This window comes from Nitrosomonas sp. Is24 (assembly GCF_033063335.1).
In the GTDB taxonomy this organism is placed as follows: Bacteria; Pseudomonadota; Gammaproteobacteria; order Burkholderiales; family Nitrosomonadaceae; genus Nitrosomonas.
On the sequence record NZ_JAWJZG010000001.1, the window covers coordinates 749,729 to 807,399 of the forward strand.

A 57,671-nucleotide genomic window follows, 5' to 3' on the forward strand; every position below is an offset into this window, starting at 1 on the left:
GCTGTAACGTATGTAAAGGCGTTGGTCGGGAGAGTTGCGGTACAGAGGTCTATCCATGAAGCTTTAATCATTTTTAATAGTCTTATAGTATTAATAAATAAAATCAATTAACTATAATGATTTTTTATATTCTGAAGGGAATCATGCCGAATGACTGGGACCGGTTCCTATATGCCAGCACACTCTTATTAGCGGTTGATGTAAGTAAAAATGAAGAAAAAAATAGTTTATATAGTAATTTTCCTACATGAAATAATGAACTCGGATTAAACATAGTCGGATCATCAAGTTAGTCGATCTTAAATGCCCTGACGGCAGGATATGTGTGGCAACTAGGTACTCAAGAGCAATTTCTGCAAGAAATTCATAATGCTTAATAGAACCAAGCGAACGGATTCAGAGTTTTCTTACTTTACGAGTGAAATTGTCACCACCGGTTAAATGGATGGCATTGTTGCCGGTTGAGTCGTGTTTGGAATGAATCGATAGAAATCATTGTTTAAGCGGTAGTGATAAAATGCTGGCATGATGAGACCGAACGGTTTGACAGACTGGCGCAATTACTGGGAGCAGCTTCGTACCGCGCTGCTGGAGCCCAGTGTCGACAAGTCCCTGCTGGAGGCATCGTTGCGCGAGGCGCGCGCGAAGATGCCGGTGCCGGTATTGTGGCTACTGGGTAAAACGCAATCCGGCAAGACATCGATTATCCGCGCACTGACGGGCAGTCCGGCGGCGGAAATCGGCAACGGTTTTCAACCGTGCACGCGTAGTGCGCAGTTTTACGATTTTCCGGCTGAAGCCTCGGTGGTGCGGTTTCTCGATACGCGTGGTCTGGGTGAAGTGGCGTACGATCCCGGCGACGATATGCATTACTGTGAAGCGCAGGCGCATTTGCTGGTGGCGGTGATGAAAGTGGCGGATGTGCATCAGGCTGCGGTGTTCGATGTATTGCAAGCGATCCGCCGGCGTCATCCGGAATGGCCGTTGCTGATCGTGCAGACCGGTTTGCATGAACTGTATCCCGGCCAATTTGCGCACATTCAGCCGTGGCCGTATGCCAACGATCCTTTGCCTGATTCCATTCCGCTCGATTTGCGCCGCGCTCTGCTGGCGCAGCGCGCTGCCTTGAAGCCACTGCCCGGTTTTGCCCCGGTGCGCTGGGTGGCGGTCGATTTGACATTGCCGGAAGATGGATTTGCGCCGCCGGATTATGGCTTGGAAGCGTTGTGGCAGGCAATCGAAGCGCTGACATCCTTGGGTTTGCAGCATCAGCTGAGCGGTGACCAGGAAGTGCAGGATCTCTACGCGCGCACCGCGCATCAGCATATCGCAGGTTATGCGCTGACCGCGGCGGGATTGGGTGCTTTGCCGGTGGTGGATTTGGTCGCGGTGTCGGCGGTGCAGGCAAAATTGTTGCATAGTCTGGCGTTGCTGTACGGGCAGCGCTGGGATAAAAGCACCGTCACGGAATTTATCGGTTTGGCGGGCGCGGGAATTGCCTCCGGTTACCTGGCACGGCTATTGACCCGTGCTGCGACCAAATTCATACCGGTGTGGGGACAGACCGTGGGGGCGTTATGGGGCGCCAGTTCCAGCGGTGCGACCACGTACGCGCTGGGCAAGGCGGCGATCTATTTCTTTACGCGGCGCAAGGACGGCCTGAACGTGGATGCGGATACCTTGCGGCAGATTTATGCGGAAGAATTGGAACGCAGCGCGTCGATACTCAAAGACCGTCTGCGGGGAAAATCCGGATGAAAGCACCACTGCCCGCTGTTAATCCGCTGCGGTTACTGGTTTTCATCCTGATGCTGTTGCCGCTGCTGGCGCTGTTGGGATTCGGCTTCTTCTGGCTGTGGCAGGGCGGTTATTTGCAGTATTGGCTGATTGCCATGGTGGTGTGCGGCGGCCTGGGGTACGGCTTGCAGTATTGGCTGGTGCGGCAGGAGCGGCAATTGTTAACGGATTCGGCCACCGAACCTAATCCGGATTGGCCGCCGAGCGCGGATGCGGTCTGGCAGCAAGTTGAAGCGTTGGCCGAGACCTGTAATCCGCAGGATTGGCCGATCGAGGAGGGTACCTGGGTGCTGGTGCTGGGGCAGAAAACGATGGAAACGGTCGCGCATTGTTATCACCCGGATGTCGAAAAACCGTTGCTGGAACTGACCATACCGCATACCTTGATGATTATCGAGCGGGCGAGCCGCGATCTGCGCCAGGATGTGGCGGAAAAAATACCGTTCAGCAATCGCCTGACCATTGGCGATTTGTTCCGGATACAGCGCTGGAAGGCTAAGGTGGAACGGCTGTTTAGTATCTATCGCGCCGGCAGCCTGCTCATCAATCCGGTCAATGCTTTGCTGAGCGAAGCGTGGCGGCATTTGCGCGAGCGCAGTTTCGATCAGGCCAAGGATGAATTGCACCGCTGGTTTTTGCGTACCTATGTGTGCAAAGTGGGGTACTACGCGATTGATCTGTATAGCGGCCGTTTGCCGTTAGGCGATGAAGAATTCATGACTGCGCCAACCCCGGAATCCAAAGCCGATCTGGGGCAGGTCGAAGAAACCGCAAAACCTGCTGTTGAGCCGTTGCGCATTCTCGTTTTGGGGCGGTCCAACTCGGGTAAATCGAGCCTGATCAATGCATTATTTGGCACATTGACGACAGCTGCCGATGTGCTGCCGGACACCACGCAAGCCCTTAAACCGTTTGCTTTATCGCGCGAAGGTTTGACGCAAGCGCTGATTTTCGATAGTCCGGGGTGTGACAGTGCATTGTTTGATCATCAGCGGATGCTGGTTGCGGCAGAAAATGCCGATCTGATTTTGTGGCTGAGTCCGGCCAACCGGCCCGACCGGCAGATTGAGCGCGATTGTTTGGACGTATTGCGCGCCACCCAAGCCGCGCGCACGGACCGCCGTGCGCCGCCGCTACTGGTGGTGGCGAGTTTTATCGATCGCCTGCGGCCGGTCAACGAATGGCAGCCGCCGTACGACCTGACGCATCCGGCGAGCAGCAAGGCAACCCATATCGCCGCAGCGGTGCGGGTTATCGCGGCTGATCTGGCGGTAGCGGTTGAGCAGGTGATTCCTGTCTGTTTGCTGACGGGTAAAGTTTATAATGTCGACGATACCCTTTGGGCCGCGATTCTGAATCATCAGGACGAAGCGTTGCGGGTGCGGCTAATGCGCTGCCTGGGTGCCAGAAAGCGCGCCGAAGACTGGGTCATGCTGCGGCGGCAGATGGCGGGTGCGGGCCGGTTTGTGCGGGATTTGCCGGACATATTGGGAAAACGCAGCGGGCGGTAATGAGTTGGCCATGGAAATACATCGGTAAAGCGGATTTCGCATATACTGCGATCCATCTCAATGCTCCAAGATTGCATCATTTTTAATCCCTAATCAGTTGAATCACTCAGTGAAGCGCACTTTAACCGTAGTTTTCCTCTTATTTGCTGTGGGTCTGATCGTGCTGACGGTTGTTCCGGATCGCGCACGGGCGCAATACTGGTGGAACGCGAGCCGTGAACCGGTGGGTTTGGCGCCCGATCCTACATCGACGCCGGAAGCGATTGTGCAGGTTTACGGCGCGCGCGCATTCAGCTGGCGCGGCTACTTCGGGATTCATACCTGGATTGCGGTGAAACCCTCGGCGGCACAGTCGTACACCATTTATGAAGTGATCGGCTGGTTGCAGCGCCGTAAGCTCCCGGTGGTAGTGATTCATGAGAATGTGCCGGACCGGCGCTGGTATGGCAATATGCCGGAGCTTCTGCTGGAAAAACGGGGTGACGGCGTGGACGCGCTGATCGGAAAAATTGACCAGGCGGCACGCAGTTACCCGTATGCAAAGGATTACACGATTTGGCCCGGCCCCAATTCCAATACCTTTACCGCCTGGATTTCCCGGGCTGTCCCGGAATTGCAATTGGATCTGCCGCCCACCGCGATCGGTAAGGATTACCTGGGGTACCGGCTGGTTTCGCAAGCACCGAGCGGCAGCGGCTTCCAGGTTTCCATCTTTGGCTTGCTGGGCGTACTGGTCAGCGCGGTGGAAGGTGTCGAGTTGAACCTGCTAGGATTGTCGTTCGGTGTCGATCTCGATCCACTCGCGCTCAAATTGCCACTGGTCGGGCGCAAAGAACTGAATTCATGGTTCGAGCCTGCGGTTGAAAATTAATTGCGTTCTTTAAACCTTGAGTTCATGGTATTTAATTGATAATTATTCTTATTCATACTATAGTAACCCTCAATAATTAATTCGTTTGATGAATCTTTTTGCCTGGAATTTTTTCATGTTGAAATCGAATGTAAGCCGTTTTTATTTTGCCGTTTTTTTTCTTTTCTCTTCTCTGATCGCACCGCTGGCGCATGCCGAGGAAGTGGTTGTGTATTCCGCGCGCATTGAGCAACTTATCAAACCGATGTTTGACGCGTTTACCAAGGAAACCGGGATCAAGGTCAAATACACCACGGATAATGAAGGCGCATTGCTTGCCCGGCTGGAAGCGGAGGGAAAAAACACGCCAGCGGATCTGCTGATTACTTCCGATGTGGGTAATCTTTGGGCGGCGGCACGGGCAGGCTTGCTGAAGCCGGTGCAATCGAACGTGCTGGAAGCCAATATCCCGGCGCATTTGCGTGACCCTCAAAAGGAATGGTTCGGTTTGTCGATCCGGGCACGTACACTGATTTATAACACTAAGAAAGTGAAGCCATCAGAGCTTTCAACTTATGAAGATCTGGCCGATCCGAAGTGGAACAAACGGCTGTGTTTGCGCACATCGAAGAAAGTGTATAACCAATCCCTGGTGGCGATGATGATTGCCGGACATGGCGAAGCCGAGACCGAAAAAATTGTCAAAGGCTGGGTGGCCAATCTGGCGACCGATCCGCTATCCGATGACACCCGAGCCTTGGAATTTGTCGCTGCCGGTAAATGCGATGTGACGGTGGTCAATACTTATTACTATGGCCGGTTGATGAAAAAAGACCCGAATTTGCCCTTGGCGATTTTCTGGCCGAACCAGAATGATGGTGGTGTGCATGTCAATATTTCCGGCGCCGGTGTCACGCGCCATGGCCGTAACGCACAAGCTGCGATTAAATTGCTGGAATTCCTGTCATCCGATAAAGCGCAAAATCTGTTTGCCGATGTGAATATGGAATATCCGGTTAATCCGAAGATTGCAGCGGATCCGTTTGTCGCGGCGTGGGGCAGTTTCAAGCAAAATCCGATGAACCTGGTTAAAGCCGGCGAATTGCAGACCACCGCCGTGAAACTGATGGACCGGGCGGGATATCAGTAAAAAGGTACGGCCTCTACAAAGATCAATGCGGCGTAGAAGCGCTAGGAAATAATAGCTTCTTACGCCAGTTTTTTCGTTCCGTTTCTTCACAAACATGTCATGGCCATTTGGCGCTCAGTTCCTTTCATAGCCGCTGCATTGGTACTGGCGCCCGTGGGCGTGATCGTGTCCGCTTTTTTTGCACCGGCCAGTGATGTTTGGCAGCATCTGCTTGAAACGACCCTTCCTCAACTGCTGATCAACACGTTCTGGCTTGCCTTGGGTGTCGTCAGTGGGACTGCGCTATTGGGCATCAGTCTGGCGTGGCTCACCGCGGTTTATGACTTCACCGGGCGGCGGTTCTTTTCCTGGGCGTTGCTGTTGCCGATGGCGATGCCTGCTTATGTCACGGCATTTGTTGCTTTGGGACTATTTGATTTTACCGGTCCGGTGCAAACTTTATTGCGCGCCTGGCTGGATTCGGATTTGTCCTGGTTTCCGGATATTCGCGGCAGGGCCGGTGTGATTGTGGTCATGACGCTGGCTTTTTATCCTTATGTTTATTTACTGGCGCGCAATGCTTTTCTGAGTCAAGGCAAACGCTCGCTGGAAGTAGCGCAATCGCTGGGCTTCAACCGTAAGCAAGGATTTTTCAAAGTGGTATTGCCGATGGCACGGCCCTGGATAGCCGGAGGCGTGATGCTAGTGCTTATGGAAACGTTGGCGGATTTCGGCACCGTGGCGGTGTTTAATTACAACACCTTCACGACCGCAATTTACAAAGCGTGGTTCAGCATGTTTTCACTGCCCGCGGCTTCGCAGCTCGCTTCTTTATTGATTCTAATCATTTTTGTTGTGATCGTGCTGGAACAGCAGTTCCGGTTGCGTATGCGCTATGCGGAAAGCAAAAGAACCGAACGTGCGCAGCGTATCCGGTTGATGGGATGGCATAACTGGCTGGTGACCGGTTTTGTCCTGAGTGTCTTGTTTCTGGCATTTCTGCTGCCGGTGTTGCAATTGTGCCAGTGGGCGATGCGATCGTTTACGCAAGATTATGACGTGGCCCGCTATCTGGAATTTCTCTGGCACTCGCTATCGTTGTCCGGTCTGGCGGCTTTATTGATCTGCTTGGTTGTCATCGCCATGGTTTATGCGGCACGGCGTTATCCCAGTCCAGCGACGCGCTATGCGATTCGCATTGCCACGATCGGCTATGCATTGCCCGGTACGGTGCTGGCGATTGGCGTGTATGTGCCGCTGGTTTGGCTCGATGGGCGGCTCAGCGAATGGATGATGAATTGGTTGCAAATCGAGACAGGGCAATTGATCCAGGGCACGCTGATGATTATGTTGATTGCCTATTTGATCCGCTTTATGGCGGTCAGCCATTACCCGATCGATGGCGCGATGCAACGGATTACGCCTAATATCGACGAGGCGGCGATGAGTTTCGGGTTGCACGGCTGGGCGATGATCCGGAAGGTGCACATTCCGATATTGAAACCGGGAATTTTCACGGCGGCGACTTTGGTGTTTGTCGATGTCATGAAAGAGATGCCGATTACGCTGATGACGAGGCCTTTTGGCTGGGATACACTGGCGGTGCGAATTTATGAAATGACTTCCGAAGGGCAATGGGAGCAGGCTGCGTTGCCCGCGGTTACGCTGGTGCTGGCCGGGCTGATTCCGATTTTCTTGTTTATGCGACAAACTGAGAAGTAAACCGATGAGTACAGGGTTGCTGCAACTGAATCACGTTGTGCAAGCGTATGGCGAGCAGGTCGTTATCCGTAACTTATCTTTGCAATTGCAAAAGGGGCAGATCGGTTGTTTACTCGGTCCGAGCGGCTGCGGCAAGACTACTGCCTTGCGTTGTATCGCCGGTTTTGAGCGGGTTGCGGGCGGAGAAATCGTGCTCAATGGTGCCTGTGTAAGCAGTGCGGACTCTTTCGTGCCGCCGGAACAGCGGCGGATCGGCATGGTGTTTCAGGATTATGCGTTGTTTCCGCACCTGAATGTGACTGCCAATATCGGTTTCGGTCTGCACCGGTTAACGCGAGTGGAACGTGAGCGGCGGGTTGAAGAATTGCTGCATGTCGTGCATCTGACCAGCGTTGCGAAGAAATATCCGCATGAATTATCGGGCGGGCAGCAGCAGCGCGTTGCGCTGGCGCGCGCACTGGCGCCGAGACCGGATCTGTTGTTGCTGGATGAGCCGTTTTCCAATCTGGATGTGAGTTTACGCGAACGGTTAAGCACGGAAGTCCGCGAGATCATCAAGCAGCAAGGAACCACTGCGATTCTGGTGACGCATGACCAGGCGGAGGCGTTTGCGATTGCCGATGAAATCGGCGTGATGAATCACGGCGAGATTCAACAGTGGGATACGGCATTCAATCTGTATCACCGTCCGGCTAATCGTTTTGTGGCTAACTTTATCGGTCAGGGAGTATTTCTTCCCGGCAAAGTGATCAATGCACAACAGGTTGAAATTGAATTGGGCGTATTAAACGGAGTAATTCCGCAGCACTGCGAGGCCGGGTGTAGCGTCGATGTATTGCTGCGTCCGGATGATATTGTGCATGACGATAGCAGCGCGATGCAGGCGACGGTGGTTCATAAGGCATTTCGCGGCGCAGAGATTTTGTATACGTTGCGTCTGGCGGGCGGAGCTAAAGTGCTTGCGCTCGTCCCCAGCCACCATGATCATGCGATCGGCGGGAAAATAGGGATCAGACTCGAAGCCGACCATATTGTGGCATTTCAACAAGCGACAGAATGATTGTCTGGTTCCGGTTCCTGCGAGTGTGAGACAATATCCCGGGTTTCTTCCGGGCGCTATTTTAAAAAGCTACTTCCCTTTTAACAGTTTTTTCTATAGCATAACAATTTAGTTTTATACCACTCTTTTACAGCGTTATTCCAATCAATCCCGTAAACCAATCTTTGAGATAATTAGGTTTACTCTTCTTAATACTGAATAATTGAATGAGGATCATATGAGTCAGCATATTCATTACGTTACTGATGCTAATTTTGATGCGGAAGTTTTGCAGTCGACAACTCCCGTGCTGGTGGATTACTGGGCGGAATGGTGCGGCCCTTGTAAAATGATAGCGCCGATACTCGACGAGATTGCGAGCGAATATGGTGAACGCCTTAAAGTAGCTAAATTGAATATCGACGAAAATCAGCTAACACCGCCGAAATACGGTATTCGCGGTATCCCGACTCTGATGCTGTTTAAAAACGGCAATATCGAGGCTACCAAAGTCGGAGCTTTATCAAAATCACAATTAACTGCCTTTATTGACAGCCATATTTAAACCCGCTAGTCTACTGAACATAATAGATTTGTGGACTAGGTGATTGGTAAAGCCCACACCACCTTATATTAAATAATCCCATCCGTAACAACTTTCCTTCCAGCATCATTATCTTTCACCTGAGTATTATTTTTTCACGAGCTTTTTCATGCGCTTATCCGATTTAAAGAACCTACACGTCACTGAACTAGTAAAAATGGCCGTCGAGAACGAAATTGATGGAGCCAACCGAATGCGGAAACAGGATCTGATTTTCGCATTGCTTAAAAATCAGGCGCGCAAGGGTGAAAATATCTACGGTCATGGGACGCTGGAAGTATTGCAGGATGGTTTTGGATTTTTACGTTCTCCGGATACATCCTATCTGGCGGGGCCCGATGATATTTATATTTCACCCAGTCAGATCCGGCGCTTTAATCTGCATACCGGAGATTCGATTGATGGCGAGATTCGCCCGCCAAAGGAAGGAGAGCGTTATTTTGCGCTGGTGAAAGTTGATAAGGTCAATAACGAACCGCCGGAAAATTCCAAACAGAAAATCCTGTTTGAAAATTTGACACCATTATTTCCGGATGAGCGGCTCGTGCTCGAACGCGATATCAAAGCCGAAGAAAATATCACCAGCCGTATCATTGACTTGATTGCTCCGATTGGAAAGGGACAGCGCGGTTTGTTAGTGGCTAGCCCTAAGTCGGGTAAAACCGTGATGCTGCAACACATCGCGCACGCCATTGCGGCTAATTATCCGGATGTGATTTTAATGGTGTTGCTGATTGATGAACGCCCGGAAGAAGTGACGGAAATGATCCGTTCGGTGAGAGGGGAAGTCATCTCATCCACTTTCGATGAAGCAGCTACGCGGCACGTGCAAGTTGCCGAAATGGTGATTGAGAAAGCCAAGCGCTTGGTCGAACACAAGAAAGATGTCGTGATATTGCTCGATTCGATCACAAGGCTGGCGCGCGCTTATAATGCGGTGGTGCCGGCTTCCGGTAAAGTGCTGACAGGCGGTGTGGACGCCAGTGCGTTACAGCGGCCCAAACGTTTCTTCGGCGCGGCGCGTAATATTGAAGAGGGTGGATCGTTGACGATCATCGCAACAGCATTGATTGATACTGGGTCGCGTATGGACGATGTGATCTATGAAGAATTTAAGGGTACCGGTAATATGGAAATTCATCTTGACCGGAAAATGGCGGAGAAACGGATATATCCTGCGATTAATGTGAACCGGTCAGGAACCCGCCGGGAAGAATTGCTGATTTCTCCTGATGTACTGCAGAAAATCTGGGTACTACGCAAGTTACTGCATCCGATGGACGATATGGATGCGATGGCGTTTCTACTGGATAAAATCAAGGCAACTAAGAATAATTCCGACTTTTTTGATTCGATGCGGCGGGTTTAGGATTTAATTTTCACAGTTGCGCCAATACGTACATTAAAGGATAATACACGGCTTTTTAATCTTCCCATTGGGGATTGAATAATTAAGGATATAGGTAATGAAAGCAGACATTCATCCAGACTATCAGGAAATTACCGTAACTTGCAGTTGCGGTAATGTGTTTAAAACACGCTCTACCATGAACAAACCATTGAATATTGAGGTATGTTCACTGTGTCATCCGTTCTACACGGGTAAGCAGAAAATTGTGGATACTGCCGGAAGGGTTGAGAAATTCCGTCAGAAATATAGCAAGCAAGTGCGCAATTAATTGCTGGAAATCAAGTAATATCAGGTTTTTACCAAGATTTCTGATGGTGAACCCGGGTAACAGAATTTATTCCGGATTCTGCTACTTGATTCTAAGTTAAATAATCTCTTTAATAATGTACAGCGAGCCAGATAGTCTCATTGTCTGGATCTGACCATGAGACTTTGTGCTTTTTATGAGCGGGGATATTAATAAAGTCTCCCTCATTAAGATGTACTGATGCTTCATCCTCAAAAGACAGTGCCGCCTTGCCCTTCAATACGATAATCCACTCGTTTTTTTCCTGATCATACCAGCCGGATTCTGGCGATTTTTGTCCTTTCGAGATGATCTTTTCTATCGTCACTGTGTCGTTTCCGGCTAGAAATTCAAATAATTCCTGATCCAGGTTTTTGGGGATTCCGGTGAAAATATTTTGTGATTTCATCTGAAAAAATAAACAAGATTATGTGAATTCTTTAGCTTATTTGGTATGTAAAAGCCTTTGAGTGACCATTTGTATGGTAAATGCAGTAGTGATTCTCGGCCTAAAATGGTTTCTGCGTATTTATTATGTTGTGGCGCAAGGTCGAACTGGAGTTGGTGTATTTCAAATCTTCAAATTCATTTCCATTCCGTATTCATAAGGCTAAAAATTTTCATAAAACTATGCTATAAAACACCAATCAAAATTTTCCTGTTAACTTCAAAGAATCAGAGGCTTCTTTTGATGATCAGAAAAACGAATTCAAGTCCGAAGAAGTTGACCGCAATAAAACAAAAATCGCGTATAAACCCATCTATCCCATCTCATCAACCAGTCGATCCTGAAAGGACATTATTCCCAGTGGTGGGTATTGGTGCTTCAGCTACCGAACTCAAGTCACTACGGCAGTTTCTTTCCCAGATACCAGCGGATAGTGGTGCGGCTTTTGTCGTTATTCAGCAATCAGATGCGATACAAGGAAATCTATCTCCTCAGCAACTGCAAGATGTTACCAGCATGAAGATAGTGCGCGTGGAAAATCTGATCGAAGTGCAGCCCGATTGTGTCTATATTGTTGAGCAGTCAAGCAAGAATGTCTTTATTTCCAATGGTTTTTTGTGTGTATTGGACGCCGAGCCGGGGCATCTATCGAATTCCTTAATCGATTTTTTCTTCCACAGCTTGGCGGAAGAGTATAGGGAGTCGGCGGTTGGTGTTATTTTTTCCGGTTCGGGTGCAAATGGTACTCAGGGTTTACGCGCCATAAGGAAAAAAGGAGGATTGGGGCTTACGCAGGATTCTATGTCCAGTGAACCGGGGGATATGCCGGATCGCGCGATTGAGGCAAGCACAGTGGACACGCGCGTAGCACTCGATGTGTTGCCGGGCATTGTTACCAGTTATTTGAAATCCAAATCGCAAGGATTTCACCTTGATGGTGCCATGAGTGAAGTTGTGCAACTCTTGTCTAAGCGGATGGGTAATGATTTCTCTCAGTATAAGAGAAGCACGCTATATCGTCGTGTGGAGCGGCGGATGCAACAGAATCAAATCAGTAAGGTTGAAGATTATGCGCGCTTCTTAAACGAGAATCCTGTTGAACTGGATTTGTTGTTTAAGGAGCTATTAATCAATGTGACGCATTTTTTTCGCGATCCGGTCATGTGGCAGTATGTTAAAGCGGAGATTATTCCACCCATTTTGGCAGCCCATCCTGAAGGAAAAACAGTGCGAATCTGGGTGCCTGCTTGCTCGACAGGGGAAGAGGCTTATGGATTCGCCATTCTTTTCCGGGAAGCTTTGGAGCAAAGGGGCGTGCAAGACCGGTACTTGGTGAAAATATTTGCGACTGATCTGGATCAGGATGCCATCACGAAGGCACGGCAGGGTTTTTATCCCCTGGCGATCAGTCAATATATTTCATTGGAACGCTTAAACCGGTTTTTCATCAAGCACGAAAATGGCTACCGGGTCTGTAATGAAATACGCCAGATGGTGATATTCGCGCCACAAAATCTTATTGCCGATGTGCCATTTTCCAAGCTGGATATTTTATCGTGCCGGAATTTACTGATTTATCTGGACCGTGAATTACAAAAAAGATTATTCCCGCTGTTTTATTATGCGCTGAATCCTGGCGGCATTTTGCTATTGGGAACTGCGGAATCGATCGATTATTTCCCGGAGATGTTTGCCCCTCTGGAGCGCAGTTTGGCGGTGTATAAACGTCTTGATAATGGATTGCCGCAAGAAAGGCGCAACTTGATTCAGGATTTCTCTCTTCAAGCGATGACCAAGAAAAATCCAATGATCAGTCTGGAAGAGGTACTACGGCTTTCACACATCGAGCAAGCAGCGGACTCATCCGAAAAAGGTGATGATATTGTATTAGCGATGATGACCGAACTGCAGCTCATGCGTGAGGAAATGCAAGCGACTCATGAGGAAATGCAGACTTCGCAAGAAGAGCTTAGATCGAGCAACGAAGAGCTGCAATCGACCAATGAAGAATTGCTGTCGACAAATAAAGAATTGCAAGCAGCCAATGCAGCATTAGTCGCGTCCAAGTCTAAATTAAAATTACTTTACAAGGAATTGCAAACCACCAATGCGGAGCTGACAACTTACCTAGAAGCCATTGGGCAGCTTGCACTGGTTTCCGTGAGTGACCGCTCTGGCCGGATCATTGAAGCCAATGACCGTTTTTGTGAGATTAGCGGGTATGGCCGCTCCGAACTTATCGGTCAGGATCATCGGATTCTCAACTCAGGTGTGCATTCGAGTGATTTTTTTATAGACATGTGGGAAACCATCACCAATGGCAGAATTTGGCATAAAGAGATTTGTAACCGGAGAAAAAGCGGCAGCTTGTACTGGGTCGATTCCACTATCGTTCCGTTCAAAGACGGTAGCGGCCGGATAGTTCGCTATATATCCGTCCGCGTGGATATCACCGCGCGCAAGCAGAAAGAATTAATTTTGCATGAACGGCTAAAGGAAAGAACGTGTTTATATGCGATCCGGCGGGAGATGGAACAAGATCTTTCTGTCGGTGAGCTTTGTGAACGGATATTCGATCATCTGATTCCAGCAATGCAGTTTCCCGACCATGCGGCCTGCATGATCAGTATTTATGAGCAGCGCCATACTTCAAATCACTATAACGAAGACCTGACGCATGGGATTTTCGCAAGAATCAAAGTGGGTGGACATTTTTGCGGTCAATTGCAGGTTTTCTACCGGGAAGAAAAGTCATTCATGCTGCCGGACGAGCAAAACCTGATTAATTATATCGCAGACGATTTCAGGCTATGGTTGGAGCGCAGGCAATTGGAACAGCACATCAGTTTTATGGCAAATCATGACGTGCTGACAGGATTGCCGAATCGATTGTTGTTGCAGGATCGCTTGTCGCAGGCATTGGCGCATAATCAGCGCCATCATGATTTTTCAGCGGTGCTGTTTATAGATCTGGATCACTTCAAAGTTGTGAATGACACGCTGGGTCATGGTTTTGGCGATTTGCTGCTAAAAGAAGTGGCTGTGAGGCTTTTATCCAGCATACGCAGCGAGGATACGGCGTCGCGTCAAGGCGGGGATGAGTTTATCGTGATATTGACGGAAATCACCGATTTGGAGGATGTTGAATCGATAGCGAAGAAAATCTTGCACTTGCTGGCGCTGCCGTATCATATTAATGAACGGATACTCCATATTGACAGCAGTATCGGAATTGCGCTGTATCCCAAGGATGGTAAGGATGTTGACGCATTGTTAAAGCATAGCGATCTGGCGATGTATCATGCTAAAGCTACGGGGCGTAGTAATTATCAGTTTTATTCGGCTGAGATGGATCGTTTGATTCAAGAGAAACACGAGCTGGGTAACGATTTGCATAGAGCCATCAGAAATAATGAGTTGGTATTGTACTATCAGCCGATTATTGATATGGACACCAATCATTTGGTTAGTCTGGAAGTGTTGCTGCGCTGGCAACATCCTGAAAAGGGATTGATACCGCCCGTTCAGTTCATTAAGCTGGCGGAAGAAACAGGCCTGATTTTGCCGATCGGGGATTGGGTTATCGGATCGGTGTGCGAGCAGCTAAAAGCGTGGCAAGACCAAGAGTTGAATGTGCCCAGAATTGCTATCAATCTTTCCGTCAAACAATTTCAGAAAAAGCTGTTTGTGCAAGATGTGGCGAATATTCTAACGCAAGCAAAAGTTTCTGCGAGTTGCTTAGCTTTGGAGATTACAGAAAGCATGCTGGCTGAAAATATCGTTGAGGTGAATGAAACGCTGCAACAATTAAGTGCAATGGGATTCAAGATATCGATCGATGATTTTGGAACCGGTTATTCTAATTTGAGTTATTTGAAGCACTATACGATTGACGCACTTAAAATTGATCGTTCTTTTGTGCGTGATATCGCGATCGATGAGAATGATGCGGCGATAGTTACGGCGATTATTGCAATGGCTGGCAGCCTGAATATTCAGGTAATTGCAGAAGGTGTTGAATCAAAGGAACAAATTGATTTTCTCAAACAGCGTGGATGCAGCCAATGTCAAGGATTTTATTTTAGTAAACCACTTTCTACGTTAGAAACGCTTCGAGAATTGCAGCGATTTAACAACTCTGGTATCAATCAATACCCGTAAATCTGTGATCTGTGTTTGTTAAGAATGAAGAATCCTGATAGAAATGTATACAGATTTATCCTACATCACAGGATAAATCGTTAGTATGCAATATTGGGATTGATTAGACAAACTGCCCAGTAGCATGGTTATCATGACCAGTTAGGATGCGACTGGCATTGCAGACGGCGATACCGGGTAAAAGGTACCAATTCAAAGTATTATTATGGTGGTATTTGGTAAGCTTAGGCTATCACATGCTTTCGATTGTCACATGATGACAATAAAAGTGCGCGAAAATTGTATCTGAATCTTCTTGGGGCTTTACCAAATTGAGGGTCACAAGATTTAAGCGTGTTTTTGTTAACTTTGGTAACAGAAATAGAGAGATATTCAAGATTCAAGGTATATCATTGACTAATAATCTTATGATAGAGATGATTTTGAAGGAACAAGTTAGCAAAGTTCTTTGTCATATTTTTTAGATAAATTAATCGGTTATCCAGAATATTCCATGATCGAAGGTGAGCTTCAAGTATTGAATCGGAATATATTTTGTATATTGTTGATTATCAATGTATATTAATGTGCTTTATAAAGAATTACTTTAAGTATTAAAGTTTATAGTTTAATTGTCGTATCCAGCTTCAGAGATGATCAATGGAACGTATTGTTCTCATTCTGTGTTTAGGCATTATGTAAAGATGTGTGTTAGATTTTTTTGAGTTTGTTTCATTATATTTGTAATTATTAAGGGAAATATTATGGTATTGGCAAATACTCGGACGGCACTAATAGGATTCATGATTGGTTTCGCATTAGTTCTTGCAGCTTGTGACAGCAATGAGCCAAAAGAAAAAAAAACTGGGCAGGCACTGGTTAGTGTCAATGGTAAAGAAGTTACCATGCTTCAGCTAAATGAAGAAATCAAGCGTGCCAATGTCCGCCCTGAACAGTATGAAGCAGCGAGTAAGCAGCTTTTGGAATCTCTGATTGTTCGTCAATTAATTCTTGATGAAGCTGTTCGCAACAAGTTGGATCGTACGCCTGATGTAATGCAAGCGCGCGATCGTGCAAATGCGCAAGTAATAGCGCAAGCTTATATGCAAGGTATTGTGAGTAAAATTGCTAAGCCTACTCAGCCTGAGATTGATGAATATTTCCAGAAACATCCTGAGTTTTTCTCGCAGCGTAAGCAATTTGATTTGATAACAGTTCGTGTTGCAACAAAGGATATCAGTAGTGAATTAAAGAAAACTATCGATGCAGCAAAGTCTGTAGATCAGGTTGTGGTTTGGCTTGAGAAAAATAAAGTTGAGTATCTCAGAAGCTTGGCATCACGTAGTAGCACCGATCTGCCTCCTCAGATGGCTAAAATGCTACAAGAAAAAAGTAAGGACACTATTTTTATCGTTAATGAGCAAGAGAATAGTTTGCTGATTTCGGTTAATGCAATAAAGGACAGTCCTATTACACTGACAGCTGCGGCGCCTCAAATTGAACGATTTTTGTTGAACCAAAAATATAAGGAAGCAACTGATGCGGAAGTCGCGCGTTTACGCACAGCTGCAAAAATCGAATATTTGAATGCTAAAGCACCAGAATCCAGTACTGCTGATAAGCCGGCTGTTCCACAAGCTGCTCCAAATGCTGATAATGCAACAAATAATTTAAATCTGACTGAGCCAGCCTCTGGCAGCTCTATCGAGCGTGGTATTATGGGACTCAAATAAGTTGATGTTTATATTAAATAGTTTATCTTTCCTAATATAATGTTCAGTGCGGTATGAATTAAGGATTATGGGCAAATGATAAGTGTTATGAAGACAATGAAGATTTTAGCAATAGTCATTACTTTGTTATGGATCGGTTGTGTTGGGAATACGGTGGCTGCAGAGACAGGGGAAAGTGCATTAGGACCTGGTGATGCGCTAAGAGTGTTTGTTTACGGCCATCCGGATATGACTACCGAAACGAAAGTGAGTGAGACTGGGAAAATAACATTTCCCCTTCTGGGAGAAGTCGTAGTAGATGGACTAACTCCATCAGCTGCAGAAAGAAAGATAGCAAATCTTCTGGAAAGTCGGGATATTCTGCGTAAACCGCAGGTTATGATCGTTACTGCTTCGTTACAGAGTCAGATGGTATCTGTACTTGGCAATGTTCGAAATCAGGGGCGCTACCCTATCGAAGGGAAACGCAGTCTAACAGAGATTCTTGCGATGGCAGGAGGTGTTGTTCCTGAAGGAGGAGAACTTGTTGTTCTGATTCGTGCCGATGGAAATAAATTTATTAAGGAAGTGATAGATATACAGGAGATGGTTCGTACTGGCGATCTATCGCAGGATCTAATTATACAGAGTAATGATTTTATTTATGTTGAACGAGCTCCTAGATTTTATATCTACGGTGAAGTACAACGTGCTGGGGCATATAGGCTTGAACGTAATATGACGGTGATACAGGCTCTGTCAGTAGGGGGGGGATTGACGCAGCGTGGGACGGAACGAGGATTAAAAATTCAACGTCGTGACACAGAAGGTAATTTACAGATGTTTACTCCGAGATCCAGTGACTTGGTACAGCCTGATGATGTGATCTATATCAAGGAAAGTCTGTTCTGACTTTAACTCTTGAATTTCTTATTACTAAATTTATTTAAAACAAATATTGTAACTATTAGGTTGAGACTGGGGCTTACACATGGATTTTTCTCGTTTTTTTCTTATCATATTGGCTCGGCGAAAACTGATTTTATTCACATTGATTGTTACGATATTAACAACTTTAGTTGTGAGCCTCCTTCTGCCCAAAAGCTATAAATCTACAGCTACGCTTGTCCTTACTTACAAAGGGGCTGATCCTGTAACAGGAATGGTTTCAGCAGCGCAGTTGAATCCTAGTTATTTGGCGACGCAATTAGATGTTATTAAGAGCACTAGAATTGCACTGATGGTGGTGGATCAACTTAGACTTGATCAGAACGATGTGGTAAAGAGGCAATTTGAAGAAAGTGGGAGTAATTTAGGTTTACGTGAGTGGTTGGCTGCTTTACTGCTAAAGAACTTGGATATAGAAACCTCTCGTGATAGCAGCGTGATTGGTATTAGTTATAAAGGTGCAGATCCTACATTTACTTCAATTATTGCAAATGCATTCGCGAATGCTTACCAGGAAATAAGTATTCGCCTTACGGTGGAGCCTTCGCAGAAAGCGGCAGCTTATTTTACCGATCAACTTAATTTATTACGCGAAAGACTTGAGACAGCTCAGAAAAAGCTAACTGAATATCAACAAGAAGCAGGAATCATTGATGCCGACGTTCGGCTTGATATTGAGACAAAACGTTTAAATGATCTCTCTAGTCAACTGGTATCCGCCCAAGCGGAATTGATGGGAACTGTTGCAGAACAAGATATCAAGCACCGAGGGGGCGAAAGTAGCAATATTGCTAAGAATGCAATGATCAGTAATCTCAAGTTAAATTTGTCGCAAGCCGAATCGAGATTCTCTGAAGTCTCACAAAAATTGGGTCATAATCATCCTAGTTATGCGGGTGCTAAAGCTGAGATGGAAAAATTGAGAGCTGAACTTAATAAGCATATCAGGATTACTACTGACTCTGCTGTCAGTCAGGAAAGAGAAATACGAACGGCATTGGAAGAACAGAAAGCTAGAGTGTTAGCTCTAAATCAAGCTAGAAATGAACTGTATCTTCATTTCAAAGAAGTAGAAGGTGCTCAACAAGCCTACAATAGCGCTATGCAACGTTTAAATCAGACTAGCCTTGAAGGACAAGCTAATTTATCAAGCGTCTCCATACTGGATACGGCAAAAATCCCCGATAAAGCGGATAGTCCAAAATTGCTGTTAAACGTGGTTTTGTCTGTGATTCTAGGAACTTTACTTGGGCTGGGAATGGGTTTGCTTGCAGAGATGATTGATCGCCGTGTGCGTTCTCCTGAAGATCTTGTTGATGTGCTTCATGTACCTGTACTTGGTGTTATAAAAAAAGGAATACCAAAACAAAAACGCCTGCAATTGGGCTGGCCACGTTTAATACGATGAACTGGCCTAAGCTCAAAATATGGAGAATAAAATGAGTATTACAAGTTCCTCAGAAACCAGGAAAATTAGCGATCCCAGTTCTATCAGCGCAAATTCATCGCATATTCGGAAGTTTAGTATTGGACATATCCTTTTGGATATGGGAAAAATTACACCAGTTGAAGCTGAGCGTGTGTTGCGTTTACAAAAAGAGACTGGATTGCGTTTTGGCGATGCTGCACTTAAATTAGGCTTGATTACTGAAGCTGATATACAGTTAGTTTTGGCGCAGCAATTTGACTATCCATATTTATTGCCTGGTCAGGGGAATCATCCGCCAGAATTGATCGTTGCTTATCAACCATTTGGTGCTCAAGTAGAAGTTTTTCGTGCGGTACGTAGTCAATTAATGTTGCGTTGGTTTACTTCAGGTCATAAAGCACTTGCAGTAGTAAGTTATAACCTGGGTGATGGTGTGAGCCTATTTGCAGCAAATCTCGCGGTCGTGTTTTCCCAACTTGGAGAGCGTACATTACTGATAGATGCTAACTTACGTTGTCCTCAGCAGCATGAGATATTCAATTTGAGAAACAGGCAAGGACTATCCGATGTACTTGCTGGTCGAGCAAATATTTCCGAAGTAATTGCAAAAATAGATTCGTTTATTGATCTTTCCGTATTGCCGGCAGGAACACTTCCGCCGAATCCTTTGGAGCTTCTCAATCGGAGCTTATTTGATGAATTAAATGATCAACTTGCAAATCAATTCGATGTGATTCTTTATGATACTCTGGCTGTTTCAAGTGGTGCCGATGCACTTGCTATTGCTGCTCGTACAGATGGAGTGCTGGTGGTTGCGCACAAAAATAATACCCGATTAAGTGATATCAACATGATTAATGAGCAGCTTAAGTACTGTGGAGCCGAGGTAGTTGGTTCTGTATTGATTGACTTCTAGAATAAAAAACTATGTTCTCATTTACTCATCAACATCGTGATTTAAAGTCAGCTATTGTGGACTGGTGGCCTATCTTTCTTGGGTTGTTGATTTTATATGTCCCCACTTTTTATGATCTTGCCAATGGAATATGGTCTAAAGAAGAACAAGCGCACGGGCCGATTATACTAATGCTTTCGCTTTGGTTAATGTATCGAAAATGGATGGAGATGATCAATAAGAGTGAGGGGAGATCAACTTCTTCCTTTGGATGGATAGTTTTCTTTGTGGCTCTGGTTCTTTATATCATTGGACGTTCACAACAAATATTAGTATTTGAAATGGGTTCTTTCATATGGATACTAGCAGCTGTTATCCTTATAAAGCGGGGTTACATTGCTCTGAAAGTCATGTGGTTTCCATTGTTCTTTTTACTTTTTATGATTCCATTGCCTGGTCAAGTGGTCAGTCTACTCACTATGCCCATGAAAATGGCAGTTTCATTTGTGGCAGAACATATTTTATTCTGGGCAGATTATCCAATAGCTAGGAATGGTGTTATCTTGCAAATTGGGCAATATCAACTCCTTGTGGCAGATGCTTGCGCTGGACTTCAAACATTGTTGACATTGGAAGCACTGGGGTTATTTTATTTGAACCTTGTGCATCATACCTCGGTATTACGCAATGTGACATTAGCTATTCTAATTGTACCTATTTCTTTTACCGCTAACGTTATTCGCGTTATGGTACTTACACTGATTACCTATCACTATGGGGATGCAGCAGGACAAGGATTCCTTCATGGTTTTGCCGGCATGGTTTTGTTTATCAGTGCATTAATACTCATCCTTGGCGTCGATGCGGCGTTACAGTATTTTGTCAGAGCGCAGCCAGTTAGGGCTTCATATTCCACTATGAGTAACAGCTAGCTAATTACAATACGAAAGGATAATTAGTAAGAATATTAGACTTTGTCTGAAAATAAGGGGGGGAGATGAGAAAATCAATAATTATCAGTATTTTTTTGGGCATATTGATGGTGTCGTCAGGCGCGTTAACAAAAGCGTTGACTCCAACCAACAAGATTGCGGACCAACAAGAAAAAATTGATCTTGAAATAATGATCCCGACGGAGTTTGCAGACTGGCGTATTGATAAATCAATTATTCCGTTGCAGGTAGATGCCGATACACAAGCTATGCTTGACAAAATATACAATCAAACTTTGTCACGGACGTACGTAAACTCTTTGGGTGAACGCATTATGCTTTCTGTGGCTTACGGTGGGGATCAGAGTGACAATCTGGCGATACACAAGCCAGAAGTATGCTACTACGCTCAAGGCTTTGAGATAATGAAAACTTTTGCTGATGAATTGCTTACGCAATATGGAAAACTACCAATTAAACGCTTGTTGGCTGTTAAGGGTTATCGTAATGAACCGATTACTTATTGGGTAACTGTCGGTAATAAGGCTGTCTTACCCGGTATTGAAGAGAAATTGCAACAATTAAAGTACGGTATGACTGGAAATGTTCCAGATGGAATGTTGGTGCGCGTATCTTCTATTGATTCTGATAAAAATAAGGCCTATCAGCAACAAACCATTTTTATTCAAGACTTATTATCCTCAGTAAAAGCTAATGAACGTATAAGGTTAATAGGGACTTTCGGAGTATAGGTGATTTTATCTATAAAAAATTGTATTCATCTGATTTAGATAACAAACAGAAAATATATTTTTATATTATTGCATTGGCCAGTGTGCTAATGGCAATGTTGTTTGGTTTGTTCGCAGTAACAGCTAATCCCATCATAATCAGTTTAGCAGCTGCTCTTGTGATAGGCGCCATGCTTGTGTTGCGTCCGAACTGGATTATATGGTGTATTTTATTGTTCGGCCTGCTGATTGTAGGTATTCTTCCGCTCCATTTTGATTTTATTGCCTCAAAAGCTGCGTGGGGTGTTTCTTTATTAGGTTTTTTTCTAATGTTTATAACCTTCTTTGGGATAGGTGCTTCCCCGAAGATGTTGCAAGATACTCCTGGGTTTATCTGGATTGCTTTCGGTTTTTTGTTTTATGCAATTCTTAACTCGCTTCTTCAGTGGAATTCAGCAAGTGAATTTATAGGTGGTTTTAAGCGTTACTTTCAGTTATGGGGGCTTTTGTTTGCGTTGTGCTGGCTTACTTTTGATGAACGGGATATTCATAGATGGCTGGTTTTTTTTGTGATTACTGCTTTGTTACAGTTACCCTTTGCGGCGTATGAGCGCATATTTTTTGTTCCTCAATTGGAGAGCACATGGGGAAATGCGGCTGTTGATGTTGTCGCAGGAACTTTTGGAGCGCAAATGGATGGTGGAGGCGCAAGTGGAGAAATGGCCCTTTTTCTGGTTATCGTTCTTGCTTTTCTATTGGCGCGTCGTATGGAAAAGTCGTTATCAATAACGCGTCTTTTAATACTAATATCACTAGTGTTGGCTCCCTTGTTTCTGGGGGAAACAAAGTCTGTAGTCATAATGCTACCACTAATGTTTTTAGTACTGTATCGTCGTGATATGTTTATTCGATTACATTATTGGTTGATGGGCTTTATTGCCATAACATTGCTTACGACTGCAGCAGGATATTACTATCTGAGTCAATCGCATAGATCGATTGAGAAACAGTTTACAGACACTCTCGATTACAATATTTATCAACGTGGTTATGGAGCATTCCATCTCAATCGCACTACAGTATTGACTTTTTGGGCAGAGCAGCAAGTCGCTCAACATGATCCTATTTCTTTTATATTTGGAAATGGAATCGGCAGTGCGCATTCAGCTACAAGAGGCCATGTTGCGAAGCGCTATCCATCATACGGCATCGGACTAACATCGGCGTCAACACTTCTTTGGGAATTAGGATTGTTTGGTTTTGGTTTATTTACTGCGATCTTTGCTTTCGCTTGGCGTTGTGCTTATTGGCTACAACGAGAATCTACTGTGCCAGAAGTACGAGCCGATGCCGCTGCTATTCAGGCTGCCCTGGCATTATTTTTATTTCATCTCTTTTATCGTTCTTCCTTACTTGAATTGCCGAGCATTCAAGTCGTGTTTTCGGCACTGCTGGGTTATCTGGCATGGCTGCATCGTAAGCATATTCTTGTAACAGTAAATAATAAGCCATGAGTGTTTCTCCCTACTCTGGTGCCGTGCTTAAGCGTAGCGCGATGCATTTTCTCTCTGGCAAGGTTGCATCGGGTTTGCTTTCATTGCTTATTCTACTAATGATGGTACGTGAGCTGGCGGTAGAAGAATATGGAGTCTATGTATTTTTGGTAGCTGGAATGGAAATTGCATTGGCTATTACCGCTCTCAGTTTACCTTGGGTAGCGGCGCGCTACTTACCAGAATTTCGCCTGCATGCCAATGGTAAAGTTCTAGCGGATTTCGTATGGCAAGTTCTTGTTCGCATTGCCTTATTTCTTTTCATAGGTGTTCTTTTACTATTATTGGTCTTGCCATCGATTTTGCCTTTGGAGTTTATTCAATACTTGGATGTGGCAAGACTTTATTTGCTGGTGTTACTTACGGAAGGATTGGGAAGGCATGTCCGGGAATGCGCATTAGAACCCTTGTTGCAGCAAGGGCAGGCTCAAATTAGTTTGGTGACACGTAATATGATTATGCTGTCATCACTCAGTGCTGTTGTGGCTATTCAAAGTGAGGTTCATCTATATCATGTAGTGTTGGCTGAAATAGCGGCATCAATCATAGGGGCGATGCTAGCGTTACGTGGATTAACTCGATATCTGAGTGCGCATCAAGAACTTCCTGGACAGGAAGATTGGCAACCACCTAGCTGGTCCGAGATGTGGAGTATTGCACGGCACATGTATGTAAGTCATTTTATTACACTAACCTATAGTTCTCAGGTGTTTATTTTCTTAATTCAACGTTATCTTGGTGTGGAAGCAACAGCATTATTCGGTTTTCTTCGTAACCTATTTGAGCATATTTCGCGCTATCTACCAGCTACATTATTGTTTAGTTTGATCCGACCTAAACTGGTTGCTTCCTATGTGGCTGCAGGTGATATGATGGAATTAACACGAAATGCAAATCTCACGGGGAAGTCAAGTCTTTTCGTTCTAATGCCTATATTGGTATTCACCTGGCTAGCGGGAGATGACCTGGTAAGCTTGCTAAGCGGTGAAAAATTTTATCAAACAGGCTATTATCTGGCAGGTTTATTGCTGGCATTGATTCCCCTCAGCCAGCGCCAAATACTAGTAGCCGTTACAATTGTTAGTAATAAGAGTTATCTTTGCACCTGGGGGAGCTCGTTGAGCATGCTTGTGCTGCCACTGGCTTATTTGCTTCTCGAAGCGGGTTATGGATTGTGGAGTCCTATTGTCGCAATAATTGCTAACCAAATCATATTCAACACAACTCTTATTGTTGCTCTAATGCGTACTACCACATATAGACCTGATAGTATAGGATATTTCAAGTTATTAGCTGCTGCATTGTTAGGGTTAATCTTGACGCAGCAGTTATCTGTATCTGTACAAAGTGACTGGTTAGGTTTGTTGATTATGGCAACTCTTGCTGGTAGTTGTTTTTTGCTGGTGGCTTATTTTATCAAGCCATTCCATGAAGAAGAGCGAATGAGGCTAAATCGGCTGCTTAACCGTAAGATATTTGTATGGTAGCGCTACGGGCGCATTTATCTTATTTATCATCTGTCAAATTCTACTTATTTTTTGAATAGAGATGATTATCGCTTTCGGTAATGAGTTGTGACAAAAGCTCGAGCCAATTATTTGACTGAGAAACTCTGAAAATAGTAAAGGTAAATTGTTCTATTGTAAAAGTAATAATGCAACTAGTAGTTTATGTTGTTCCAGACAAGCGATTTGTGAGGAGAAGATATGAAACTTTCGATTCTGATCAAAGCACTTAATGAAGAAGCCTTAATAGCGAACTGTCTTGAAGCCGCTCTCGCAGAAACACTAAAAATTGGTGGCGAGGTAATTCTGGTTGATTCGTTATCTACTGACAGAACAGTAGAAATTGCAAAGCATTATCCTGTGCGAGTTATTCAGTTTTCTCATAGAGAAGATTGTGGGTGTGCGTCTGCCGTTCAGCTTGGTTATCAGTATGCTCAAGGTGAGTATCTATATGTACTTGATGGAGATATGGTATTGCAGCCTGGTTTTTTGTTAACAGCATTGAATTACTTAGAATCTAATCCTGATGTCGCTGGTGTAGCAGGGAAGTTGATAGATACGAGTATCAATAATTGGGCCGATAAACGGCGTGCTTCTGAAGCTGAAGCGCTGCAACAGATAAAAGAAGTAGTGGAACTTGGCGGCGGCGGTCTTTATCGCCGTAAAGCGATTGAGTCTGTTGGTTATCTTGCGCATCGCTGGCTTCCGGCTTGTGAAGAGGCTGAGCTTGGTGATCGTTTGCGAGCTAAGGGGTGGCGTCTTGTTCGGCTTCCTGAAGTAGCCGTATTTCATACCGGTTACTCTGAAAGTACTTCCCAGATGCTTTTTCGATTGTGGCGGAATCGGCGGTTGCATGCCTATGGTATGTATCTCAGATCAGCTTTGGGACATCCATGGTGTTGGTTAAGTATGCGTCAGGCATGGTTTGTTTTTGCTGCACCTATGCTTCACATTGTGGCAGGAGTACTGGCGGTGTTAATTATAAATTTAAAAACGATTACGGTTTTACCAGCAGTGGCTGGTGCCGAGTTTCTCGTTTGGTTAGGTGGAATTACAGTGTTGGCAGTTAAAAAGAAAAGTATTACTAATGCAATACTTTCCGTGTATGGATGGAATTTTTTTGCCCTTGCTGCAATACTGGGCGCTATGAAATCAATTCCTGATCCGATGACGCCAATTAATGCGCAGGAACTTACAAAACGATGATAATAAACTCAGGTTGCTAAAGAGTCAGGAAACCTGCTGGACTTATGCAAAGCATAAATTGGTATTTTATTACAAAAGATATTCCGAATATTTAACGTAAAGTTTCTCACCAGCCGGGGTAGGAATAACATCATCAAGTCATCCTTATGAACATGTATGTGTTATACATTATTAATTTTGCTAATAAAATATTACTATGATTCCAGATCAACACGAATTCGATCCGCTGAAATTCTACTCTTCTTACCCGAGTAAAGTTATTGCTCGTCCAGGATACCCAGCTCGGGCACAATATAAAAGTACGCTGTTGTGGAACTTGTATGGAAAACAAATACTGGATGCTATTGGTGAAATCAAGACCTATGCAGATATAGGCGGATGTTTTGGTTTCGGAGCAAACGCGTTAGCTTATCAAATAGCTCGCGAGCAAGAGTGCTGCCCGGATACAAAAGTTTTTGAAACATCACCTGATTTCAGTAAGGCTGGAAAAATATTGTTTCCGAATATTGATTTCGTTAATGAAGATTTTACAAAATGGGATGGTGATCTGAAGCGATTCGATTTGGTTTCATTATTTGATGTTATTGAACATATTCCTGATCCGGAGCCATTCTTGAAAGCAGTTTCTGCTCGCACTAATTTTGCGTTGTTAAAAACCCCAATGGAAACAACCGGAGAGTGGCGCGGTTCTCGCATGCCGCAATTACAAGGTGCGCTTTACGAGGATGGACATGTGAATTTTTTTGATCCGAGTCCTTATATGCAATTGCTAAAGCGCAGCGGATTCGAGATTGTCGAGTGGCGTCTTGTGCCGAGTATTGTTCCGAAAGGAGTTGCTGAGTCCATTTTGATTCCAGAAGATACTCCACCTAAATTTGCTAGAAGGGAGATAGATGTGGTTAGGATGCTGCGCCGAATAATTAAGGTGCCGTTGACACTTTATTCTTCAATTTTTCGCTATGCTTGCAGGATTGTTGGTGGCGGAGATTATCTTTGTTTTGTGCGCTTAATCGGAGCGTAGCTTACTAAAATAGTTAGAAATTGATGTTCCTGTGCAAATGGGCTATGGAATTTCTATTAATTAGCCAACCGAAGTGCACTGAATACGCTTTGAATCTAGGTCGTCGAATGAAAGATAAGCTAAAGAAATGGATGAAGACTTACCCGATAATTTGGGCAAGTTATTGGCGCGTGAAGCAAGAACTGAAGCGTTTATTAATGATGAGTTATTTTTTGTATGATGCGAACCTGGCATATCAATTTATGTTTTGGGGTTCGCGGCATAGAAACAGGCGTAGATTAAGTGCTGAGCTATTGTTTCAATACCATAAAATAGAAAAAGGTTTGGTTATGCCTGGACCCAAAAGATTCTTTGGGATTGATCCAGTATTGGCAGTTATGGATTTACTTAAACAGTGGCAAGAGAACAACTTTGAAATAGATGATCCTATTTATCTTGGAGCTGTTGAATCGCTGATTAGCTATCGTGATCTTCTGAGTACTACTGGACTCGATACGGACAAGATAATTCTTCCTAGGGTGACTAAATTTCTTGAAGGTATAAGTGTTAGAGATATTGATCTAAAAACGCCGTATGAATTGCCTCAGCTTGATGTGATAGGTAAGGATTCTATGGATAGTTTTGAGAATTTGATGCACGCCAGAAGAAGTGTCCGAGATTTCAAAACTCAGCCTGTAGACTTAAATTTAATTAAGAAGGCTGTTGAATTAGCGCAACTAAGTCCATCAGCTTGTAATCGGCAGCCATGGAAAGTCTATTTAGTTAGTGATCCTGATGATATGAAAGCTTTATTATCTCATCAGAATGGTAATCGTGGTTTTGGTCATCTAGTACCGCACGTTGCAATTATTACAGCGGATAGTCAGTGTTTCTTTGATTCTAGTGAAAGAAATGAGCCATTTGTAGACGGCGGTATGTTCGCTATGAGTCTGATTCTTAGCTTGAGGGCCCAGGAAATTGCGACTTGTTGCTTAAACTGGTGTGTGCCGCCTTCAACTGATAAAGCAGTGCATCAGATTTTTGGAATTCCAAAATCAGAAAAAATTATCATGCTATTAGCGATTGGTTATCCCAGCGATGGTGTTAGTGTTCCAAGATCGGTGAGATTTCCCGCGATACAAGTTATGGGTAAGATCGCTTCGACTAGTTCTTCTCCTGACAGACGAACTTGAAACGTTGAAGAGTAAAGATTAAATTTAAAATTAAACTCAATTCAATGGCAATTTATAAGTTTTTATGGGATTGGAATGACAAATAAATACTATTTTCTAGGCCACGAAACCCTTACCAATCGAGGTTGCGAAGCATTGTTGCGCGGCATCTCCAGAATCATTCGTGAGCAGTGCCCTGATGCTGAATTTCTTGCACCAAGCTTTGACATAGAAAATGACTTAAAGCAATGGAAAAATGCTAACGAAATGGGTATAAGTTTTATTCCAGCGTATCATTTGCCGTTTTATGTCAGAGTTTGGGGAAAGGTGGACAAATTTGTGCCTCAGATTAGGCATGTGTGGATTCCTTCCCCGGGAATACCTAACAGCATTCGCCAAAGTTTGCGAGGCTCTGTTGCTGGCATTATGACGGGTGGAGATGTTCTGTCTCTTGATTATGGAGTACCTTCTCTCATCAAATTTATAGGACAGGCCGAGAGCTTTATGAACGAAGGACACGCCTTATTTCTGTGGGCGGCATCAGTTGGGCCATTTGAGTCGCAACCTGATGTTGAAAAGCATGTGGTTAGACACCTTGCGAAATACTCTGGTATTTCAGTGCGCGAAACATCAACCCGGAATTATCTGGATGGATTAGGTTTGCGTAATGTAAAATTGGTTGCCGATCCTGCTTTTGTCATGATACCAGAGCCTTGGGATATCTCAGCTATATTACCTGCCGAACTTTGTGAAGGATTGCTTGGATTTAATATTAGTCCGCTCATCAAAAGATTCCGTACCGATGATGCTCATGTGTTTGAAATGGAATCTGCAGTAATAGATTTTCTGCAAGATGTGATAAAGAATACGGATCTGTCGCTAGTGCTGATACCTCATGTCGACGGTACTAACAGTAGTGAATGGAATAGTGATTATCTCTATATGCAGCGACTGATCAAGCGTATTAATTTGCCGCCAGAAATAATTACTGCTCGTATCAGTTTAGCGCCACGTAATATGAATGCTGTACAGACGAAGTATCTTATTTCACAGTGCCGGTTTTTTATTGGCGCACGAACACATGCAACCATCGCTGCTTGGTCTACTCATGTGCCTACTATTTCTATTGCTTACAGTATCAAAGCTATCGGTTTAAATACTGATCTTTTTGGCGACTTGAGATATGTATTGGAGACTTCCAAGCTTTCTAAAATGGCACTTTGGGAATCACTGGAAAAATTGCGTGCAGATGAACAAAATATCAAGAAGCTGTTGGAGCAACGTATTCCCGAATGGCAGCAGCGCGCCAGACTAGCCGGTACGAAGATATTCGGTTAATTTCTCCAACCCTTTGAGACAATAAATCATTCAAAGTCGGTGCAACTTGACGGTATTCAGTGATATCGTGTTTTTACTCTCGCGGATTCAGCAATGATTACTATAATGCTAAGTGGGTTGTCATTGTTATTGAACGCTGTAAGTGGTGTCAATATCTATATCGATTCTGAAAAAATACAGATTGTTTATTCAGTTTTTGATGAGAAAGGAAATGGATGAGAAAGCAGATCTGTTTCTTTCTGAGATCCAGAAGCACGGGTTAGAATCATTGAGCGGCTCAACAGTAAGTAATAAGGCATAAATTTGTTATTAGGCGAAGCAGGCAAGTAACGCCAGCAGGTTATTGCTAAGTTGGCAGGAGATTCCCGCCGGATATGTCATGATTTAATAAGCGAGGATAAGTTTTTGTTTCAATACGCAAAGGCATTCTAATGTGTGGCATCGCTGGTTTTATCGGGCGATTCACAAATAGTGACTCGGGCGCCGTGTTACGCAGTATGTCTGCGGCTATAACGCATCGTGGACCGGATGACGATGGATTTCTTGAAACTACTACGCGTGATAGTCGCTATCAGATAGGCTTGGCCCACCGCCGTCTCTCCATTATTGATCTTTCTACGGGCCATCAACCCATGAGCAATGAAGATGGCACGGTTCAAGTAATATTCAACGGTGAGATTTACAATTTCCATTCATTGCGTGATCAATTAATTGCACTGGGGCATCATTTCGTAACCAATTCCGACACAGAAACCATTGTCCATGCCTATGAGCAATAGGGAGAACGTTGTGTTGAATATTTCCGTGGCATGTTTGCCTTTGCCATCTGGGATAGTCACAAAGAACGCCTGTTTCTGGCCCGTGACCGCTTTGGCAAGAAACCGATGTTTCTGTGCGAGACCCATGGCGTTTTGTTATTTGCTTCCGAGATCAAATCCATTCTGGCTTTTCCCGGAGTCCATGCCGAAGTTGATACGGGAGCGGTATGGGATTATTTTGCCTATCGCTATGTTCCAGCTCCCGCTACATTGTTTCGCGGTATTCGCAAGCTGATGCCGGGCTGCTATGCGATTTGGGAAAAAGGAATATTGACTGAGAAATGCTATTACCGGCCTCCGGACCGAGAAGTATTTGTTGACTCTCCTTTGCCGGCTGATCCGGTGGGTGCTTTTCTCGATATACTTGATCAAGCCGTCAATATCCGCATGATTGCGGATGTTCCGTTCGGGGCGTTTCTATCTGGCGGTATTGATTCTTCAGCAGTTGTTGGTCTCATGTCTCGTCATTCCGAGCAGCCAGTCAAAACTTTCTCCGTAGGATTTTCCGAGGCTCGCTACAGCGAGCTGGGTTATGCTAAGACCATCGCAGAACAATTCAGAACAGATCATCATGAATTGGTGGTTTCGCAAGAGCACTTGATGCAATACTTGCCAGACTTGGTGCGTTTCCGTGATGCTCCCGTGGCCGAACCATCGGATATTCCGATCTATCTTCTGGCAAAAGAGGCGCGTAAAACGGTCAAAATGGTGCTGACTGGTGAAGGCTCGGACGAGTTTCTAGGAGGTTATCCGAAGCATGTCTTTGAGCGCTACGCCGGATGGTATCAAACGATTCCGGGTGCTATGCGTCACGGCTTGCTCGAACCTTTAGTGCAATCGTTGCCGTATCGTTTCCGGCGAGCTAAGACGGCCATCGTCAATTTCGGATTGGATCGATTTGAAGAACGGATGCCACGCTGGTTTGGTGCTTTGTCAGACGCAGAACGTAAAGACTTGGTTGCGCTGTCTCAGCCAGTGAATTGTGCCGGTGAAGTGCAATTTGATACTTCTCCTGAGAATAGTCCTTTACGCCGCATTCTTTACTTTGATCAGACGAGTTGGTTGCCGGATAACTTGCTCGAACGCGGGGACCGGATGACGATGGCTGCTTCTTTGGAAGCGCGGATGCCTTTTATGGATCATGAATTGGCCGCGTTTGTGTCCAGTCTGCCGGACAAGTACCGGGTCCGTGGACATACCACGAAGTGGATACTCCGTGAAGCGATGAAACGATTACTCCCATCAGCCATTTTACAGCGACCGAAAGTAGGTTTTCGTGTACCGGTCAACGAGTGGTTCCAAGGCCCAATGCGAGAGTATCTCTATGAACACTTGAAGAGTTCTACATCATTGACCCGGGAATATTACCAGCCTGCGATGCTCGATAAAGTTCTGACCGACCATGTGGCGGGCCGTCAAAATCACGAAAAACTGTTGTGGAGTATGCTTAATCTCGAGATCTGGCACCGTCAGTATCTGAAATAATGCTGCTGACAAGTTTTAGATCGTATTATAAGAATAAATTTTATCGATGTTTCTGAAATCAATTTTCAGATTCATTTTCATCCATGAGCATCAGCTGAGAAAGTAAGATAGTTAATTTCATCAACCATGAGTAACCTTGTTTGGAAATTTAATCGTTTGCGCACAATGGGATTACCGGAAATCGGTTATCGCATTCGTCAAGCTATCCAGACTAAAACGGAGCTGTTCACTGTTCGCCCGGATCGGCGGTCACCATCACCGGATTGCTCCCGTGTCGGTAATGCTTGGCTGAATCCGCTTCCGCGCAGTATGGATTCCGGGTTATATTGTGCTGCGGCAGATCGAGTCCTTGCCGGTTATCACGATGTTTTTGCCTTGCAAAATGTGCAGTTAGGTTTTCCCCCTGAGTGGAATCGTGATCCCAAGACAGGTATCGAAGCGCCGCTTGTTTTTGGTAAAACACTGGATTATCGTGATGAGCGATTGGTCGGCGATATCAAATACCTTTGGGAACCCAACCGTCATCTTCATCTGACTACACTCGCGCAAGCGTATCACCTGAGCGGTGATACGCGTTACGCAGCGGGTGTGCAAATACTGCTTGAATCATGGTTTGATCAATGTCCGTATCCGTTCGGGGTGAACTGGACCAGTTCGCTGGAGCTTGCCATACGGCTTGTGAATTGGTCGTTCACTTGGCATTTGCTGGGTGGCGAGCATAGCCCTCTGTTTATTTCAGAAAGCGGGCAACAATTTAAGCGCCGCTGGCTGGATAGTATCTATCGGCATAATCACTTTATAGCGGGTTATCTGTCCCGGCACTCATCGGCTAACAATCATCTTTTCGGTGAGCTGATGGGATTATTGGTGGCGGCAATGACCTGGCCTTACTGGCCGGAAAGCCGCCGCTGGCAGCGGCAGGCTTATGCTGAACTCGAAGTCGAAGCGATTAAGCAGAATGCCGCTGACGGAGTGAATCGTGAACAAGCGATCTATTATCAGCACGAAGTCATCGATATGATGTTCATTTGCTGGATTATAGGCCGGGCAAACGGTATCGATTTTTCTCAGAATTTCACCGCCCGGCTTGAGCGCATGCTGGAGTTTATTGCGTCTCTTATGGATGTTACGGGTGCCGTTCCAATGATCGGCGATGCCGATGGCGCTCTGATGGTGCATTGGAGCAAGGAACATAATTGGAATGTTTACCGTTCGCAGCTGGCTACCGGGGCAGTATTGTTTAATAGGCCTGATTTTAAAGTCAAAGCGAAGTGCTTCGATGATAAAAGTTGCTGGCTGCTGGGCGAAGATGCCAGGCGCCAATTCGATTTGATGGCACTCAACGAGAATCGATTAGCTTTGCCGCGGGAATTTCGCGATGGCGGTTACTTTATTCTTGGCAGTCAACTTGATACCGCCGATGAAGTCCGTATCGTAGCCGATGCGGGGCCGCTCGGATATCTTTCCATTGCCGCGCATGGGCATGCCGATGCTTTATCGTTTACTTTATCGGTTGTCGGGAATGCGTTATTGGTTGATCCAGGGACTTATGCATTTCATACACAGAGAAAGTGGCGTGATTATTTTCGCGGTACTTCGGCTCACAACACTGTGAGAGTGGATGGCGTTGATCAATCCGAATCCGGCGGCAATTTTATGTGGTTGCGTAAGGCGAATGCCCGTTGTGAGAGCTGGGAAAGCGATCAGAATCGAGATTGCCTGATCGCTAGTCACGATGGTTATGCACGTTTGCCCGATCCGGTCATTCACCGCAGAAAAATAGAATTCCTGAAGAATGAGGGAATCATCAGGGTGGAAGATGTTCTTGAATGCGCCAAGGAACATACCATTGAACTTAATTGGCATTTTGCCGAAATGTGCGAAGTGCGGATTGAATCGGGCAAAGTACTAGCAACTGTGGCCAATGTCAGTATGGAAATGACGATGCCGGACTGTGATGGTCAGCCGGAATTGATGCGTGGCGAAGATGAGCCGCCGTCCGGCTGGGTGTCACGCAGCTTTGATGAAAAAGTGCCGGCGCCGACGGTGACGTGGCGGGAAAAGATTACCGGCACTGTGAGAAGATTGACCATTTTACGGATTCTAGCGGGATATAATACCTAGAATTTTGCGAGAAGATTGAAAAAACAGATTCTGATCAATGGATTAAAGGAGTCACATGAAGATAAGTATATTCGGTTTGGGGTATGTGGGGACTGTTTCTGCCGGGTGCCTGGCTACGGATGGGCATTCTGTGATCGGGGTCGATCCCAACAAAACGAAAGTTGATTTGATCAATCAAGGCGTATCACCGATTGTCGAGAAGGATATCGGGGAAATGATTGCAGCAGCGGCTAAGAATAATGTATTGCGAGCAACCTTAGATGTGCGTGATGCGGTTATAAATTCCGATATTTCATTGGTTTGCGTGGGAACGCCTTCACAACTGAATGGTAATCTGGATTTAAGTCATGTCCGCAAAGTCTGCGAACAAATTGGCGCGGCGCTTAAAGAAAAAAGCGCTTTTCATGTGGTTGTGGCGCGCAGCACGATGTTGCCGGGCTCAATGCGCACTGTCGTTATTCCAGCATTGGAATCCTATTCCGGAAAGAAAGCGGGGGTCGATTTCGGGGTATGCAACAATCCGGAATTTCTGCGTGAAGGTACGGCCGTATTTGATTATTACAATCCACCTAAAACCGTGATCGGCGAAACGGACAGCAAGGCCGGCGAATTACTGATGCAATTGTATGCGAAAATGACCGCGCCGCTTATCCGAACCGAAGTGGAAACGGCGGAGATGGTTAAGTATGCCGATAACACCTGGCATGCGGTCAAAGTGGCATTTGCCAATGAAATCGGCAATCTCTCCAAAGCGGAAGGTATCGATGGTCACAAAGTGATGGAAATTTTCTGCCAGGATACCAAACTGAACTTGTCTCCCTATTACATGAAACCTGGATTTGCCTTTGGCGGTTCATGCCTGCCCAAGGACGTGCGCGCGTTGATGTATAAAGGCAAGAGTCTGGATATGGATTTGCCCCTCATCAATGCCATTCTGCCGTCAAATCAGCGGCAGATTGAGAAAGGTATCAAAATGATCGTCGAAAAAGGGAACAAGAAAATCGGTATCCTGGGATTTTCTTTTAAAGCGGGTACCGATGATTTACGCGAATCACCCCTCGTCGAAGTCATTGAATATCTGATCGGTAAAGGATATGAGCTTAAGTTATATGATAAAAATGTGAATCTGGCGGCGCTGACCGGTGCGAATCAGGATTATATTTTGAATCATATTCCGCATATTTCTAAATTAATGGCTTCTTCAATGGAAGAAGTGCTCAATTTCGCACAAACGATTGTCATCGGTAATGGTGCTCCAGAGTTCCGTAATGTGCCGGATGAAATAAAGTCCGGGCAAGTGGTGGTGGATCTGGTCCGGATAGCGCCTAAATTAAGTGGAGAGCAATATGACGGAATTTGCTGGTAATACGAGAGGGTGAATTCTGGACGAAAAAGGTGTAACCATTATTCTCACAGCTTCAGGCAAAAGTTATGTCAGATACTAACGCGCGTCGAGTTCTCATTTTAGTCGAGAATCTTCCTTCCCCTTTCGATCGCCGGGTATGGCAGGAAGCGACAACACTGCATGACAACGGTTATGTGGTTTCTATTATATGCCCTACGGGTAAAGGTTATGAAAAGGAATATGAAGTCATAGATGGAATTCATATTTATCGCTATCACTTACCGTTTGAAGCCGAAGGTGCAAAAGGGTACTTGATTGAGTACTCTGTGGCTTTATTTCATACCTTCCGGCTTGCCTGGAAAGTGCAGTTTTCTCAGGGATTTGATGTGATTCATGCATGCAATCCGCCTGATTTGTTATTTCTGATTGGTGGTTTCTTTAAGTTGTTTATGCGTAAGAAATTTCTTTTTGACCACCATGATATCAATCCGGAGCTTTATGAAGCTAAGTTCGGACGGCGTGATTTTTTTTATAAACTGATGGTACTGTTTGAACGCTGGACTTTCAAAACGGCAGATATCTCTATCGCAACTAACGAGTCCTATAAAAAAATTGCTATTGAACGAGGTGGCATGGATCCGGCTAAAGTTTTTGTGGTGCGTAGTGGGCCTAAGTTGGACCGGTTGCGTATCTTACCTTCCAAGGAAGAACTTAAGCAGGGACGACGATATTTAGTTGGTTATGTTGGTGTGATGGGAGCGCAAGAAGGAATTGATCTCCTGTTACAAGCAGCGCGCTATCTGATCAAGGATTTGGGTCGTTCCGATGTACATTTTGGATTGGTCGGTGGTGGTACATCTCTAGATGAAATGAAGCAAATGGCTATCGATTTAGGAATCAGTGAATTCATAACGTTTACTGGCCGAGTTCCTGATCAGGAGTTGCTAGAAATGCTCAATACCGCCGATATCTGTGTGAATCCAGATGTCGCCAACGAAATGAATGATAAGTCCACCATGAATAAGATTATGGAATACATGGCACTAGCTAAGCCAATCGTTCAATTCGATCTCACCGAAGGCCGGGTTTCTGCGCAGGATGCATCGCTATATGCGAAGAAAAATGATCCGATAGATCTGGCACTAAAAATTGTGCAATTGCTAGATGATCCTCAGTTACGAGAACAGATGGGAGAATTCGGCCGCAATCGCGTAAGGAATGAATTGGAATGGCAATATGAAGCACCAAAGCTGTTGGCAGCTTATGATGCGATATTCGTTAGATAAGGATTTTCGATGAATTAAAACCTGAAGTGTTCTCATGGATTTATTCGGTCGCGAAATGAGGGTGTTTCAAATCAAGCTTGAAATGGGTGGTGTGGTTGCAAAGATTGAGTTACCTTTACTTGATTATTTTTAGCAATAAAAGAATGAGAGAAAATCATGACTCAAATTTATAATGATGGTACATATCATGAGAATAATCCCACATGGCATGAAGAGGATTCGCCGTGGAAAGCACTCCAGGTACAAAAGATTATAGAAAGAAACTCTCTTAATCCAAGTAAAATTTGCGAGATTGGATGTGGAGCGGGTGAAATTCTAAATAAATTATCAGAGCATTATGAAAATAAAAAAGAGTTTTTTGGTTATGAAATATCACCGCAAGCATTTGAACTCTGTGCAAAGAAATCAAAGCACAATTTGACTTTCAAACTTGCAAATCTATTAGAGGACGATGCGGATTATTTTGATATCGTTATGGCAATTGATGTATTCGAACATGTAGAAGATTATTTTGGCTTCTTGAGAAAACTAAAAACAAAAGCCAAATACAAAATTTTTCATATCCCACTTGATCTATCTGTTCAAACAGTTTTTCGCTCCTCTCCAATTATTAAGCATAGGAAATCAGTCGGACATATTCATTATTTTACAAAAGAAACTGCTTTAGAAACACTAAAGGATACCGGATACCAAACTGTTGATTATTTTTACACGAATAGTTCTGTAGAGCTGCCAAATAGAGGGTGGAAAGCAAATTTATTAAAGATACCAAGAAAATTGTTTTTTTCCGTAAATAATGATTTTGCTGTTAGGGTTTTGGGAGGTTATTCACTATTGGTTTTGGCCGAATAGTATTTTTACTATGATTTTTTTGATTGTTTCTTTTTTGCCTCAGAGATTCTGTAATCGGTATTAATTTTCGAGATTCAAAATAAGAAAAGAAGCAGCAATAACCATAGTCATCAAGTGATTAAATGATTGCAAGACATAGGGAGATGTAATATGAATGAATCAGATATCCAAGACTTTTGGAACCGCAATCCTTGCGGGGATTGGCAAGTTGGTGGTCTGGAACAACGCCGCGGTGATTATGAAGCATTCTTTACTGACTATGATAAATTTAGATACACTAAAGAAGCTCATATTCTACGATGTCTGGATAATGTTGATTTTGAGGGAAAACAAGTTCTGGAGATCGGATTGGGGCAAGGTGCCGATTCGGAACAGATCGTAAAACGCGGCGCGCTTTGGTCTGGACTCGATCTTACTGCGGAGTCTGTCGCCAGAGTGCAAACACGTTTTTCCTTGCGGCAGCTTCCGTATCAGTCGATCAAACAAGGGAGTATTTTGCAAGCTCCTTTTGAAGATAATAGTTTCGATATTGTATTCAGTCATGGCGTATTGCATCATGTACCTGATATTCTCTCGGCTCAGCGAGAAATTCATCGTATCCTGAAACCTGACGGAGAATTAATCGTCATGCTTTATGCAAAATGGTCGCTCAATTATCTTGTTTCTATCAGCATTGTACGTAGATTGGGTTTATTAGCGCTATATTTCATGAATCCGGAGCCAACTTCGATCTACGGACAGCATGTTGCCAATGCTCGCGCCATGGGATTGTTTCGATATCTTGACATGGATAATTTTATTCACAGGAATACGGACGGTCCGTTAAATCCTTACGCAAAAGTCTATGATTTGCAAGAGGTTGAGAAGGATTTTTCAGATTTCAAGATCGTGCGTTCTTATAAACAGTTTATGCATGCGCCGCCATTGCCGGTGCATTGGTTACCATTCGAACGGGCGCTTGGATGGCATTTGTGGGTTCATATGCGGCCTACCCTGAGTAACTCACCGCTAATTTCTTCATAGGAAGACATTCCAAATTAATTCTTATGCCCGATCATTGTTGCTAGTAATCTCGAGAGGAAGTTGTAAAAGAATGCATTCCGTAATTCCCGTTAACAAAATACTATTAAGCTCCATGGCAAGTTTTACGCAATTTGACTTGTCGTGTCTTGAGTAGCAAAATTTTATTGCGAACTGCTATGAGATTTCTTGCCTAGTCTAATAATAGACAAGTTCTGCAATACTGATAAATAATGCTTTTTTGCCCTGTCGCGTATTAATTGTATATAGGTATCTAAATAAGGAGAAACCGAAGATGAGTTTTGATTACCTTGCATTGCAAGTAACTACTGGTATTTTATTGGCACCTATCGCTGATGCACTGAAGATAAATCGAACTAAAGTGGATTGCGCTAAAAAGCTAAGTACGGTCCTGATGTTTTTTGTATTACTGTTGCTTTATGCTCCGAATGGCATTACGGCAAACGGAACAACTTCTGCGGAAACGACAACAACAACAACAACAACCCCAAGTCGAACGGCTACGCTGCTATTTTGGTCGAGATTTGGTGACGGTGTTTATCTCGGGCCGCCACGTACGTTCGCAACGAAGGGTGCATGGCAGGACATCATGGGGACTGATAAGAGTACAGGGTTTAGCTGGCCAGTCAAAGCGCTGGGTGCAGACTTTTCTGGCGTTCAATTGATTGCTATCGATCCTATCACCCCTTCAACCATCGAGAATTATATAACCAATGAAATCAGGCCAATTCCCGAAGCAGACGGAAAGAATGAACTTGTTCAAACTGTAAAAATAAAAGGATCATTGGGGCAAGCGGGTTCACAAGCGCCATTGCTGATTAAAAGACCTTGGACAATCGGAGATGTAAACGACTTGTATATTACCTACTGGTTTAAATATCCAGCAGACTTGATCTCAAAACTGGATAGTGGGGTTTCATCCGCGAATTGGCGGACACAATTCTCGCTCAAGACAGGGGGATACAATAACACTGGAGAGGGTGATTATCGAATGAGTGTGACTGTAATGAAAGGAACCGATGGCAAGCTCTATTGGATGACAAAGGGTGATAATTTGGGCGGTGTTTTCCCCACTAGGGTTGATTACTGGCGTATAGATAATCGTGCCGTCCCGGTACCTCTTGATCAATGGTTTAGATTTGAAGTTTATTGGCATAGATCCGCCGATATCGATGGGCGATTCTGGGCAGCAGTGAATGGTAAAGTGATTGCCGATTATCGTGGACCTAATATGGGGGATTATGGTCTTCCCATAACTCGCATTTTTGTCAATGATTCCTACAGTGGTGGCTATGCGCCAGTTGAATCACGGACAGCAGGTCTGGAAATATGGAGTGGTTTTCCATGCGGGGTGGGAGAGTCATGTCATTTAAAATAAAAAACAGCCAATCTTTCACATTCCTGAAGCTATAAAAAAACCGGTCATTTTGAGAAATCATACATGCGTATCAATACTCAGCCATTACAATTGACTAAGAATCTTGTGACATTGGTGAGTGGAAAGTTGTCGCATAAGCAGTCCGGTACTGGCATAGGAATTTTCACGCTGTTGTTGCTTATTGTTTCTGGTTTTATCGCTCCACTAGTTCACGCGGCCGATTTACTATTTAAATCTAACTTTGGGTCAGGTGTATCACTTGGAGCGCCGTATAACTTCGCCTCTAAAGGGGCTTATCAAGATATTGTTGGTATGGATAGAGAGACTGGCTATCGTTGGCCGGTCTCTGCCTTGGGTGCAAACTTCTCAGGTATTCAATTGATTACTGTTGATCCTATCACTTCTTCGACCATCGGAAATTACATCAGTAGTGAAATCAGATCGGTAGCAGGACCAAATGGTGAAGCGGTTAATGAGCTTTATCAGCAAGTGAAAATAACCGGCGGATTGGGGCGAGCAGGCTCACAAGCACCGTTGTTGATCAGAAGGCCATGGACAATTGGTGATGTCAATGATTTGTATATTACTTACTGGTTTAAGTATCAGGCGAATCTGGAGACGCAACTGGATAATACGGTTTCATCCGCGAATTGGCGAACACAATTTTCACTCAAGACAGGGGGATACAATAACACTGGAGAGGGTGATTACCGAATGAGCGTGACTGTAATGAAAGGAGCCGATGGCAAACTCTACTGGATGACAAAGGGTGATAACGTGGGGGGCGCATTCACCACCAGGGTTGATTACTGGCGTGAAGATAATCATATTGTTCCAGTGCCGATAGATAAATGGTTTAAATTTGAGGTTTACTGGCACCGGTCAAGTGGCACTGATGGACGCTTCTGGGCAGCTGTCGATGGTGAAGTGATAGCAGATTACCGCGGGCCCAATATGGGTGATTACAATCTTCCTATAACCCGGATTTTTGTGAGTAATCCGTATAGTGGCGGTCATGTATCCGTGAATAATCACATCACGGGATTGGAGATATGGAATGGTTTTCCTTGTGGTGAAGGAGTGTCTTGTTATAATAAAATGTCAAAAGTATCTTCTGATCATCGGTGAATAGTAGCAAGGTGTGGTTAAAAAGGAATCCACTGGTTTAAGTGGCGAATGGACTTGCACTATATGGTAGCGAAACTATGCTGGTGGCAGATAGCCTAGTTGAATTTACCTAGTTTGGTTGAATTTTTTGCATTTCAGGCAGGTTATCGATGTAGAACTCTACTGATAGTAGAGCATCAGATATTTTTCCCCCAATCCCGTATCTTGTGCTATTTGTGCGGTCGTAGGCATACAGGAACTCGCAGCTATACGTGGAATCCGCGATACCAAGCCACCCACTTTGCGATACCTTCGACTAACGGTGTTTTAGGTTCAAAACCGATATCACGTCTGAGATCCTCAACATCAGCGTAGGTAGCAACGACATCGCCCGGTTGCAGCGGGAGAAAATTCTTCTCTGCTTCCCGACCAAGTGCTTCCTCAATAGTTTTGATAAAAGTCATCAATTCAACCGGTTGGTGGTTACCAATGTTATAAACCCGATAGGGAGCGTAGCTAGTCCCGGGATCGGGAATATCCTTGGAAAAATCCGGATTTGAAGTGGCGATGTGGTCGAGAACACGCACTGTACCTTCGGCGATATCATCGATATAGGTGAAGTCACGCTGCATTTTGCCATGATTAAATACATCGATAGCGCGACCTTCAAGAATGGCACTGGTAAACAACCAAGGTGACATATCCGGGCGTCCCCATGGACCATAAACTGTGAAATACCGCAAACCAGTGGCAGGCAATCCATAAAGATGGCTATAGGTATGTGTCATCAGTTCGTTTGCTTTTTTACTGGCAGCATAAAGACTAACCGGGTGATCTACGTTGTCGTGGACTGAGAATGGTAGATGGGTATTGGCACCATATACGCTCGACGAACTCGCGTAAACAAAGTGTTCGACATCGTTGTTGCGGCAGCCTTCTAACAAATTACCGAAACCGACCAGGTTAGTCTGGATATAGATATGTGGATTCTTTAGTGAGTAACGTACACCGGCCTGAGCGGCAAGGTTAATGACACGGCGGGGTTTCTCCTTGGCAAACAAATCTTCGATGGTTTGCCGGTCAGCTATATCACCCTGGATAAATTTGAAATTGGGATAGTGTGTTAGCTGTGCCAGCCGGGCATGTTTAAGACGTGGATCGTAATAATCGTTAAGATTATCAATGCCGACAACTTCGTCGCCCCGCTTTAGAAGGATTTGAGCGACATGCATGCCGATAAATCCTGCAACACCAGTCAGCAGTAGCTTCATAGCTCTAATTTCTGCCCATCGAATAATAGGTAATACACTCGCGAACCATGCGCTCCGGATTATACAAGTTTCGTCCGTCAAAGATCACCGGGGTTTTTAGCTCCGTTTTAATGAGATCGAAATCTGGTGCGCGAAACTGCTGCCACTCTGTAACGATTACCAGCGCATCAGCATGGCGCAGTGCTGCTTCCTTGGTGCCCATCAGGGTCAAATCCGCGCGCCGTCCATAAATACGCTGACACTCATCCATCGCAACGGGATCAAATGCCTGTACCTTTGCACCGGATTGCCAAAGCGCTTCCATGAGGGTTCGGCTCGGAGCCTCTCGCATATCGTCAGTATTGGGCTTAAAGCTTAAGCCCCAGATAGCAATAGTCTTGCCGCTGAGCTTATTTGCGCCGCCGAAGTGCTTAGCGAGTTTTTCAAAAAGCCTTGCCTTTTGGCGATTGTTGACTGACTCTGTTGCTTTTAGTAATTCAGCGTTGTAGCCAATTTGTGCCGCAGTGCGTTCCAACGCCTGCACATCTTTGGGGAAACAACTGCCTCCATAGCCGCATCCCGGATAGATGAAATGGTATCCGATCCGCGGATCGGCACCGATACCTTTACGGACTTCTTCAATATCCGCACCCAGTATTTCGGCCATATTAGCCAGCTCATTCATAAAGCTAATTTTGGTCGCAAGCATCGCATTAGCTGCATATTTAGTAAGCTCGGCACTTTTTACATCCATAAATATGATGCGCTCATGGTTACGATTGAAGGGCTCATAAAGTTCGTTCATGCGTTTACGAGCCTCGATTGATTGAGTGCCGATAATGATGCGGTCAGGCTTCAAAAAATCACTGATTGCCGCGCCTTCCTTGAGGAATTCAGGGTTTGAAACCACGTCAAAGGCAATCTTTCCACCACGCTCGGCGAGCACTTGTTCGACGCGCGCCTGTACCTTGTCGGCGGTACCAACCGGTACCGTTGATTTATTGATAATGATCTTGTAACTCTGCATATTTCTAGCGATGCTTTCGGCCACAGACAATACATACTGCAGATCGGCAGATCCATCTTCATCCGGAGGGGTGCCAACAGCGATGAACTGTATTTCGGCATGTTGAATCGCGGTTGCCACATTGGTTGTAAATTGCAAACGACCTGCATTTACATTTCGCTCAACAATGGCATCGAGACCTGATTCCCAGATGGGAAGAACTCCTTTCTTCAAGTTATCGATTTTGGTTTGATCAACATCAATACAGACCACGTTATGACCGACATCCGCTAGGCAAGCTCCGGTAACCAAGCCGACATATCCAGTACCAAAAATGCTAAGTTTCATAGATCTCCTCGTATTTCCAGATCGGATGCTGGAGAATAGACTGGTTTAATTTCTTCTCTGAGATTCTGAATGCAGATTCCGATTAAACGCATGTGATTTTGTTTAAAAATAAGTTAGCACAACTTCATGTGAAATCGTGTGTGCAGCCACTATATCTGTGGCACATTGTATTCGGCGCAAGTTCAGTCGATTGTACAATGCCTGATGAGCGAAATTCATGCGTATGATGCTTTTGAGCTGTCTACTGGAGTATCACCGCACCAGACCATATGGCGGATAGAAGACGGCACATCGCATTACATACTTGAAGAATTTCCGCATTTGAAACAGTAATTCAGTAGCAGGCATTTTTATACGAAAATATTTTTATACCTCTGTGTGCTAGATGAGGTAACAAATAATTAAATAATACTTGGAGCATCACTTTGATGCCAAGCCCCAACGAAAAATTTGAAAGAGAAGCGGGAACAAGATGCGTTGTTTAGTCAATAAATACTACAAACTTTTCAGTTGGCGGTCCAAGCTCAATGTCTTTACAAGACATTAATTAACAAACACCGTTCTTAATCAATAGACTTAACGGCGATTATACTTATTTTGCTTTAATAAAGTAAACAATGAGGAAGGATAGGCGGAAGATGAGAATTTCTTGCATGATTTACAGTTTTTCGCTCCCATTTACTCAGAGACATCAGGAGAAGGTTTGGATTTCAATCCGTAGCTCAGCCATTCTTTAAGACAAGTTAAGGGCTTTGCTTATGAAGTTTCAAATTTGTATAAAAATAGACACTTTTCTGAGTACTGGTGACTGTTGTTTGACAACCGATCCAGCTTTTGGTACTTTGAATTTTGAGTAAGAGTAGCTTATTCTTTCTTATGCTAAGCGCAAGCGATTCTCATCTTGTGAATGGTGGGTATAAGTATTCAGCAAGTAGAAAAGATATAAAATTATCAACCCACCAAGAATATCCATAAGTGGAAAAATTTTCCCAAAATCAGTAAGTCATTAAAACGAAAATACTAATTATGTGTGGCATTGCGGGAATCTATCACTTCGCCGGGCGGCCGGTGCACGCCAGTTTGCTAAATCCGATGATCGGTTGCCTTGCTCATAGAGGTCCGGATGGAGAAGGGACGTATATCGATGGCTCGATAGGATTAGGTCACCGGCGTCTCGCGATTATTGATTTGTCTACGGGGCAGCAGCCCATGCTCAGTGATGATAAATCGCTGGCGCTGACCTTTAACGGCGAAATTTATAATTATGTAGAACTGAGAGAAGAATTGCTGAAACTTGGTTGTCGATTCCGCACAGAATCGGACACTGAAGTTATTTTGCATGCATATCAAACCTGGGGAACGGAATGTCAGAATCATTTCAACGGCATGTGGGCATTTGCTCTATGGGATGCGAAGAAAAAACAATTATTCGTTTCACGTGACAGAATCGGCGAAAAACCGCTTTTTTTCGCTGACTACGATGAGACTTTTCTTTTCGGTTCAGAAATAAAATCCATTTTAGCTTACGGCGTTCCGGCCGAAATTAGGATGGAGTTGCTTGAAATCTATTTAATGCTGGGATATATCCCGGCACCTCACACATTTTACCGTCATATTCACAAGCTGCGTCCCGGACATTATCTCCTGGTCAAAGATGGCAAAGTGACAGAGCAGCAATACTGGAGTTTTCCACAAATAGACGAAAATGAGATGCTTGTTGACAGAATGGCTGTGCATGAAGAGTTCAGTCATCTGTTGAGTGACTCGGTGAAGATCAGGATGCGAAGTCATGTGCCGTTTGGCGCTTTTCTAAGTGGCGGATTGGATTCCGCCAGTATTGTTTCCTTGATGTCACAATATACAAAACAGACTGTAGAAACTTTCACCATTGGTTTTAAAGAAAAGCTGTTCGACGAGCGTGCGCTGGCGAGACAAGTCGCCACAGCATTTCACACGAAGCATCACGAACATCTGGTAGAACCGGATACTTTCGAGCAATCCCTCAAAAAAGTATTACACCACTATGATGAACCATTCGGTGACTCATCAGCCATACCAACCGGCCATGTCTCGCATCATGCAAGCCAACACGTCAAAATGGTACTGACTGGCGATGGGGGGGACGAGGTATTGTCTGGCTACACGATTTACCAGGGGGAAAAATTTTCCGCTCAATACCAGCGACTGCCCCGTTTAGTGCAAACAGGAATTCCCAAGCTAGCTTCGGCACTGGCATTCTCACTTCGTGGCAATCTGCGCTACCAATTGAATCGTGCTGCCAAGGTGTGTTCAGCAGCCGCAGCACCATTTAATACCCGGCTTATTACTAAATTAGCGTCTATCAATCCGGAAATAATCAAGGAATTAACCGGCAATCAAACGCAAATCTGGCGTATCGAGGATTTTCTTGAAGATACAATGCGTGATTGCCGATTCAATGATCCATTCTATAAGTTAATGTATTTTCAGTACAAGGTATCATTGCCGGATGATATATTAGTCAAGGTTGATCGTATGAGTATGGCTTATTCACTTGAGGCGCGTGTGCCGTTTCTAGATCATCGCCTTGTTGAGTTTATGGCAAAGGTTCACAAGGATGTAAAAATGACTGGCTATACGCGAAAAGCCATTCTGCGGGATACAGTCGCCAAGTCATTGCCCAGTGCGCTTCTGAAAGCCCCGAAGAAAGGATTTGTCGTTCCATTAAGGGAATGGTTCAAAGGAGAATCGTTTCGCACTCACTTGAACGATCTACTGGAACTCGAAGGAAAATTCGGGATTAACCGGGATACTATTGAGCATATAGTGAGAGCAAACATGGATGGTAAGTCTGATAATGGCAATTTTATATGGATACTGTTTTTACTCAGACAATGGCGGCAGAATGTTGGTTGAGTATAAATGCTGAAAGTTCTTATAACCGGCCCCTCTCTCTCCGATCAAGGCGGGGTAGCGGGATATTATAATGCCGTCCTTCCCTTCTTACGTGAGCTGGATAGTCTCAGTATACATTACATGGAAATAGGTTCCACTAAAGGTATGGGCGGGAGCTTGTATCCTTTGATGGACCAGATCAGATTCCGGCAAGCGCTTGGTGACACTAATCCATCTATTGTTCATGTGAATCCCTCGCTTACCTTGAAGAGCTATATTCGCGATGGTTTATTTATTCGCAAAGCCAAGCGTATGGGGTACCCTGTTGTAGTATTTTTCCGTGGATGGGATAAAGGTTTCGAGTCCTTAGTGGAGAAAGCAGGCTTATGGTTTTTCAGAAAAACCTACCTTAAAGCGGATGCATTTATCGTTCTTGCCTCTGCATTCAGGGATAAGCTCAAGGAATGGGGTGTGACAGTACCGGTTCATCTTGGCACGACAACGGTGTCCAGTGATCTTCTGCGTGATTTTTCCTTCACCAAGAAATCAGAGAAATTGACTACCGAGCCCTTGATCAAAGTTTTGTTCCTTGCCAGATTAGAGAAGGAAAAGGGGGTGATTGATGCTATGGAAGCTGTGACCTTGTTGCGGGATAGGGGAAAACCGGTTTCACTCACAGTGGCTGGAGAGGGTGCTGCGATGGACGCTGTCAGGGAATACGCAGATCGATATGATCAATCGAAAGAATTCCTGTTTGTTGTAGGTGATGTTCGTGGCGACAAAAAGAGATCATTACTCGCATCTCATCATATTTTCTGTTTTCCATCCTACTATGCTGAAGGCATGCCTAATTCTGTGCTGGAAGCGATGGCATTTGGAATGCCTGTTATCACATGCTCGGTCGGGGGGTTACAAGATTTCTTTGAGCATGAAGAGATGGGCTATCTAGTGCGACAGAAAGAAGTGGCGGATATCATGGGTGCGATCGAGCAGCTGATTGATGATCGAGGCATGCTTAAAAGAATGTCTGCTTACAATTATCACTATGCAATAGAGAAATTTTTAGCACCGGGCGCGGCGAATTACTTGGCGATTGTATATCAGCAGGTTGCTGCCTTGAAATGAAGAGATTGATTCAATTATCACCGTAATTTGATGGATCTGTAATAACACTATTTCGGGGCCAATTACCTAGGCGATTATAGTGACATTTTTTGTTAACTAATGACATGATATGTTAATGGGTTCTGGATTTATAGCTTGATATCGATTATAGGCATTCAATTTAATCAACCTTTTGAGATTGTATGTTCTAGCCTATAAGTATGCCAAGCATGTGCTTGCGATCATAAAAGACTTGGCAAGCGCAAAATTTGCGCAACTGGCTACCATGGTTTGCTCACCATTGAATTGCACTAGCCAAATTGCGTAGCTTTGTGAGCCGTATTGCAATATTTTGAGTTTATTGTGGCAACGTTAAATGGACATCATCAGCCGGTTTTATTCGACAATAATAGATCATTCCTGATAATACTGACACTGACGGAGAAAGCTCACTTGGTTATTTTGCATAATCATCATTTCTCGTTCTCGCGGACTCAATGATCAAGTCTTTTTGCCAGAAATCAAACTCTGTGCGAATTGCCAGATCCCGCGATGCAATCATCGACACTACTCATCTTATCTTTTCTGGTGCCATACCTGCGGGCAAATAGTTATGTGGCTTTTCCAGTAACTGCTATTTTTAGCGGTTGATTCGTGCTGAGCAAATTCTATAACGCGATGCCAATTGTACGATCTCTTGTCTTTCAATTGATGCCAATGACACTTAGTTCTGAATTCGCTGGAATATTACTTATTTTTTTCCGGGCTTATCATGCTTCTATCTATTTTTTCAAAGTTTAATTACCTATAGCAGTTTTGGGATGTCATTTCGGCGGCTACAGTTGGCACGGTTTATGCTGAATTAGTATCGCAACATGAAAAAGGCAAACTCTGCGAAAGCAGGGGACGCAAAGTCACTGATCTAAAGGGCGAATGCCCCAGGATGGCAGGACTGCCAGATACGTTACTCGTTTATTTACTACGTTATATTGATGTTGATAATTATCGAATGAAATAACTTTGAAGCGTATCCATGCAGTTCCATCCTTTAACTCTAAGGAGGAACGTTATATGAATATTAACAATCAAGCATTACAAGCCAGCAGTTTTCCGGTTTTAATTATAAAGCAGCTACATATAGAGAAATCTAATGCTAATTGCTTTGCCCGGCGTGGCGTTAACATGGTATTTATTAATATGCTATTGCTACTGACTGCATTGAGCTTTGTGACCCCGGCAGCTTATGCAGCTTCTCTGCTTTTTAAATCTAATTTAGGTTCTGGTGTTTCTCTCGGAGCGCCATATAACTTCTCAGCTCACGGAGCATATCAGATGATCAATGGCACCGATAAAGAAACCGGATATATGTGGCCGGTTTCTGCTTTGGGCTCAAATTTCTCAGGTGTGCAACTGATTACTGTCGATCCTATTACGTCTTCAACGATCGGAAATTACATTAGCAGTCAAATTCGATCGGTAACAGGACCAAAAGGTGGGGCGGTTAATGAACTTTTTCAACAAGTGAAAATTACCGGAGAACTGGGACGAGCTGGCTCGCAGGCGCCATTATTGATTCAAAGACCATGGACGATTGGTGATGTTAAAGACTTGTATATTACTTACTGGTTTAAATATCAAGCTGATCTGGAGACACAACTGGACAATACAGTTTCATCTGCGAATTGGCGGACACAATTCTCACTCAAGACAGGGGGGTACAATAACACAGGAGAGGGTGATTATCGGATGAGCGTGACTGTAATGAAAGGAGCTGATGGCAAGCTCTACTGGATGACAAAGGGTGATAATGTGGGCGGCGTATTCCCCACCAGGGTCGATTACTGGCGTGAAGATAATCATATTGTTCCAGTGCCGATAGATAAATGGTTTAAGTTTGAAGTTTACTGGCATCGGTCAAGTGGCACTGATGGACGCTTCTGGGCAGCCGTCGATGGCGAAGTGATAGCGGATTACCACGGGCCAAATATGGGGGATTACAATCTTCCTATAACCCGGATTTTTGTGAGCAATCCGTATAGCGGCGGTCATACGTCAGTAGACAATCACATAACAGGATTGGAGATATGGAATGGTTTTCCGTGCGGTGACGGAGTGTCTTGCCTTAATTTTGATACTGTTGCTCCTACAGTGCCAGCTTCATTAGCATCAAAACTATCCAATTATGGAACTGCTTCCGGAGTTGCACTATCTTGGAGCAAGTCCTCAGATAATGTAGCTGTTGCGGGATATAAAATATATAGAAATGGGACTAATATCGGTGTAACCACTACTGCGACAAGTTTTAGAGATGTTATTATGGGCAGTGCTAAAGGAGCTCTTTACAGTTATACAGTAAGAGCATTTGATGCTGCAGAAAATTTATCCGCGGCAAGCACTGCAACATTGGTAACTTATTAGTGGGATACTGATCTACTATGTGTTAAGTTAATTTCAGCAGTAAGTGCTACTTGATTTTAGATAAGTGTTTTATTTAATATCTTTTTTCAGCGATCAAATCCGCCGGAATATATTTCTGGCGGAAATTAATCGAGTTGTTTGCATTTATAGTCTATTCAATTCGATAATTAAAGTACAAATCGTATAAAGTAAGCCATTTAGGATGTTAATTGCTGGATTCTTCCTATTTGCTGCTCAAAACAAGTATCAGCAAATCAAATTTTTGTTTAATATAATTCTTATCTCGGTTCCAGTGCTCGAATAAATTACCCAAGGATCCAGTAGAATCACAACAGTTATTAAGTCCCTATATCGAAATCTTAATGGCATAATCCACGAGAAATAAGTATATGATATATTGCAAGAGAAAAACTTTTATAAATTAATAAGTTAAATGAGTGTGAGTTAGAAAACGCTCGGTATCTTTATCCTTGAATGAATACATTAACACCTATCATCTTATCCGGTGGCTCGGGCACCCGCCTTTGGCCTCTGTCACGTGAGAAATATCCCAAGCAGTTATTGCCATTAATAAACGAGGATTCTTTGCTGCAAGCCACTGTCCGGCGTATGGATGGATTAAGTGGCGTGCAATTAAATGTACCGATGGTTGTGTGCAATGAAGAATATCGTTTCGTCATTGCTGAGCAATTACGAGTCATGGATAGAAAAGGGAGTATTCTGCTTGAACCCTTCGGGCGCAATACTGCTCCTGCATTAACATTAGCTGCGCTCGCAACCCTACGGGAAGGGGATGATCCCATTTTATTGGTCATGCCGTCCGATCATGTGATTATGGATGTGGAATCATTTCAGGCTGCTGTTTTAGCAGGTATGTCACAAGCAATGGATGGCAGGATTGTCACTTTTGGGATAACACCTGACGCTCCTGAAACCGGGTATGGTTATATCCAATCGGGCGAGTTAATCGAGCAGGGCAAAACTGCTTACCATATTGCGCGTTTTGTCGAAAAACCGGATCTGCCGACTGCGCAAACTTATCTAGATGCGGGTAATTATCTCTGGAACAGCGGATTGTTCATGATGCGGGCCTCGGTATGGCTGTCCGCCATTGGCAAATGCCGGTCGGATATTTTAACGGCTTGCCAAGCTGCTTGGGATCAGGGATTGGCAGATGGTGATTTTCTCCGTGTCGATAAGCAAGCTTTTGAGCAATGCCCAAGTGATTCGATCGACTATGCAGTCATGGAGAGAATTGCTCGGCAGGAAAGTGACTTGCCAGGTGGTGTAGTCATTCCGCTGACAGCCGGATGGTCTGACATCGGTGCGTGGAGCTCATTGTGGCAAGTGCTTCCCAAAGATGACGCGGGCAACGTAGCGAAGGGGGATGTATTATTAAATGATTGCAAAAATACCCTGGCCATTTCCGAAAGCCGTTTGGTTACCTGTGTCGGTATCGAAAATGTGATCGTTGTTGAAACTCCGGATGCTGTATTGGTTGTGCATAAAGACAAAACACAAGACGTGAAATTGGTTGTCGATATGCTGAAACAGCAAGGCCGCCCGGAAGGAAAATTGCACCGTAAAGTGTTTCGTCCATGGGGCTGGTATGACGGAATCGATGTCGGTGAGCGTTTTCAAGTGAAACGTATTGTGGTTAAACCCGGTGCGGCCTTGTCCCTGCAAATGCATCATCATCGCGCCGAACACTGGGTTGTGGTGCGGGGTACGGCTCGGGTTACGCGAAACAAAGACGTGTATTTGGTCTCGGAAAATGAGTCGACTTATATTCCATTGGGTACGAGTCATCGTTTAGAAAATCCCGGTTGCGTGCCGCTGGAAATGATTGAAATTCAATCCGGCTCGTATCTGGGGGAAGACGATATTGTCCGGTTTGAAGATATTTATGGGCGGAAAGAGCATTAATCGAGCTTGTTCTTATATGCGCTGATAAGTTATTTATCCAATTGTTTTAGTGTTTCTTCTTCAGCATTAGTCAATAGCCTTAAGCACGGCAAATAGCCATCGAAGACTATGCCATGCACTTCAATGTGCTTTTGCGAACGTAACATACTGATCAAATATTGTGTGATAGCCTGAGTAATCACTTGCCCGGGAACCAGCACAGGAATGCCGGGCGGGTAAGGCGTGATCTGATCCGCGCATACCCGGCCATTAAGACTTGAATTGACCTTATCTTGTTCATCCAATAGCGGCATCAGTTCACCTCCACAATAAAATGCGTCACGCGGGAGATACTTCAACTCGGTGAACCGTGGAATCTCTGCCGTTTGATAAAGCCGTTGCGGCGCGCGGTTTTCACGGGAAATGCGCATCAAGGCATCGTATAACCGAGATACTTTGCTGCGGGTGGTGCCGATGGTAAGCAGCAGAGTGAGCGTGTTGAAAGTGGATTTTTCCACCTGGATATTGAAGCGCTCAAATAATTCCCGGATTAATTCCTCAACGGTGAAACCGCAGCGCGAAATATCCACCGTTACTTTGGTAGGATCGAGTTGAATGTCATCGTGCTTGATTTCATCCGGTAGCAGATCGGACAGTTCCAGTACCTGAAATACACCGGTGGAATTGATTTGCGCACGTATTTCTTGCGCCAGCTCCAATGTGCGTGACAGCAGTTTATATCCCTCCAGCATAGCCTGCTTTCGCGCCACATCGAGACTCGCAATCATGCTGTACTGCGGACTCGTGGAAGTATGCATGTTGAAGTTTTCGCGGAACAAATGTTCGTTGAAATCGGGATCGTTGACATGAATCATGCTGGATTGTGAGAACGCCGATAGTACCTTGTGCGTGCTTTGGGTGGCATAATCCGCGCCGGCTTCCAATGCGGTAGGACGAAAAGCCGGGTGGAACCGGGCAAAGCCATACCAGGCTTCATCGATGATCACCTTAATCCCTTTGGCGTGCGCCGCTTCAATAATAGGCGGTAAGTCATAACGTAAGCCATCGTAGGTGCAGTTGGTTAAGATCAGCGCCTGTGCATCGCCGTGTTCTTCAATCGCTTTGAACAAGGTTTGCTTGGGTACCGGCCCGTAAATATTGAGTTTCTTATTGACGGAAGAATCCAGATAAACCGGGTGAGCACCGGACAACACTACGCCATGATGCACGGACTTATGGCAATTGCGATCCAGCAACAACTTGTTGCCGGGAGCCAGCAGCGTTTGGAAAATGACCTTATTGGCGGTCGAAGTACCATTTGTGGCAAAAAATGTCCGGCGTGCGCCAAAAGCTTTGGCGGCAATTTTCTGCGCTTCAGCGATCACTCCGGCGGGTTCCATCAAGGAATCCAGCATCGGCACCGAGACCGATAGATCCGCGCGGAAGATATGCTCACCGATGAATTCGTAAAAATCGCTGACCCATGGACTGTCGCGCAAGGAGTCACCGGAGGAGTGCCCCGGCGTATGCCAGGCATCCTTGGCCATCAGCACATAATGCTTGAGTTGGTCATAGAAAGGCGTGCGTGCTTTTTCCTGCAACTGGGCATTCAGAATGCGGTACATGCCGCGGTAATCGCGTTCTTCGCGGTAAAAATACCCATCGACCGTTTCGGAAAAAAGTGCATCGACAACCTCATCCTCCTGTTCTTGCGCGATCAGGATGTAAATATTGAGTTCGGGGCGAAAATGGGTGATTTTCTGCACCAGCTCGAGCGCGGTCATTTGCAGATCGAGATCGCGTGCATGTTTACCTTGATGCTTTAAGGTATAGAGCCGGTCATCGACCACCAACCCCTGAATATCGCCATCTTGTTCAATCGATTGGAGCGCTTCTTGAGCCGTGGTTACGCCGGAGAATACGATGCCCAAGGGATTCTCCATCGATTTGGCGGCAGCGTTCAGCCCTTTGGTGAATTCTTTCAGAATCAATTTCTCATCGTTGATGAGCAGGATCCGGCTGACTGGTTTTTTCATGAAGTGCGGTCTACCGGATTGAGCAGGCTGGATTCGAGTGGCGGTGCAGCAACCTGATTTTTATTCAAAGCTTAACAAAGTGAATTTGTATAATTCAGCGTCCGTCAATTGCAGCACAACATTTTTAACCACAGAAGAAGCACCGATCATAACCGACGGGATCTGCAACTGGCTAGTACTGTTTGAGAGCGTGGCGATATTGCCGGGACTGACGGACAAGGGCACAACACTAGCCGGATCGAGTTGAAACACGTAAGAAGGGTTGTCGCTGACCAGCTGCAGGCTGACGTGATACATCTGACCGGTTCCGATATCCACGGCAAAACTTAAATTACTGTCACTGAATATACCGGTCACATCCGTTACTTCCACGCGATCAATCTTTACCAGATTGCTCAGTGCGGCGTGAACGCCGTCAAAATCTTTGAGCGGTGCGTTAGTAAGACTGCCTCCCAGATTCCTTACGGGCAGCTTTGCAATCGCATCGAAAACGGTCATGCCATCGAAAATAACGCGCCCGAATACCGTAAAGCCGCCATTCTGATAATCCAGATTGGCGGAATTGTCAGCCAGATTGACGAACCATTGGCTGGTTGCACTGTTGGGGTTGCCGCCCAATTTTGCCATGGCGACTGTGCCGCGCGTATTGGAAATCTTGAATTCGTTAATAATCGGAGAAAAGGTATTGACAGCTACCAGCGATTCTCCGCTGGTGCCATCGACAACCTTGAAGCCGCCGCCTTGGATAACAAAGCCGGGAATGCTGCGATGAAAAATTCCGTTTGTATAGGCATCGCTATCGATGTACTTGAGAAAGTTTGCGGTAGTAATGGGTATCTGTGTTTCAAAAAGCTCGATACAAAATTGCCCCATGCTGCTGGTGAAACAAGCCACGGAATTCGCTTGCGCCGTAGGTGATAAGAACAGCAGGCAGATGGACGCAGCTTTATAATAAATTCGAGAGATGCGCATGATGATAAAAATTATTGGGTTTAAATCTGGATTTTACTGACAGACTGGAATGTGAAGCAATTGTTTTTTATAGAAAAGCCGCGGTTCTGTGTATAGGAGTGCATGCTAGGATATGGGAATTAGCGGTTTTTTAATGCGATGTGCAAAGTAAAAATAAATAAGCGCACTGGCGATCGCCGCGAAAAAACACCAAACCGAGGCAAAAGTTTCGAGATAAGTGAAATAAGCGACGAAGAACCCGATGGTGATGATGCCGGCAGAATATAGATGTTTATAGCTGGAAAAAATGAACGGTGCGCAAGTAGCCAGCAAATATAAAGTAATAACCAACTGGTGGTTACCGACGTGGTGTTTGTAGTGGGGTAATCCCCCCAAAAATTGAACGAGCAAAGCAGTAGAATTTTCTATCCTAGACGAAGAGGAATTTTACTGATGAAGAAGCAGCGATTTACGGAAAGCCAGATCATGCAGATATTGAAGCAAGCTGAAGGAGGAATTCCTGTGGCTGATTTATGCCGGGAACATGGAATGAGTACTGCAAGTTTTTATAAATGGCGCAGCAAGTATGGTGGGATGGATGCTGCCTTACTATCTGAAATGAAGGCGATGGTTGAGGAAAACAAACGGTTAAAGCGGATGTATGCGGAAAGCCAGATGCAGAATGAGCTATTGAAGGAGGCACTTGGAAAAAAGTGGTAAAGCCCTCACAGCGCAAAGTAATGGCACAATGGGCAGTACAGGATAAATCCGTTAGTATCGTTTTGGCCTGTACAACATTTGGCATTTCTGAGACCTGCTATCGTTATCATCCGGCGCTCAACGATGAGAACGAAGAAATCGCCGATTGGTTACTACGCCTGACGACTTGTCACAAGCGTTGGGGCTTTGGCTTATGCTTTCTTTATTTGCGTAATGTGAAGGGTTTTGGATGGAATCACAAACGTGTGTATCGTATTTACCGTGAGCTGGAATTGAATTTACGAATTAAGCCACGCAAGCGATTAAAGCGGGAGAAGCCGGAGCCGCTAGCTGTGCCAGAACGGCCCAATGACACATGGTCGATGGACTTCATGGCTGATCAACTCACCAATGGCCGGTCTTTTCGAACCTTCAATGTGCTGGATGACTTCAACCGTGAAGGGTTGGGAATCGAAGTGGACGTATCGCTTCCATCAGAACGCGTTACGCGCGCTCTGGACCGGATTATCGAATGGCGCGGCAAACCCAGGAAGATTCGTTGTGATAACGGGCCGGAGAATATCAGTGGCACGCTTTGTTGTTGGGCAGAAACTCGAGGTATTCAGCTCGATTACATCCAGCCAGGAAAGCCACAGCAAAATGCCTACGTGGAACGCTATAACAGGACCGTCCGGCATGAATGGTTGGAGATGAATGAATTTGCAACCATTGAAGAGGCCCAACTCACTGCGACACAGTGGTTATGGATTTATAATAATGAACGTCCAAGTATGGCACTTGGAGGTATCACGCCAGCAATGAAGTTGGCAGAAGCTTTTAAATTAAAACTCTCTACTGCATGCTCCTGTTAAAAATGGGGGGATTAGGGTGGATGCTGTGATGGATAATTTCCGCGGCGATCGGTTCGTTGACCAGGCCAGCGGCAGTATAGATCACAAGTCCAAGGCCCGCTATACCGGTGCAAGCGATGATTTTTTTGCGCATGCTGTCGGTTTCTGCCTTGTAAATGGCGAAAGGCGCGAACAGCGGCCAGATAATGCCGATGAATACACCAAAAATATTGCTTAGCCAGAATTGCGATTGTGCAGTGCCGTTATGGGATAGAGAGAGAGCCAGAGCAATCCTTCCACCAGTTGCTGAGTAGCAAAAATGAGCGGAATCAGGGCCACTGAAAGATCTTTGGAATAAACGGTTTTCCGGATGGTGGTTATACCGACAACAAAAAGAGTCCCGCTGACAATAAAACTGGCTTCTGCTGAAAAACACATGCTGATGAACGGACTTTTATTTTTAGTTTACTGGATTTGTTTGTTAATGAAGTGTGGCACCTTTTAGCACCTTAACCGAGTTAATCGGATTTAGTCTAGGGCCTGTTAACACAATCTGATTGCTTCGACGATGAGAGCGAAGTGGATAAAGGAGATGAAGACGACATCGAGCTTATCGAACCTGGAGAAGATGCGGCGAAATCCCTTGAGCCTTCTGAGCAATCGTTCGATCTCGTTGCGTTTTTTGTACATGGCACGGTTGTATTCCCAGGGTGACAAGCGATTTGCTTTGGGCGGAACAACCGGGATGTAACCCAAATCTAGTGCCAGTTGCCGGGTTTGGTCGCCCTCATAAGCACGATCCATCAGCAGGTAGGTGGGCGTATTGACGGGACCGAGGGAAAGCAAAAGCTGCCTGCCCTCTGGCGCATCGTGGGCGTGACCGGGCGAGAGGGCAAAGCTTATGGTTGTTCTGGAATCTGCGGCAACCAGATGAATTTTGGTGGTCCATCCACCTCGAGATTTTCCGATGGATTGGGGGCCGTTTTTTTTAACGCACCCGTACCGTCGGGATGGACTTTGATGCTGGTGCTGTCCAGCGAAACAGTTTCAATACGGATACGGATGATTTGCTGATGCTGAAGTTGCCCAAATACATGGCTCAGTACACCACTCTTTGCCCAGCGATTCATGCGGGTATAGATGGTATGCCAGTTGCCGAATCGCTTGGGCAATCCTCGCCACTTGCAGCCATGCTCGGCAACGTAAAGAATGGCATTGAGAACTTGCAGATTGGAATGGCTGACGTTGCCACGCTGACGCGGCAGGCAGTGCTCGATCTGTTGATATTGAGTTTCGGTGATTTCCATCACCAAATTATATCAAATAGCGTTAACAGGCCCTAGTAATAAATTGCGGCAACTGTGCGATAGCGATGTTTCGCCAAGAAATATCTATTTCTTGAATGAATCGATGCGATTAATATGGGCGACGTTAA

Annotated in this window: 43 protein-coding genes, 1 pseudogene and 1 riboswitch; of the genes and pseudogenes, 36 read left to right on the plus strand and 8 right to left on the minus strand. The window is 44.9% G+C overall.

All coding sequences use genetic code 11. From position 1 onward, the window contains the following. Positions 1-525 precede the first annotated feature (525 nt). The 9 genes from R2103_RS03280 (at position 526) to rpmE (ending at position 10,331) form a co-directional block, all read left to right on the plus strand. Positions 526-1,758, plus strand: coding sequence for a YcjF family protein (locus R2103_RS03280; protein WP_317530107.1), 1,233 nt, complete (start codon positions 526-528; stop codon positions 1,756-1,758). Further along, positions 1,755-3,308: a GTPase family protein gene (locus R2103_RS03285; protein ID WP_317530108.1), complete on the plus strand. Its 1,554-nt coding sequence runs from the start codon at positions 1,755-1,757 to the stop codon at positions 3,306-3,308. The genes R2103_RS03280 and R2103_RS03285 overlap by 4 nt, the downstream gene beginning before the upstream one ends. A gap of 109 nt (positions 3,309-3,417) precedes the next feature. Further along, positions 3,418-4,179: a DUF3750 domain-containing protein gene (locus R2103_RS03290; RefSeq protein ID WP_317530109.1), complete on the plus strand. Its 762-nt coding sequence runs from the start codon at positions 3,418-3,420 to the stop codon at positions 4,177-4,179. Positions 4,180-4,294: 115 nt separating this feature from the next. Then, a complete protein-coding gene (locus R2103_RS03295) occupies positions 4,295-5,308 on the plus strand; it encodes a Fe(3+) ABC transporter substrate-binding protein (RefSeq protein ID WP_317530110.1) in 1,014 nt (337 codons plus the stop codon). A 99-nt stretch (positions 5,309-5,407) separates the two neighbouring features. After that, positions 5,408-7,009, plus strand: a complete 1,602-nt coding sequence (locus R2103_RS03300) for an iron ABC transporter permease (RefSeq protein ID WP_317530111.1) — start codon at positions 5,408-5,410, stop codon at positions 7,007-7,009. Between the two features lie 4 nt (positions 7,010-7,013). After that, positions 7,014-8,069 (plus strand): ABC transporter ATP-binding protein, encoded by a 1,056-nt coding sequence (locus R2103_RS03305; protein WP_317530112.1) that lies wholly within the window; start codon positions 7,014-7,016, stop codon positions 8,067-8,069. A 217-nt stretch (positions 8,070-8,286) separates the two neighbouring features. Further along, a complete protein-coding gene (gene trxA / locus R2103_RS03310) occupies positions 8,287-8,613 on the plus strand; it encodes a thioredoxin TrxA (RefSeq protein WP_108697359.1) in 327 nt (108 codons plus the stop codon). A 148-nt stretch (positions 8,614-8,761) separates the two neighbouring features. Beyond that, complete coding sequence (rho, locus tag R2103_RS03315) at positions 8,762-10,021, plus strand: transcription termination factor Rho (protein WP_090317194.1); 1,260 nt, start codon at positions 8,762-8,764, stop codon at positions 10,019-10,021. Between the two features lie 97 nt (positions 10,022-10,118). After that, positions 10,119-10,331: a 50S ribosomal protein L31 gene (gene rpmE / locus R2103_RS03320; protein ID WP_317530113.1), complete on the plus strand. Its 213-nt coding sequence runs from the start codon at positions 10,119-10,121 to the stop codon at positions 10,329-10,331. A 109-nt stretch (positions 10,332-10,440) separates the two neighbouring features. Here the strand turns inward: rpmE and R2103_RS03325 are convergent, their stop codons facing one another. Then, positions 10,441-10,758 (minus strand): cupin domain-containing protein, encoded by a 318-nt coding sequence (locus R2103_RS03325; RefSeq protein ID WP_317530114.1) that lies wholly within the window; start codon positions 10,756-10,758, stop codon positions 10,441-10,443. 399 nt (positions 10,759-11,157) lie between these two features. Here R2103_RS03325 and R2103_RS03330 point away from each other — a divergent pair, with 399 nt between their 5' ends. The 21 genes and pseudogenes from R2103_RS03330 (at position 11,158) to R2103_RS03430 (ending at position 40,815) form a co-directional block, all read left to right on the plus strand. Next, complete coding sequence (locus tag R2103_RS03330) at positions 11,158-14,958, plus strand: EAL domain-containing protein (protein ID WP_317530115.1); 3,801 nt, start codon at positions 11,158-11,160, stop codon at positions 14,956-14,958. Between the two features lie 782 nt (positions 14,959-15,740). Then, positions 15,741-16,670 carry an EpsD family peptidyl-prolyl cis-trans isomerase gene (locus R2103_RS03335; protein ID WP_317530116.1) on the plus strand — a complete coding sequence of 310 codons (930 nt, stop codon included), beginning with the start codon at positions 15,741-15,743 and terminating at the stop codon, positions 16,668-16,670. A gap of 87 nt (positions 16,671-16,757) precedes the next feature. Beyond that, the gene (epsE, locus tag R2103_RS03340) at positions 16,758-17,561 is read left to right on the plus strand and encodes a polysaccharide export protein EpsE (RefSeq protein WP_317530117.1); all 804 of its coding nucleotides are present in this window, start codon (positions 16,758-16,760) and stop codon (positions 17,559-17,561) included. A gap of 79 nt (positions 17,562-17,640) precedes the next feature. Then, on the plus strand, positions 17,641-19,005 hold the full coding sequence (epsF, locus tag R2103_RS03345; protein WP_317530118.1) for a chain length determinant protein EpsF: 1,365 nt from the start codon (positions 17,641-17,643) through the stop codon (positions 19,003-19,005). A gap of 31 nt (positions 19,006-19,036) precedes the next feature. Continuing rightward, positions 19,037-19,942, plus strand: a complete 906-nt coding sequence (gene epsG, locus R2103_RS03350) for a chain length determinant protein tyrosine kinase EpsG (RefSeq protein ID WP_317530119.1) — start codon at positions 19,037-19,039, stop codon at positions 19,940-19,942. Between the two features lie 11 nt (positions 19,943-19,953). After that, positions 19,954-20,853 (plus strand): exosortase B, encoded by a 900-nt coding sequence (xrtB, locus tag R2103_RS03355; RefSeq protein WP_317530120.1) that lies wholly within the window; start codon positions 19,954-19,956, stop codon positions 20,851-20,853. A 65-nt stretch (positions 20,854-20,918) separates the two neighbouring features. Then, positions 20,919-21,605, plus strand: coding sequence for an exosortase-associated protein EpsI, B-type (gene epsI, locus R2103_RS03360; RefSeq protein ID WP_317530121.1), 687 nt, complete (start codon positions 20,919-20,921; stop codon positions 21,603-21,605). Positions 21,606-21,694: 89 nt separating this feature from the next. After that, positions 21,695-23,098: a hypothetical protein gene (locus R2103_RS03365; protein ID WP_317530122.1), complete on the plus strand. Its 1,404-nt coding sequence runs from the start codon at positions 21,695-21,697 to the stop codon at positions 23,096-23,098. Continuing rightward, complete coding sequence (locus R2103_RS03370; RefSeq protein WP_317530123.1) at positions 23,095-24,624, plus strand: hypothetical protein; 1,530 nt, start codon at positions 23,095-23,097, stop codon at positions 24,622-24,624. The genes R2103_RS03365 and R2103_RS03370 overlap by 4 nt, the downstream gene beginning before the upstream one ends. Positions 24,625-24,843: 219 nt before the next feature. Then, entirely contained in the window at positions 24,844-25,848 is a 1,005-nt protein-coding gene (locus tag R2103_RS03375; RefSeq protein WP_317530124.1) for a glycosyltransferase, read from the plus strand. A 196-nt stretch (positions 25,849-26,044) separates the two neighbouring features. Then, positions 26,045-26,869 (plus strand): class I SAM-dependent methyltransferase, encoded by an 825-nt coding sequence (locus R2103_RS03380; protein ID WP_317530125.1) that lies wholly within the window; start codon positions 26,045-26,047, stop codon positions 26,867-26,869. A gap of 107 nt (positions 26,870-26,976) precedes the next feature. Next, the gene (locus R2103_RS03385) at positions 26,977-28,041 is read left to right on the plus strand and encodes a nitroreductase family protein (RefSeq protein WP_317530126.1); all 1,065 of its coding nucleotides are present in this window, start codon (positions 26,977-26,979) and stop codon (positions 28,039-28,041) included. A gap of 75 nt (positions 28,042-28,116) precedes the next feature. Continuing rightward, on the plus strand, positions 28,117-29,358 hold the full coding sequence (locus R2103_RS03390; RefSeq protein WP_317530127.1) for a polysaccharide pyruvyl transferase family protein: 1,242 nt from the start codon (positions 28,117-28,119) through the stop codon (positions 29,356-29,358). 497 nt (positions 29,359-29,855) lie between these two features. Next, positions 29,856-31,661 (plus strand): annotated as a pseudogene (asnB, locus tag R2103_RS03395) (asparagine synthase (glutamine-hydrolyzing)). A 126-nt stretch (positions 31,662-31,787) separates the two neighbouring features. Next, positions 31,788-33,785, plus strand: coding sequence for an alginate lyase family protein (locus R2103_RS03400; RefSeq protein ID WP_317530128.1), 1,998 nt, complete (start codon positions 31,788-31,790; stop codon positions 33,783-33,785). Positions 33,786-33,840: 55 nt separating this feature from the next. After that, positions 33,841-35,151, plus strand: a complete 1,311-nt coding sequence (locus R2103_RS03405) for a UDP-glucose/GDP-mannose dehydrogenase family protein (protein ID WP_317530129.1) — start codon at positions 33,841-33,843, stop codon at positions 35,149-35,151. A 65-nt stretch (positions 35,152-35,216) separates the two neighbouring features. Next, positions 35,217-36,416, plus strand: coding sequence for a glycosyltransferase family 4 protein (locus R2103_RS03410; protein WP_317530130.1), 1,200 nt, complete (start codon positions 35,217-35,219; stop codon positions 36,414-36,416). Positions 36,417-36,572: 156 nt separating this feature from the next. After that, positions 36,573-37,268, plus strand: coding sequence for a class I SAM-dependent methyltransferase (locus R2103_RS03415; protein WP_317530131.1), 696 nt, complete (start codon positions 36,573-36,575; stop codon positions 37,266-37,268). Between the two features lie 150 nt (positions 37,269-37,418). Further along, entirely contained in the window at positions 37,419-38,291 is an 873-nt protein-coding gene (locus tag R2103_RS03420; protein ID WP_317530132.1) for a class I SAM-dependent methyltransferase, read from the plus strand. A gap of 292 nt (positions 38,292-38,583) precedes the next feature. Next, positions 38,584-39,687 carry a hypothetical protein gene (locus R2103_RS03425; protein WP_317530133.1) on the plus strand — a complete coding sequence of 368 codons (1,104 nt, stop codon included), beginning with the start codon at positions 38,584-38,586 and terminating at the stop codon, positions 39,685-39,687. A 63-nt stretch (positions 39,688-39,750) separates the two neighbouring features. Next, positions 39,751-40,815, plus strand: coding sequence for a hypothetical protein (locus tag R2103_RS03430; protein ID WP_317530134.1), 1,065 nt, complete (start codon positions 39,751-39,753; stop codon positions 40,813-40,815). Between the two features lie 245 nt (positions 40,816-41,060). Here R2103_RS03430 and R2103_RS03435 read toward each other — a convergent pair whose 3' ends face one another. Together R2103_RS03435 and R2103_RS03440 are read right to left on the minus strand one after the other, a co-directional pair. After that, positions 41,061-42,065, minus strand: a complete 1,005-nt coding sequence (locus tag R2103_RS03435; RefSeq protein ID WP_317530135.1) for an NAD-dependent epimerase — start codon at positions 42,063-42,065, stop codon at positions 41,061-41,063. 4 nt (positions 42,066-42,069) lie between these two features. Beyond that, positions 42,070-43,398 (minus strand): UDP-glucose/GDP-mannose dehydrogenase family protein, encoded by a 1,329-nt coding sequence (locus tag R2103_RS03440; RefSeq protein ID WP_317530136.1) that lies wholly within the window; start codon positions 43,396-43,398, stop codon positions 42,070-42,072. Between the two features lie 1,026 nt (positions 43,399-44,424). Here R2103_RS03440 and asnB (R2103_RS03445) point away from each other — a divergent pair. The 4 genes from asnB (R2103_RS03445) (at position 44,425) to R2103_RS03460 (ending at position 51,720) form a co-directional block, all read left to right on the plus strand. Then, positions 44,425-46,293 carry an asparagine synthase (glutamine-hydrolyzing) gene (asnB, locus tag R2103_RS03445; protein ID WP_317530137.1) on the plus strand — a complete coding sequence of 623 codons (1,869 nt, stop codon included), beginning with the start codon at positions 44,425-44,427 and terminating at the stop codon, positions 46,291-46,293. Between the two features lie 6 nt (positions 46,294-46,299). After that, a complete protein-coding gene (locus R2103_RS03450) occupies positions 46,300-47,397 on the plus strand; it encodes a glycosyltransferase family 4 protein (RefSeq protein ID WP_317530138.1) in 1,098 nt (365 codons plus the stop codon). Positions 47,398-48,249: 852 nt separating this feature from the next. Beyond that, positions 48,250-48,336: riboswitch (cyclic di-GMP riboswitch) on the plus strand. Positions 48,337-48,447: 111 nt separating this feature from the next. Further along, positions 48,448-49,794: a hypothetical protein gene (locus R2103_RS03455; RefSeq protein ID WP_317530139.1), complete on the plus strand. Its 1,347-nt coding sequence runs from the start codon at positions 48,448-48,450 to the stop codon at positions 49,792-49,794. 474 nt (positions 49,795-50,268) lie between these two features. Continuing rightward, positions 50,269-51,720: a mannose-1-phosphate guanylyltransferase/mannose-6-phosphate isomerase gene (locus R2103_RS03460; protein ID WP_317530140.1), complete on the plus strand. Its 1,452-nt coding sequence runs from the start codon at positions 50,269-50,271 to the stop codon at positions 51,718-51,720. Positions 51,721-51,749: 29 nt separating this feature from the next. Here the strand turns inward: R2103_RS03460 and R2103_RS03465 are convergent, their stop codons facing one another. The 3 genes from R2103_RS03465 to R2103_RS14345 all read right to left on the minus strand — a co-directional run bounded on the left by R2103_RS03465 (position 51,750) and on the right by R2103_RS14345 (position 55,097). Beyond that, positions 51,750-53,735 (minus strand): aminotransferase class I/II-fold pyridoxal phosphate-dependent enzyme, encoded by a 1,986-nt coding sequence (locus tag R2103_RS03465; protein ID WP_317530141.1) that lies wholly within the window; start codon positions 53,733-53,735, stop codon positions 51,750-51,752. A gap of 60 nt (positions 53,736-53,795) precedes the next feature. Then, entirely contained in the window at positions 53,796-54,629 is an 834-nt protein-coding gene (locus tag R2103_RS03470; RefSeq protein WP_317530142.1) for a peptidylprolyl isomerase, read from the minus strand. Between the two features lie 183 nt (positions 54,630-54,812). Next, on the minus strand, positions 54,813-55,097 hold the full coding sequence (locus R2103_RS14345; RefSeq protein ID WP_411172586.1) for a DUF6629 family protein: 285 nt from the start codon (positions 55,095-55,097) through the stop codon (positions 54,813-54,815). 42 nt (positions 55,098-55,139) lie between these two features. Between R2103_RS14345 and R2103_RS03475 the strand changes: the two genes are divergently transcribed. Both R2103_RS03475 and R2103_RS03480 read left to right on the plus strand, forming a co-directional pair. Further along, a protein-coding gene (locus tag R2103_RS03475) for an IS3 family transposase (protein WP_411172575.1) occupies positions 55,140-56,257 on the plus strand; the annotation gives its coding sequence in 2 pieces (ribosomal slippage) (positions 55,140-55,401 and positions 55,401-56,257; 1,119 coding nt in all). A 28-nt stretch (positions 56,258-56,285) separates the two neighbouring features. Next, entirely contained in the window at positions 56,286-56,474 is a 189-nt protein-coding gene (locus tag R2103_RS03480) for a hypothetical protein (RefSeq protein ID WP_317530143.1), read from the plus strand. Here the strand turns inward: R2103_RS03480 and R2103_RS14350 are convergent. After that, on the minus strand, positions 56,471-56,674 hold the full coding sequence (locus R2103_RS14350; RefSeq protein WP_411172587.1) for a DUF6629 family protein: 204 nt from the start codon (positions 56,672-56,674) through the stop codon (positions 56,471-56,473). The genes R2103_RS03480 and R2103_RS14350 overlap by 4 nt on opposite strands. A 105-nt stretch (positions 56,675-56,779) precedes the next feature. Next, positions 56,780-57,543 (minus strand): IS5 family transposase gene (locus R2103_RS03485; RefSeq protein WP_317530144.1). Its coding sequence is split into 2 segments (ribosomal slippage): positions 56,780-57,228 and positions 57,228-57,543, totalling 765 coding nucleotides; the frame shifts between segments, so codons are not numbered across the junction. Between the last annotated feature and the right edge of the window lie 128 nt (positions 57,544-57,671).

Excerpts from the sequence above, each read along its gene's own strand:
- R2103_RS03400 (WP_317530128.1), top strand. The coding sequence starts at position 31,788 with ATGAGTAACCTTGTTTGGAAATTTAATCGTTTGCGCACAATGGGATTA.
- xrtB (WP_317530120.1), top strand. The coding sequence starts at position 19,954 with ATGTTCTCATTTACTCATCAACATCGTGATTTAAAGTCAGCTATTGTG.
- R2103_RS03385 (WP_317530126.1), top strand. The coding sequence starts at position 26,977 with ATGAAAGATAAGCTAAAGAAATGGATGAAGACTTACCCGATAATTTGG.
- R2103_RS03480 (WP_317530143.1), top strand. The coding sequence starts at position 56,286 with ATGGATAATTTCCGCGGCGATCGGTTCGTTGACCAGGCCAGCGGCAGT.
- epsG (WP_317530119.1), top strand. The coding sequence starts at position 19,037 with ATGAGTATTACAAGTTCCTCAGAAACCAGGAAAATTAGCGATCCCAGT.
- rho (WP_090317194.1), top strand. The coding sequence starts at position 8,762 with ATGCGCTTATCCGATTTAAAGAACCTACACGTCACTGAACTAGTAAAA.
- R2103_RS03420 (WP_317530132.1), top strand. The coding sequence starts at position 37,419 with ATGAATGAATCAGATATCCAAGACTTTTGGAACCGCAATCCTTGCGGG.
- R2103_RS03460 (WP_317530140.1), top strand. The coding sequence starts at position 50,269 with ATGAATACATTAACACCTATCATCTTATCCGGTGGCTCGGGCACCCGC.
- R2103_RS03295 (WP_317530110.1), top strand. The coding sequence starts at position 4,295 with ATGTTGAAATCGAATGTAAGCCGTTTTTATTTTGCCGTTTTTTTTCTT.
- R2103_RS03405 (WP_317530129.1), top strand. The coding sequence starts at position 33,841 with ATGAAGATAAGTATATTCGGTTTGGGGTATGTGGGGACTGTTTCTGCC.
- R2103_RS03415 (WP_317530131.1), top strand. The coding sequence starts at position 36,573 with ATGACTCAAATTTATAATGATGGTACATATCATGAGAATAATCCCACA.
- R2103_RS03280 (WP_317530107.1), top strand. The coding sequence starts at position 526 with ATGATGAGACCGAACGGTTTGACAGACTGGCGCAATTACTGGGAGCAG.
- R2103_RS03425 (WP_317530133.1), top strand. The coding sequence starts at position 38,584 with ATGAGTTTTGATTACCTTGCATTGCAAGTAACTACTGGTATTTTATTG.
- R2103_RS14350 (WP_411172587.1), bottom strand. The coding sequence starts at position 56,674 with ATGTGTTTTTCAGCAGAAGCCAGTTTTATTGTCAGCGGGACTCTTTTT.
- R2103_RS03435 (WP_317530135.1), bottom strand. The coding sequence starts at position 42,065 with ATGAAGCTACTGCTGACTGGTGTTGCAGGATTTATCGGCATGCATGTC.
- R2103_RS03325 (WP_317530114.1), bottom strand. The coding sequence starts at position 10,758 with ATGAAATCACAAAATATTTTCACCGGAATCCCCAAAAACCTGGATCAG.
- rpmE (WP_317530113.1), top strand. The coding sequence starts at position 10,119 with ATGAAAGCAGACATTCATCCAGACTATCAGGAAATTACCGTAACTTGC.
- R2103_RS03300 (WP_317530111.1), top strand. The coding sequence starts at position 5,408 with ATGGCCATTTGGCGCTCAGTTCCTTTCATAGCCGCTGCATTGGTACTG.
- R2103_RS03305 (WP_317530112.1), top strand. The coding sequence starts at position 7,014 with ATGAGTACAGGGTTGCTGCAACTGAATCACGTTGTGCAAGCGTATGGC.
- R2103_RS03335 (WP_317530116.1), top strand. The coding sequence starts at position 15,741 with ATGATTGGTTTCGCATTAGTTCTTGCAGCTTGTGACAGCAATGAGCCA.
- R2103_RS03370 (WP_317530123.1), top strand. The coding sequence starts at position 23,095 with ATGAGTGTTTCTCCCTACTCTGGTGCCGTGCTTAAGCGTAGCGCGATG.
- R2103_RS03285 (WP_317530108.1), top strand. The coding sequence starts at position 1,755 with ATGAAAGCACCACTGCCCGCTGTTAATCCGCTGCGGTTACTGGTTTTC.
- asnB (WP_317530137.1), top strand. The coding sequence starts at position 44,425 with ATGTGTGGCATTGCGGGAATCTATCACTTCGCCGGGCGGCCGGTGCAC.
- epsE (WP_317530117.1), top strand. The coding sequence starts at position 16,758 with ATGAAGACAATGAAGATTTTAGCAATAGTCATTACTTTGTTATGGATC.
- R2103_RS03440 (WP_317530136.1), bottom strand. The coding sequence starts at position 43,398 with ATGAAACTTAGCATTTTTGGTACTGGATATGTCGGCTTGGTTACCGGA.
- R2103_RS03380 (WP_317530125.1), top strand. The coding sequence starts at position 26,045 with ATGATTCCAGATCAACACGAATTCGATCCGCTGAAATTCTACTCTTCT.
- R2103_RS03450 (WP_317530138.1), top strand. The coding sequence starts at position 46,300 with ATGCTGAAAGTTCTTATAACCGGCCCCTCTCTCTCCGATCAAGGCGGG.
- trxA (WP_108697359.1), top strand. The coding sequence starts at position 8,287 with ATGAGTCAGCATATTCATTACGTTACTGATGCTAATTTTGATGCGGAA.
- R2103_RS03465 (WP_317530141.1), bottom strand. The coding sequence starts at position 53,735 with ATGAAAAAACCAGTCAGCCGGATCCTGCTCATCAACGATGAGAAATTG.
- epsF (WP_317530118.1), top strand. The coding sequence starts at position 17,641 with ATGGATTTTTCTCGTTTTTTTCTTATCATATTGGCTCGGCGAAAACTG.
- R2103_RS03365 (WP_317530122.1), top strand. The coding sequence starts at position 21,695 with ATGGCAATGTTGTTTGGTTTGTTCGCAGTAACAGCTAATCCCATCATA.
- R2103_RS03455 (WP_317530139.1), top strand. The coding sequence starts at position 48,448 with ATGAATATTAACAATCAAGCATTACAAGCCAGCAGTTTTCCGGTTTTA.
- R2103_RS03430 (WP_317530134.1), top strand. The coding sequence starts at position 39,751 with ATGCGTATCAATACTCAGCCATTACAATTGACTAAGAATCTTGTGACA.
- epsI (WP_317530121.1), top strand. The coding sequence starts at position 20,919 with ATGAGAAAATCAATAATTATCAGTATTTTTTTGGGCATATTGATGGTG.
- R2103_RS03375 (WP_317530124.1), top strand. The coding sequence starts at position 24,844 with ATGAAACTTTCGATTCTGATCAAAGCACTTAATGAAGAAGCCTTAATA.
- R2103_RS03390 (WP_317530127.1), top strand. The coding sequence starts at position 28,117 with ATGACAAATAAATACTATTTTCTAGGCCACGAAACCCTTACCAATCGA.
- R2103_RS03410 (WP_317530130.1), top strand. The coding sequence starts at position 35,217 with ATGTCAGATACTAACGCGCGTCGAGTTCTCATTTTAGTCGAGAATCTT.